The 55,726-nt window shown below is 67.0% G+C and carries 53 protein-coding genes (1 of these 53 cut by a window edge); 23 read left to right on the top strand and 30 right to left on the bottom strand.

Translation table 11 applies throughout. The features are described from left to right. Positions 1-223 precede the first annotated feature (223 nt). The 5 genes from ACWF4Z_RS19120 to ACWF4Z_RS19140 all read right to left on the bottom strand — a co-directional run bounded on the left by ACWF4Z_RS19120 (position 224) and on the right by ACWF4Z_RS19140 (position 10,312). Positions 224-700 carry a hypothetical protein gene (locus ACWF4Z_RS19120; protein WP_452244410.1) on the bottom strand — a complete coding sequence of 159 codons (477 nt, stop codon included), beginning with the start codon at positions 698-700 and terminating at the stop codon, positions 224-226. Positions 701-956: 256 nt separating this feature from the next. Then, positions 957-3,830, bottom strand: a complete 2,874-nt coding sequence (locus tag ACWF4Z_RS19125) for a DEAD/DEAH box helicase (RefSeq protein ID WP_452244411.1) — start codon at positions 3,828-3,830, stop codon at positions 957-959. Continuing rightward, positions 3,827-5,182 carry an ATP-binding protein gene (locus ACWF4Z_RS19130; RefSeq protein ID WP_452244412.1) on the bottom strand — a complete coding sequence of 452 codons (1,356 nt, stop codon included), beginning with the start codon at positions 5,180-5,182 and terminating at the stop codon, positions 3,827-3,829. The genes ACWF4Z_RS19125 and ACWF4Z_RS19130 overlap by 4 nt, the downstream gene beginning before the upstream one ends. Then, the gene (locus ACWF4Z_RS19135) at positions 5,179-7,374 is read right to left on the bottom strand and encodes a tellurite resistance TerB family protein (protein WP_452244413.1); all 2,196 of its coding nucleotides are present in this window, start codon (positions 7,372-7,374) and stop codon (positions 5,179-5,181) included. Before ACWF4Z_RS19135 ends, ACWF4Z_RS19130 begins: the two co-directional genes overlap by 4 nt. A 235-nt stretch (positions 7,375-7,609) precedes the next feature. Then, positions 7,610-10,312 carry a TrlF family AAA-like ATPase gene (locus ACWF4Z_RS19140; protein WP_452244414.1) on the bottom strand — a complete coding sequence of 901 codons (2,703 nt, stop codon included), beginning with the start codon at positions 10,310-10,312 and terminating at the stop codon, positions 7,610-7,612. A gap of 455 nt (positions 10,313-10,767) precedes the next feature. Between ACWF4Z_RS19140 and ACWF4Z_RS19145 the strand changes: the two genes are divergently transcribed. Next, positions 10,768-11,883 (top strand): hypothetical protein, encoded by a 1,116-nt coding sequence (locus tag ACWF4Z_RS19145; protein ID WP_452244415.1) that lies wholly within the window; start codon positions 10,768-10,770, stop codon positions 11,881-11,883. Between the two features lie 418 nt (positions 11,884-12,301). Here the strand turns inward: ACWF4Z_RS19145 and ACWF4Z_RS19150 are convergent, their stop codons facing one another. Further along, the gene (locus ACWF4Z_RS19150; protein ID WP_452244416.1) at positions 12,302-12,679 is read right to left on the bottom strand and encodes a peptidase inhibitor family I36 protein; all 378 of its coding nucleotides are present in this window, start codon (positions 12,677-12,679) and stop codon (positions 12,302-12,304) included. 223 nt (positions 12,680-12,902) lie between these two features. On the opposite strand from ACWF4Z_RS19150, the gene ACWF4Z_RS19155 reads away from it, so the two are divergent. Continuing rightward, a complete protein-coding gene (locus tag ACWF4Z_RS19155; protein ID WP_452244655.1) occupies positions 12,903-13,271 on the top strand; it encodes a ribosomal maturation YjgA family protein in 369 nt (122 codons plus the stop codon). Here ACWF4Z_RS19155 and ACWF4Z_RS19160 read toward each other — a convergent pair. From ACWF4Z_RS19160 to ACWF4Z_RS19175, 4 genes are all read right to left on the bottom strand, one after another. After that, on the bottom strand, positions 13,237-14,829 hold the full coding sequence (locus ACWF4Z_RS19160) for a GxGYxYP domain-containing protein (protein ID WP_452244417.1): 1,593 nt from the start codon (positions 14,827-14,829) through the stop codon (positions 13,237-13,239). The genes ACWF4Z_RS19155 and ACWF4Z_RS19160 overlap by 35 nt on opposite strands. 11 nt (positions 14,830-14,840) lie before the next feature. Then, positions 14,841-16,064, bottom strand: a complete 1,224-nt coding sequence (locus ACWF4Z_RS19165; RefSeq protein ID WP_452244418.1) for an SGNH/GDSL hydrolase family protein — start codon at positions 16,062-16,064, stop codon at positions 14,841-14,843. 191 nt (positions 16,065-16,255) lie between these two features. After that, positions 16,256-16,651: a tautomerase family protein gene (locus ACWF4Z_RS19170; protein ID WP_452244419.1), complete on the bottom strand. Its 396-nt coding sequence runs from the start codon at positions 16,649-16,651 to the stop codon at positions 16,256-16,258. A gap of 61 nt (positions 16,652-16,712) precedes the next feature. Beyond that, positions 16,713-17,306, bottom strand: coding sequence for a TIGR03086 family metal-binding protein (locus ACWF4Z_RS19175; protein WP_452244420.1), 594 nt, complete (start codon positions 17,304-17,306; stop codon positions 16,713-16,715). A 52-nt stretch (positions 17,307-17,358) separates the two neighbouring features. Between ACWF4Z_RS19175 and ACWF4Z_RS19180 the strand changes: the two genes are divergently transcribed. The 4 genes from ACWF4Z_RS19180 to ACWF4Z_RS19195 all read left to right on the top strand — a co-directional run bounded on the left by ACWF4Z_RS19180 (position 17,359) and on the right by ACWF4Z_RS19195 (position 19,560). Further along, positions 17,359-17,775, top strand: coding sequence for a MarR family winged helix-turn-helix transcriptional regulator (locus tag ACWF4Z_RS19180; RefSeq protein ID WP_452244421.1), 417 nt, complete (start codon positions 17,359-17,361; stop codon positions 17,773-17,775). A gap of 153 nt (positions 17,776-17,928) precedes the next feature. Beyond that, positions 17,929-18,342, top strand: a complete 414-nt coding sequence (locus tag ACWF4Z_RS19185) for a DoxX family protein (RefSeq protein WP_452244422.1) — start codon at positions 17,929-17,931, stop codon at positions 18,340-18,342. 49 nt (positions 18,343-18,391) lie between these two features. Then, positions 18,392-18,901 (top strand): sigma-70 family RNA polymerase sigma factor, encoded by a 510-nt coding sequence (locus ACWF4Z_RS19190; protein WP_452244423.1) that lies wholly within the window; start codon positions 18,392-18,394, stop codon positions 18,899-18,901. Next, on the top strand, positions 18,898-19,560 hold the full coding sequence (locus ACWF4Z_RS19195; protein ID WP_452244424.1) for an anti-sigma factor family protein: 663 nt from the start codon (positions 18,898-18,900) through the stop codon (positions 19,558-19,560). The genes ACWF4Z_RS19190 and ACWF4Z_RS19195 overlap by 4 nt, the downstream gene beginning before the upstream one ends. A gap of 252 nt (positions 19,561-19,812) precedes the next feature. Here ACWF4Z_RS19195 and ACWF4Z_RS19200 read toward each other — a convergent pair whose 3' ends face one another. Beyond that, positions 19,813-20,049: a hypothetical protein gene (locus tag ACWF4Z_RS19200; RefSeq protein WP_452244425.1), complete on the bottom strand. Its 237-nt coding sequence runs from the start codon at positions 20,047-20,049 to the stop codon at positions 19,813-19,815. Between the two features lie 62 nt (positions 20,050-20,111). Beyond that, positions 20,112-20,819 (bottom strand): ArsR/SmtB family transcription factor, encoded by a 708-nt coding sequence (locus ACWF4Z_RS19205; protein ID WP_452244426.1) that lies wholly within the window; start codon positions 20,817-20,819, stop codon positions 20,112-20,114. A 65-nt stretch (positions 20,820-20,884) separates the two neighbouring features. On the opposite strand from ACWF4Z_RS19205, the gene ACWF4Z_RS19210 reads away from it, so the two are divergent. After that, entirely contained in the window at positions 20,885-21,508 is a 624-nt protein-coding gene (locus tag ACWF4Z_RS19210; protein ID WP_452244427.1) for a flavin reductase family protein, read from the top strand. A gap of 100 nt (positions 21,509-21,608) precedes the next feature. Here ACWF4Z_RS19210 and ACWF4Z_RS19215 read toward each other — a convergent pair whose 3' ends face one another. Both ACWF4Z_RS19215 and ACWF4Z_RS19220 read right to left on the bottom strand, forming a co-directional pair. Then, a complete protein-coding gene (locus ACWF4Z_RS19215; protein ID WP_452244428.1) occupies positions 21,609-22,703 on the bottom strand; it encodes a YbfB/YjiJ family MFS transporter in 1,095 nt (364 codons plus the stop codon). Between the two features lie 85 nt (positions 22,704-22,788). Beyond that, the gene (locus ACWF4Z_RS19220; RefSeq protein ID WP_452244429.1) at positions 22,789-23,574 is read right to left on the bottom strand and encodes a GntR family transcriptional regulator; all 786 of its coding nucleotides are present in this window, start codon (positions 23,572-23,574) and stop codon (positions 22,789-22,791) included. Positions 23,575-23,654: 80 nt separating this feature from the next. Here ACWF4Z_RS19220 and ACWF4Z_RS19225 point away from each other — a divergent pair, with 80 nt between their 5' ends. After that, positions 23,655-24,743 (top strand): YeiH family protein, encoded by a 1,089-nt coding sequence (locus ACWF4Z_RS19225; RefSeq protein WP_452244430.1) that lies wholly within the window; start codon positions 23,655-23,657, stop codon positions 24,741-24,743. Here the strand turns inward: ACWF4Z_RS19225 and ACWF4Z_RS19230 are convergent. Both ACWF4Z_RS19230 and ACWF4Z_RS19235 read right to left on the bottom strand, forming a co-directional pair. After that, on the bottom strand, positions 24,740-26,542 hold the full coding sequence (locus tag ACWF4Z_RS19230; RefSeq protein WP_452244431.1) for a glycoside hydrolase family 2 protein: 1,803 nt from the start codon (positions 26,540-26,542) through the stop codon (positions 24,740-24,742). The genes ACWF4Z_RS19225 and ACWF4Z_RS19230 overlap by 4 nt on opposite strands. A 169-nt stretch (positions 26,543-26,711) precedes the next feature. Beyond that, complete coding sequence (locus tag ACWF4Z_RS19235) at positions 26,712-27,419, bottom strand: class I SAM-dependent methyltransferase (protein ID WP_452244432.1); 708 nt, start codon at positions 27,417-27,419, stop codon at positions 26,712-26,714. Between the two features lie 181 nt (positions 27,420-27,600). On the opposite strand from ACWF4Z_RS19235, the gene ACWF4Z_RS19240 reads away from it, so the two are divergent. From ACWF4Z_RS19240 to ACWF4Z_RS19250, 3 genes are all read left to right on the top strand, one after another. Then, complete coding sequence (locus ACWF4Z_RS19240; protein ID WP_452244433.1) at positions 27,601-28,545, top strand: TRM11 family SAM-dependent methyltransferase; 945 nt, start codon at positions 27,601-27,603, stop codon at positions 28,543-28,545. Positions 28,546-28,668: 123 nt separating this feature from the next. Then, on the top strand, positions 28,669-29,457 hold the full coding sequence (locus tag ACWF4Z_RS19245; protein ID WP_452244434.1) for a class I SAM-dependent methyltransferase: 789 nt from the start codon (positions 28,669-28,671) through the stop codon (positions 29,455-29,457). 70 nt (positions 29,458-29,527) lie between these two features. Beyond that, positions 29,528-31,933: a hypothetical protein gene (locus tag ACWF4Z_RS19250; protein ID WP_452244435.1), complete on the top strand. Its 2,406-nt coding sequence runs from the start codon at positions 29,528-29,530 to the stop codon at positions 31,931-31,933. A 3-nt stretch (positions 31,934-31,936) separates the two neighbouring features. Here ACWF4Z_RS19250 and ACWF4Z_RS19255 read toward each other — a convergent pair whose 3' ends face one another. The 4 genes from ACWF4Z_RS19255 to ACWF4Z_RS19270 form a co-directional block, all read right to left on the bottom strand. After that, positions 31,937-32,803, bottom strand: coding sequence for an amidohydrolase family protein (locus ACWF4Z_RS19255; RefSeq protein WP_452244436.1), 867 nt, complete (start codon positions 32,801-32,803; stop codon positions 31,937-31,939). A 5-nt stretch (positions 32,804-32,808) separates the two neighbouring features. Beyond that, entirely contained in the window at positions 32,809-34,044 is a 1,236-nt protein-coding gene (locus ACWF4Z_RS19260; protein ID WP_452244437.1) for an ATP-grasp domain-containing protein, read from the bottom strand. Between the two features lie 92 nt (positions 34,045-34,136). After that, on the bottom strand, positions 34,137-34,883 hold the full coding sequence (locus ACWF4Z_RS19265) for an esterase family protein (RefSeq protein ID WP_452244438.1): 747 nt from the start codon (positions 34,881-34,883) through the stop codon (positions 34,137-34,139). Beyond that, positions 34,843-35,919 carry an alpha/beta hydrolase gene (locus tag ACWF4Z_RS19270; protein WP_452244439.1) on the bottom strand — a complete coding sequence of 359 codons (1,077 nt, stop codon included), beginning with the start codon at positions 35,917-35,919 and terminating at the stop codon, positions 34,843-34,845. Before ACWF4Z_RS19270 ends, ACWF4Z_RS19265 begins: the two co-directional genes overlap by 41 nt. A gap of 64 nt (positions 35,920-35,983) precedes the next feature. Between ACWF4Z_RS19270 and ACWF4Z_RS19275 the strand changes: the two genes are divergently transcribed. Continuing rightward, positions 35,984-36,331: an MmcQ/YjbR family DNA-binding protein gene (locus tag ACWF4Z_RS19275; protein WP_452244440.1), complete on the top strand. Its 348-nt coding sequence runs from the start codon at positions 35,984-35,986 to the stop codon at positions 36,329-36,331. A 255-nt stretch (positions 36,332-36,586) separates the two neighbouring features. On the opposite strand, the gene ACWF4Z_RS19280 is transcribed toward ACWF4Z_RS19275, so the two are convergent. Both ACWF4Z_RS19280 and ACWF4Z_RS19285 read right to left on the bottom strand, forming a co-directional pair. Next, complete coding sequence (locus tag ACWF4Z_RS19280; protein WP_452244656.1) at positions 36,587-37,324, bottom strand: response regulator; 738 nt, start codon at positions 37,322-37,324, stop codon at positions 36,587-36,589. Beyond that, a complete protein-coding gene (locus tag ACWF4Z_RS19285; RefSeq protein WP_452244657.1) occupies positions 37,321-38,670 on the bottom strand; it encodes a sensor histidine kinase in 1,350 nt (449 codons plus the stop codon). The genes ACWF4Z_RS19280 and ACWF4Z_RS19285 overlap by 4 nt, the downstream gene beginning before the upstream one ends. A gap of 180 nt (positions 38,671-38,850) precedes the next feature. On the opposite strand from ACWF4Z_RS19285, the gene ACWF4Z_RS19290 reads away from it, so the two are divergent. From ACWF4Z_RS19290 to ACWF4Z_RS19300, 3 genes are all read left to right on the top strand, one after another. Then, entirely contained in the window at positions 38,851-39,540 is a 690-nt protein-coding gene (locus ACWF4Z_RS19290; RefSeq protein WP_452244441.1) for a M15 family metallopeptidase, read from the top strand. Positions 39,541-39,613: 73 nt separating this feature from the next. Then, positions 39,614-39,985: a hypothetical protein gene (locus ACWF4Z_RS19295; protein WP_452244442.1), complete on the top strand. Its 372-nt coding sequence runs from the start codon at positions 39,614-39,616 to the stop codon at positions 39,983-39,985. An 88-nt stretch (positions 39,986-40,073) separates the two neighbouring features. After that, on the top strand, positions 40,074-40,460 hold the full coding sequence (locus tag ACWF4Z_RS19300; RefSeq protein ID WP_452244443.1) for a pilus assembly protein CpaE: 387 nt from the start codon (positions 40,074-40,076) through the stop codon (positions 40,458-40,460). Here the strand turns inward: ACWF4Z_RS19300 and ACWF4Z_RS19305 are convergent. Continuing rightward, positions 40,457-41,176 (bottom strand): YqeB family protein, encoded by a 720-nt coding sequence (locus ACWF4Z_RS19305; protein WP_452244444.1) that lies wholly within the window; start codon positions 41,174-41,176, stop codon positions 40,457-40,459. The two genes, ACWF4Z_RS19300 and ACWF4Z_RS19305, sit on opposite strands and share 4 nt — an antisense overlap. A gap of 73 nt (positions 41,177-41,249) precedes the next feature. Between ACWF4Z_RS19305 and ACWF4Z_RS19310 the strand changes: the two genes are divergently transcribed. Together ACWF4Z_RS19310 and ACWF4Z_RS19315 are read left to right on the top strand one after the other, a co-directional pair. Beyond that, positions 41,250-42,263: an ornithine cyclodeaminase family protein gene (locus ACWF4Z_RS19310; RefSeq protein ID WP_452244445.1), complete on the top strand. Its 1,014-nt coding sequence runs from the start codon at positions 41,250-41,252 to the stop codon at positions 42,261-42,263. Further along, on the top strand, positions 42,263-43,597 hold the full coding sequence (locus ACWF4Z_RS19315) for an aromatic amino acid lyase (RefSeq protein WP_452244446.1): 1,335 nt from the start codon (positions 42,263-42,265) through the stop codon (positions 43,595-43,597). Before ACWF4Z_RS19310 ends, ACWF4Z_RS19315 begins: the two co-directional genes overlap by 1 nt. Here the strand turns inward: ACWF4Z_RS19315 and ACWF4Z_RS19320 are convergent. Beyond that, a complete protein-coding gene (locus ACWF4Z_RS19320; protein ID WP_452244447.1) occupies positions 43,594-44,655 on the bottom strand; it encodes an iron-siderophore ABC transporter substrate-binding protein in 1,062 nt (353 codons plus the stop codon). The genes ACWF4Z_RS19315 and ACWF4Z_RS19320 overlap by 4 nt on opposite strands. Positions 44,656-44,969: 314 nt before the next feature. Between ACWF4Z_RS19320 and ACWF4Z_RS19325 the strand changes: the two genes are divergently transcribed. From ACWF4Z_RS19325 to ACWF4Z_RS19340, 4 genes are all read left to right on the top strand, one after another. Then, positions 44,970-45,641 carry a hypothetical protein gene (locus ACWF4Z_RS19325; RefSeq protein WP_452244448.1) on the top strand — a complete coding sequence of 224 codons (672 nt, stop codon included), beginning with the start codon at positions 44,970-44,972 and terminating at the stop codon, positions 45,639-45,641. A gap of 83 nt (positions 45,642-45,724) precedes the next feature. Further along, on the top strand, positions 45,725-46,039 hold the full coding sequence (locus tag ACWF4Z_RS19330; protein WP_452244449.1) for an ArsR/SmtB family transcription factor: 315 nt from the start codon (positions 45,725-45,727) through the stop codon (positions 46,037-46,039). Then, the gene (locus ACWF4Z_RS19335; RefSeq protein ID WP_452244450.1) at positions 46,036-46,512 is read left to right on the top strand and encodes an SRPBCC family protein; all 477 of its coding nucleotides are present in this window, start codon (positions 46,036-46,038) and stop codon (positions 46,510-46,512) included. The genes ACWF4Z_RS19330 and ACWF4Z_RS19335 overlap by 4 nt, the downstream gene beginning before the upstream one ends. Then, entirely contained in the window at positions 46,509-47,252 is a 744-nt protein-coding gene (locus ACWF4Z_RS19340) for an SDR family NAD(P)-dependent oxidoreductase (protein ID WP_452244451.1), read from the top strand. Before ACWF4Z_RS19335 ends, ACWF4Z_RS19340 begins: the two co-directional genes overlap by 4 nt. A 1-nt stretch (position 47,253) precedes the next feature. Here the strand turns inward: ACWF4Z_RS19340 and ACWF4Z_RS19345 are convergent, their stop codons facing one another. From ACWF4Z_RS19345 to ACWF4Z_RS19355, 3 genes are read right to left on the bottom strand one after another with little or no spacing between them, the layout of a single operon-like run. After that, the gene (locus tag ACWF4Z_RS19345) at positions 47,254-48,408 is read right to left on the bottom strand and encodes an NAD(P)/FAD-dependent oxidoreductase (protein ID WP_452244452.1); all 1,155 of its coding nucleotides are present in this window, start codon (positions 48,406-48,408) and stop codon (positions 47,254-47,256) included. Then, positions 48,405-49,946, bottom strand: a complete 1,542-nt coding sequence (locus tag ACWF4Z_RS19350; protein WP_452244453.1) for an aldehyde dehydrogenase family protein — start codon at positions 49,944-49,946, stop codon at positions 48,405-48,407. The genes ACWF4Z_RS19345 and ACWF4Z_RS19350 overlap by 4 nt, the downstream gene beginning before the upstream one ends. Positions 49,947-49,967: 21 nt before the next feature. Further along, on the bottom strand, positions 49,968-50,558 hold the full coding sequence (locus ACWF4Z_RS19355; protein WP_452244454.1) for a hypothetical protein: 591 nt from the start codon (positions 50,556-50,558) through the stop codon (positions 49,968-49,970). Between the two features lie 88 nt (positions 50,559-50,646). On the opposite strand from ACWF4Z_RS19355, the gene ACWF4Z_RS19360 reads away from it, so the two are divergent. Continuing rightward, on the top strand, positions 50,647-51,135 hold the full coding sequence (locus tag ACWF4Z_RS19360; RefSeq protein ID WP_452244455.1) for a DnaJ family domain-containing protein: 489 nt from the start codon (positions 50,647-50,649) through the stop codon (positions 51,133-51,135). Here ACWF4Z_RS19360 and ACWF4Z_RS19365 read toward each other — a convergent pair. Continuing rightward, positions 51,128-53,230 carry a thiamine pyrophosphate-dependent enzyme gene (locus tag ACWF4Z_RS19365; protein ID WP_452244456.1) on the bottom strand — a complete coding sequence of 701 codons (2,103 nt, stop codon included), beginning with the start codon at positions 53,228-53,230 and terminating at the stop codon, positions 51,128-51,130. The genes ACWF4Z_RS19360 and ACWF4Z_RS19365 overlap by 8 nt on opposite strands. Positions 53,231-53,481: 251 nt before the next feature. Here ACWF4Z_RS19365 and ACWF4Z_RS19370 point away from each other — a divergent pair, with 251 nt between their 5' ends. After that, positions 53,482-54,129 (top strand): hypothetical protein, encoded by a 648-nt coding sequence (locus ACWF4Z_RS19370; RefSeq protein ID WP_452244457.1) that lies wholly within the window; start codon positions 53,482-53,484, stop codon positions 54,127-54,129. A 4-nt stretch (positions 54,130-54,133) separates the two neighbouring features. Here ACWF4Z_RS19370 and ku read toward each other — a convergent pair whose 3' ends face one another. Both ku and ACWF4Z_RS19380 read right to left on the bottom strand, forming a co-directional pair. Further along, entirely contained in the window at positions 54,134-55,003 is an 870-nt protein-coding gene (ku, locus tag ACWF4Z_RS19375) for a non-homologous end joining protein Ku (protein ID WP_452244458.1), read from the bottom strand. Between the two features lie 56 nt (positions 55,004-55,059). Then, positions 55,060-55,726 carry the 3' portion of a hypothetical protein gene (locus ACWF4Z_RS19380; protein ID WP_452244459.1) on the bottom strand. The gene runs 212 nt beyond the window's last position, so only the last 667 of its 879 coding nucleotides appear in the window; its start codon lies off the right edge, out of view — the gene reads right to left on this strand; the stop codon is at positions 55,060-55,062.

Consider the following 55,726-nt stretch of genomic DNA (forward strand, 5'->3'; position numbering starts at 1 on the left):
CCTCACGAAGCACCAGCGCAACAGCAGGACGGTTCGGCATACCTCATTCTCACCCAACACCAACCGTCACCTAATTAATGACACGCGCCACTAGCCCCACAGCTGCAAGGTCTGTTCGAAGGCCTTGTTTCGATAGGTCGTGTGCCAGGTGAGGATGTTCGGCTCGTCGGACAGCGGAACAAGGCCGAGGTGATCGTGCCAATGCTTGGTGAGCCGGTTTTGCTCAGCCTGCCAGAGAGCGGACTGCTGTGGCGTCAGCTCGTTCTGACTTGGATCGCATCCTGGAATGGCGTCGCGCCATTCCAGGGGGCGCTGCTTCGGTGGCGACGATGGTCGACGACTGGTCGAAGAGTTGGATGCCTTGTGCAGAGGTCCAGGCGCCGAGACTGTGTCCACGTAGGACGGGCGTGATGCGCACCGATCGCAGCAGAACGACAGTGTCGGTCACGAAGGCTTCGGGCCAAATTTCCGAGACTGTGGGGCTCCACTCGTCATCGTCATCCCGGAATGCAACCAACGGTGCGACGAGGCGCTCTAGATCACCGGCGACCTCGTCCGCAGCGTCCAGCAGGCCTCCGATGTCTCTGATAGAGCGACGCAGTTGGCCGTCCGGGGCGCCCAATCGGGCAACGAGCAGGTTGGCCTCGCCGACCCATGCGTAGCCGTCCTCGTCGAACTCGACTCCGTGCGCGGCGAGCATCGGCTCGAATTGCCCGCTGATACCAGCGTCATGTTGTGCTACCACTTCGCCGAGCGCTGACTCATTCTCATCCAGCTGACCCCCACGCGAACGCGCCAGTCGTCGAACCCGGCCATCCAGGCGTCAGTGCGCCGGAATTTTCCTTGAACCTCGATGACAACATCATCGGGCCGCGGCAGGCGTAAGCGCTTCGACGCGCAGCAGGAGGGAAGGTCGTCGTAGAAGGTGATCGGCCTAGTTGGGGTACCGCCATAGGTCATCGGTGAGGATCTTGCTTTCGTGGTTGGAGGCTTGGCGTTGGCAGCGTGAGGGTTGGCGCGGGCGTTGGAAGTGGGCCCGCGCAGCCCAGTTCCGCAAAGGCTTGGATGCCGGTTGAACGAGCATGCTCCAGATAGCGCTGGAACAGATGGGCGGTTGCGTCGGCGTCACCGAGAGCGGTGTGAACACCTGTCAGGGGTACGCCGGCAGCCGCGCAGCAGGACTGTAGTGAGGCGGAATCGGGCGAGCCGAGCTTGCGGGCCAGGTCCATGGTGCACAGCATCGGCCAGTCTGGAGGTTCGACGTTCGCTCGTTCGTATTCGGTGGTGAGGAAGGCTGTGTCGTACGGGGCGTTGTGGGCCACTATGACTCGGCCGTCGAGGAGGCCGGTGAGCCAATCGGTCAGCTCGGCAAAGTGCGGGGCTTGGGTCAGGTCCTCTGGGTGGATGCCGTGCAGCCAGGTCGGGCCGGGATCTCTGTCCGGGTTGACGAGGGTGGTCCATCGGTCGGTGATGTTGCCCTGCGGGTCGGTGTGGACGATGGCCAGCTCGATCAGCCGGTCGTCGAGGCCGGAGAAGCCGGTGGTTTCGATGTCGATCACTGCGAACGGCGTCTGTCCGAACCGCGGGTACTGCGGAGCCGGGTAGCTCGGTATTACGTGCTCGTCAATGGTGACAACATCCTGGGTTTCGAGCCTGCGCAGCGTATCCCACGCTCCGTCGACGTCGAGGCTGTGTGCGGCGTAAGACCGAGCGAGCAGTTCCTCCGAGAGGTACTCGTCGTACTTGTCTCGCTGTTTGTTCTCCACTGTTCTTGCCAAGACCACTGGATCTGGACTGTTGCTGGCAGCCAGCTCGCGGATCACAGAGTGAACCTGGTCGGCGGTGCTGTCATTGATGTGTACGGCGACTCCGTCGGTGCTCACTCGAAGACCGGCCTCGGCGAGCACGACAGCGAGAGTGTTGAGGATGCGATCGCCACGCCAGCAGAAGATCAACGTATCGTTGCCCCAGGCCACAATGGATCGCTCGTGGAGCTCGAGTCGTCCGTAAGATTCTCGGCCTTCGTCGAGCAAGGCCTGTGCGGTCTTGTCGAGGTATCTCGGCACGTCGGATGCCTCGTACCAGGTGCGCATGCGTTGACGAACCAGGTCTGCGACCTCGCCACCCCCGCCGGAGAACAGAGGCGGTCGTCCACCGCCGGAGCGGGTCAGCTCGATCACTCGGGCGCGAGTGTCGACGTCGATCACTCGCCAGCGATTACCGGCGAAGATCAGCATGCTTCCCACCAGCACCGGAAAGTCGACGGGGATGGAGCCAAGCGTGCGTCCGCGGACCACCGCACGGTACTCGTCCGCGGTTTGAAAGGCGGTGTAGAAACTGTAGTGATTGACGATCTGGTCGCCACGTTCGCCATGCAGCAGGAGTCCGTCGGTCGACTGTGTCAGAAGGTCGGCCGTGCCAAGGCCGGTGAGCAACGCGACGAACGTTGCCTTGTCGACATGCGAGAACGGTCCGCTGCTGCAGAGCGCCGAATACAGCTGCTGAGCCGTGGCACCGCCGTGCTGGGCGATGACGGACAGGATCTGCTGTGTCAGCGTGGACAGATGTTGCGTCCCGGTGGTCGGTGGCTCGAACCAGCGATCGTTCAGCATCAGGTCGATCATCGCGATGCATTGCAGTAGTTGTGAACGCAACTGGTCGGCGGGTGGGGTTCGTTCGGTCAGCTCGCGTTCTGCGACGTACATCCGCAGTACCGCGGGTTGATCGCGTCGGCCCGACCGGCCGAGCCGTTGCCGAAGTGCGGCGACGCTTTGCGGCGCGCCGATCTGCGATACGGCGTCGGTACTGCCGATGTCGATGCCCATCTCCAGTGTTGACGTACAGACGGCCGTCGTCGGTGTTTCGCTGGCGCGAAGGCGGCGTTCGACGTCTTCGCGGTATTCCTTGGACAAGTTGCCGTGATGGGGGAAGAACTCGTTCGGTACGGCGCGGCTCTCGGACAGGTCGCGGAGGATGTCGACGTACGCCTCCACGGCGGACCTGCTGTTCGCGAAGACCAGGTTGTCCTTTCCGCGGAGGGTGCTGTAGAGGTGCTCCGCGATCGCGTGTGCATCGTTTGCATGCACGGGCTCGTCGTCGGTGGAAGCAGTCTTGGGATCGGCTCTGAGGTAGCCGCGCAGTTGCAGACGGATTTCCGCGGTGTCGCCGCCTGGGTTGTTGATCAAGTGGACCTTGGCGCCACTGCCTGGACGCAAGAACTCGGCGGCGACTCCGAGATCGGCGAGAGTTGCGGACAGTCCGACTCGAGGTACTCGACGGCGAAGGGCGAGTTCGAGTCGATGCATCAGCGATTGCAGTTGGGCCCCGCGTTCGGTCCCGATGAAGTCGTGGAGTTCGTCGATCACGACGTACTGCAGGCCGCTGAAGACGACCGCGATCCGATGACCTTCGCGGACGAAAAGGGCCTCGAGCGACTCGGGAGTGATGAGCAGGATGCCGTCAGGATCCTTGATCACCTGGCGTTTGTGACCGCTCGAGACGTCACCGTGCCAGCGGTGCACGGAGATGCCCGTGGCTGCGCCCAGACTCTCGAGGCGAAGATACTGATCGTTGATCAGGGCCTTCAACGGTCCGAGGTACAACGCCTTCACGCCAATGCCCTCTGCGGTCGCAAGCTTCGAGCAGATCGGCAACCATGCTGCTTCTGTCTTCCCGCTGGCTGTGGCGGCTGCGATGATGACATCCAGGTCGGCCAGGATTGGATCCACGGCGTGGGCTTGGACCGTACGGAGCCTGTCCCAACCCTGCTGCCAGACCCATCGCTGGACGTCTGTGTGCAAACGATCGAAAGCAGTGGCAGGCGCGGTCACAGTTTGAAGCTGCTCAGGTCGTCATCTTGATCGACCGCTCCGGCAGTGGCCGGCACGGTCGACTCCTCGGCCAGGGGTTCGAGGTCAGGATTGGATTCTGGGGTGACAGTGACCGCGTCGATGATTTGGTCCCACCGGTAGTCCGGGTTCTGGTCGAGGATTGCGAGCAGGTCCAGGAAGCTGCGGATCGTGTTGCGCGGGGTGCGGAAGTAGGCCTCCCCGATCCTCGACGAGCAATGGCTCATGAACGCCTGCAGGGCTTCCGGCGGCACGAGATACGCGGCGGGGTCCCCGGCCGCCTGGACGTGCACCAGCTTGCTGAGGAGGACATAGAGATCCTCAGGAGTCAGCGACGCCAGCCGTACGACTGGCCCGCTCAGGTCCACACGCCCGTTGGTCGCAAAGGTGTTCTCACTCAACCGCGACTGCAGCGCCGTGTACGAGTAGAGGCCACGTCGGCTGTCGGTGAGGAAGTCCGGCGTACCGCCGAACACGAAGCCGATGCCCGCCGCGGACCCCTGGAGTGCGTCGTTGAGGATCCGCAGGATCTGCTCGTAGTTGGAGTTCCGGGCCTGACTGTTCGCGAGCTTGTAGAGATTCACCATCTCGTCGAGGCAGACGAGCAGGCCGTCGAAGCCGGCGAGTCTCACGAAGCGTGCGAGCAGCTTCAGTTGGTCGTAGAAGTTGGCGTCGTCGACGATCGTACGAACACCGAGCGCTGTGCGGGCGTCGGTCCGAGTGCTGTACTCGCCGCGCAGCCACCGAACCGCGTCGGACTTCAGTTGCTCGTTGCCGGTGTCGTGGCCCTGCCAGTACTTTGCGATGACCTCGGCGAAGTCGTACCCGCCGGTGAGCTCCGTCAGTTGGCTGAGCCCGGCGCGAAGGATGGATTCCGGTGACCGTCCGGTCGCCTGTTCCTCGTTCAATGCGACGGTCACGTAACGCTCCACGACACTACCCATGGCGCCGCCATCCGGCTTTGCGCGGGTGGACATGTTGCGCATCAGTTCGCTGTAGAGGCTCCGAGCTTGGCCGCCGGTGGCGTGCAGGCGACGATCCGGCGACAGGTCGGCGTGCACTGTGACGAGCTTCTTCTGGAGTGCCACGGAACGTACGAGATTCAGGAAGAACGTCTTGCCGGAGCCGTATTCGCCGATGACGAATCGCGCGGCCGACCCGGTGTCTGCGATCCGGTCGATGTCGGTGATGAGGGCACTGAGTTCGCCGGCCCGGCCGACCTGGATGTGCTGCTGCCCGGCGCGTGGGACGACGCCGGCGCGCAGCGAGTTCAAGATGGCGTCGCGATCGCGCGGGCGGATTCGCTCGCTGGTCGGTGCGGGCTGAATGGTCATGCGAAGAGCTCCTGCCGGGCTTCGTGATTGATGCTGAACGTGTCGTCGCCGTCGTCTTCGAGGAACGGTTCGTCGGTTGCATCGAGCGATGCTTCGTTGATCGTGTCGAGTGCGCCGTCAGGCATGACCGCGTACTCGGCGGCCACTTCCTCGAACTCGGCCCGGGTCCACCGATCTCGTTCGGCGAGCTTCCGAAGCAGAGCCGAGTGGTTGCCATCGAGCCCGGCGATCCCCTCCTGGTTCGGGTTGAGCGGAGGCGAGGCGCGCTTGGCGTGCTTCGGTTCCGCCGAGATCCGAGTGTCGGTGGTCTCCTCATCGCTGAAGATGTCGGTCAGTAACGCCGAGACCTCAGCGGTCTCTGCGAACTTGGCCTCGATGGACGCGAGATCCAGCACGACACTGTTCGGCGACGCGTCCCGCGGCTCGGGGATGGCGTAGCCCGGATCGGGTACGCCGGCCGGTCGGACAGTGACCGGACCGGTTGAAGGGGCGGGACCTGCAGCGGAGCCCGAAAGCAGGACGTGAAGCCGGGTGTGAACTTGGCCAGGATCCAACTCGAGCAAGCGGAAGATCTTGGTCAGGCTGGTGATCTCGTCGGGGGAGATCACGCCGTCGGCCGCGGCGACACTGATGAGCAGGTCGGCCACAGCCTCGCGTTGTGGCCTGGACAGCGCCTCGATGCGACGTTTGAGGCCGGTGAGCTTGACCTGGCTAACCGCAAGCCAGCGCAGATGCGCGCCAAGCCGATCCCTCTCTCCAGGCGTGAGTTGGAGAGCGGAGTTCAGGTGGGTGACCAGATGGGTCTGTTCCTCGGAACTGACGTCTCCGTCCGCCGCCGACACCGCGGTGGCGAGATGCAGCAGAGTGGTTGCTGCGGCATAGGCAGCCGTGGCTGCCTGCGGGAGATTGTTGCCGCTTCGGAACAGTACGACTGGAGTCCCGGGGGCGATCGCTGGTCCGCCGAGCCGTGCATCGGGCTCGACGGCGAGTTCGAAGTTTCCCAGCAGTTGAGCCAGCGCCACCGCTTCGGCTTTGGCCATCCGCTCGGGTGACTTGGTCGGCCATCGGCGCATGAGGTCGGCACCTGTGATCGCCTGCTGTGTGGCGGCCAGATGAGTCGCCCAGTCGCGCAGTTCAGCGAGCTGCCCGGTCGGGTTGCCGAGCAGCTCTCGAGGGAGCAGCGCCGCAGCCTCCAGAGTGCCGCGGCCATCGGGATTGCGTCCCAGGTACCGGCTGTACCCGTCGAGGTCGTTCATGACGCCATCCGCGATTGCTGCCAGCACGCGTCCCGGGGCTGCCTGCTCGAAGACATTCGGCAATCCGGTCCGAACTGACACCGAGCGCAGACCGGCGCTCGCCGCGAAGTACTCGATGTTCATCGTTGCGCGGCCCGACCGGAGCACAAGGCCGCTGCCGTGCGCGGTGGCGTACCGGCTCTTGAAGAGCGTCACGAACTCATCTAGACACCGTTGTGCCGGTGCTCTGAGCGTGACGTTCGGGTGATACCAGGCCCACGCGACCGCCCAGTCGGCCGGCAACGGCCTCCCATCGGTGGCGAACTTGCCGAGTTGAGCTACCAGCGAGGGCGGCGGCTGCCACCTGTACTCACGCGTCAGTGGCGGCAGAACCGCCTCCTGGGGCGTGTGTTCGGCCAGCAGCAGGTCCAGTACGCCAAGGAACTCCGCGGCATAGCTACTGAACGAACGGTTGTCACCGTAGATCGCGAGCAGGCGTTGCACCTCCGCGCGAAGCAGAGGCAGTTCCCACGAGAGCGCCGGATTCGCCGCAAGGTCCACGAGCACACGCCGCTCGAGTCCGTAGAAGAACAAGAAGACATAGCCGATGCAGGCATCCGGAGCTAACCGCCCGCCCGCAAGCCAGGCCAGGTACGCAGCACGCGCCTCCGGCGAGATGTCGTCGTACGACGGCCAGTAGTCCATCGTCGCGCCCGCGAAATCGGGACGCCGATGATTCACCTTCAGACTCGGGTCGATGAGAGCCGGCTCGCTCTGTCCGGGTGATGCTGTCAGGCCTCGGCCGACGTACAGCATCCCGCCCTGAATCGACATACCCGCCACGGTCGTGCCCGCTCCTGGCCCGAACCACTGTGCATGCCGAGTCAGCTGATGCACAGCCAGCGGACTCGGCTGGAGTGCTGGCCCGGAGGATCGTGGTCCTCTGTCTGCTGGCATTGGCGGCTGTTGAGGCGCCTCCGGCCATACCTGATTGCTGACAACCTGCGGCGTCTCGGCCGATGCCTGTTTGGACTTCCGCAAACGGTCGAGTAACCCCACCTTGTTCCCCCTCAGCTCCTGAGAGCCGCGTAGTTCCCACCCGTGTCAGTGCAGCCGCATCGGGGCGGCGCACTTCCCCGCCCGCTACATCGTCGAGCCTTGCGCGTTCGTTACGCTGTGTTGCTCCTGGGCATCATTTGGCGGTCGGGCCGATCAGACGTCGGTAGCGGGTTTTGATCGCGTCCTCGCCGCCTTCGAGGATCTCGCAGACGTTGGCCTTGACCTTCTCGACCTGCAGGGTGCCTTCAGCCTCAATCTGGGGAAGGGGGTTCCCGTGCTCCAGCGCGAGGATGTTCTCGGCCGCGGAGGTGACGACGATGTTGGCGTTGTGGGTCGAGACGATCACCTGCCGGTGGGCCTTGATGCGCTTGAGGGTTTCGACCGCGAGATGCTTGATCAGCTTATTTTCCAAGTCATCCTCGGGCTGGTCGAGCAGGAGTGGATCCGTGCCCATCTGAAGGATGACGGTGAGAAGAGCGGCGGTCTTCTGCCCTGGAGATCCTTGGTCGACGGGTACCAGGTTGCTCTTCTCGGTTGCGCGGTACTGCACCGCGACAAGGTCGTCGGGAATCCAGAGCATGATGTCGGTGACCAGGTCGAACGTGTCGGCGCCGGCGAGGCGGTTGTAGAACCGGTTGTCCACCTTGAGAGATTTCGCGAGAGCGGAATCGGTGCGCTGCTCCGCCAGCTCGATCAGCGCTTCCTTGAACTCCTGCACCGCCTTCGGGAACTGCGGCTTCTTCGGCTCCTGGTCGAGCAGGGACTTCGCGATGCCCTCGCGGCTGAAAGCGGAGTCGAAGGAGTCGGGGCAGTTGAGGAGACGGCGGAGTTCCTGTCCGACATCGGCGAGGTCGGCTTGCTGATGGACCGCAACGCGGGTGAGTTGGGTGGTCCCGTTGAGCCCTTGAGCGTAAGCCTGGCGTCGTTTGAAGAGGTCTTCGCGCTTGGTCGCGAGCTCGTCCAGGAGCGAGGCGATCACCTTCTCCTGCTGTTGACAGGCTCCGGTCGAGCTCTCGACCTCGCGCAGCTCGATTTGGAGTGCGACCTCCCGTTGCCGATCGGCTTGGATCTGCTCCGGGGTCAGACTCGAAGGGCTGCCTTGCTGAGCTAGCCACGAGTTGAGATCTGCGACGCGTTGCTGCCAGGCCCCGGGCGGTGGATCAGCCTTCCACGCTGTGCGCGCCGTCTCCAGAGTGGTTGCCGCCTGCACGAGGAGATCCGCCGCCGCGGTGAAGGATGCAGCGCGATCGGCGTAGTCGGCCACCTGGAGAGCGTCGGTCACGAGCCCGCGGAGGGTCGATGCCTGGGTGCCGACGCTCAGCTCGATGCTCTGTGCCTGCTGTTCAGCGGTTGTGGCGTCTTGGATACGAGCCTCGGTTGTTGAGAGTTCTTGGTACTCGGTGGTTTCCCGCAGTTCGGCCAGCTGCTTCAGGCGACCTTGTACTTCCTCGAGTTGCCCGCGGATCCGGTCCGTCTTCTCGGCCTCCGCACGGAGCTTGCGGAGCTTGTTGCGCTCGTCTCTGAAGTTGAGCTGAAGGAGCTCGTATTCCTCCTCCCACGTACGCTTCTGGATATCCGGCATGTCGTCGAGGATCGTCAGGAAGCTCTGCGGGGAGGTCGCGAGCTCATAGATCTGCTTCTGACTGAACACACGAATCGGAACCCGATCGAAGACCCGGCCGGCCTGTACCTGCCATTCGCTGTCTTCACGGACCTCCAAGCTCGGTTTCTCCGGTGCATCACCCGACCACGTGACCCTGAGCAGCCGGTCGTCCTTCGTGTACTCGATGACGATCCGGGTGGCTTCGTCCCACCACCGTTCGCCGCGCTCAGCCGACGGGCGGAACCGTCTTAGTTCCTCAGCGACGGGGCCTGCCAGCTCATGGCTCCGGCCGAGTGCGAGCCGCAGCAACTCGATCAGCGTCGACTTGCCGACTCCGCGGCCACCGATCAGGCAGTTCATCCACGGACCGAAACGGTATTCCTCGGTGGCGTCCCCGTGGACGACGCTGATTCGGTTGATGTAGCCGTGCCCGGCGTTGTTCGGGTCCGTGTAGCCCCGGAGGACACGGCGTACAGACTCTTTGGGATCTGTCAGAGCCAGCCGAAGTCCCTCAAGATTTAGGGTCTCGGCTTTGAAGAGCGTCAGGTGGGTGCCGGGTGCCTTTGCTTCGTGTTCCTCCTGACAGCCGTCGGTCGTCAGGTGATGCGCGTCGGATCCCAACACAGGAATCCAGCCCAACCGCTTCGCCTGGTCGAGGCTCGTGTCGTCGATGACTTCGACGGCCATTACGTCATCCGCGGAGCCGAGCGCTTCGAGATCCCGAGGATCAATCCCGAACACGCCCGCCTTCCGATCGGCGTGCGCCGGGATACAGAGTCCGCCCTGAGCGGTGATGACCTTCGCCGTGTCCAAAACGGTTTGGTTGGCGGTCTCGTCACTGTGGCCCCGTGTACCGGTGAACTGGCAGAGGGTCAGCACCTGATTGACGACTTCCGCGTCAGCGCGCGGATCGAAGATCCCGAGGACATGAATACCGCCGGCGACGGTGAGCTCGACGCCCGGAAAGATCACGAAAGGGGGCAGGCTGGAATCCTCCTCGCGCAGCTGTGCCAGGGCATCTCGAGCGAGATCGATCCCGGCGTGCGAGTTGTGATCCGCGACCACGATGCCGTCCACGCCGGCGTCGATGTATGCCTGGATCCACTCCTTGAACGTCGGCTTCGGCTGGTCGTTCGCTGTGCCTTCGAGGCCCCCGTAGTCGAACGACGCGGGTGAGTGCGCGTGGATATCGAGACTCCACCATCGCGCTCCGGCGTACACCCTGGATGTCACTGCGGCCCTTCCTGATTACACGACGTACTGCACAGATGCCCCGTACATCGACAGGAAGTTACGGAGCGTTACATCGAAATGGTCTCGTGAGACATCCCTGTGTCGAGAGGGTGTTCCCTTGAGCCGATCTATCCCGGGAGGCTGTAGGGGCAACATCGAGGATCGTTCGCGGGATTGGACGACCGTCGCTGAGATGGCCAAGATGTTGGGACCGCTGCCGACCGCTCCCGGCCACGCTTCCGATCTACACATCGCGATCCGAGTGGCGATCCGCAGGTAGTGGTGCCTTGTCCAGTCAGAGTGAGCACGACCGTTGCGCATGCGGCGGTACTGGAACGAGCACGGTATCCGTCGACCTGTGTTCTGATTGCTGCCTCACCTTTTGAAGACGCCAGTGGGGGGCTCGGCCGAACTCCGAGCGAGCTGACGTCCGCCGAACCTAGAGGGAACCCGCCATGACCGACGCTCCGATTGATACCGACGACTCCGATGACGATGCCGCTCGTGCGGCGGTGGAGCGGGACCGCGACGAGGTTCGGGAGTTCGTCAAAGGGCTGGACCCTCACGACCTGAAATCAGGCGGCTGGTTCTCGAAGCTCGTCGCGCACGCTCTGAAGGCCTACACCAACAAGGTCGACTGGCAGTACTTCCAGGAGAAGTACCAGGGCGTGCCGGCGGACGGCATCGTCGAACAGCGGATCACGATGGCATCGCGATACGCCGCGCTCGAAGGCGGGCTCTCCGCCGGGGCGTACTCGGCGGCGGTTGTCACGACTATCGGCACCCTCGGGGGCGCCTCACCGCTGGCTGTGCCCGCGGCGGTGGCGACGTTCATGGTCGACCTCGCCTACATCACCCAGCTCCAGTTGCGCCTGGCCTATGACATCTCCGTGCTTTACCGGGTCCCGCTCGACCTGGACGATCCGGACGATCTGTGGAAGCTCATTCGCGTGGCTTTCACGATCAAGACCGCGGAATTGGCGCGGGAGGGCGTCACCAAGTCAGTCCCGTTCGTGGTACGCCCGCTGGTCAAGCAGTTCTACTCCAGGAACGTCCTGGCCACGGCGAGGGCTCTCCCCGTCGTCGGGAAGTACCTGTTGCAACGCAATGCCATCAAGGTCGGCATCCCTCTGGTCGGTATCCCCCTCGCCGTCGTGCTGAACCGCTACACGACGTTGGTCGCGGGCCGGCATGCGAGAGCCGTCTTCCGTAACGAGGCGCGGGTGATCGAGTTGGCCGAGCGCCTGAGCAGCTCGTGCCAATACCCTCAGTTGATGCTGTGGGTCGCGTGGCTGGTCATCACGGCGGACAACAGGATCAGCGACGACGAGACACTGCTGATGAAGCACCTCGTCAGGGCCGTCCGCGATCAGCATCAAGTAGTCGATGAGGAGCTCGCCAACGTCGTCAACATCGACCCCACCGATGTGTGGAAACGTCTGGACGCCGAGTCCGGAGACCTGACCGAACTCCTCGAGGTCGCCGACCGAGTGGCCACAGTGGACGGCAGCCTCACCGCGCGTGAGAAAGAAGTCATCGCTGAGCTTCGTTCCCGCTGTCGCCGAACTTGAGGCAGCCACGAGCCGTTCGCGTTGTTGGTGCCTGGCGCTTGAGCCGTCCGGGAGAGCCGATTCGGGTCTTTACCCCCAGGTCCTGGCCCCGACGGGCGCGAAGCTGTCCAAGTCGCTGCTGCCGCGAGCGCGCGTCCGCGGCGTCCTTCCCGCCGATGTCGAACAATGGACGTTCGACACCACTGCCGCAGACTGTCGTCAACACCGTCGGTAGCGTCGTGCTGTCGCAGAACGGCGCGGTCCACCTGCGGTAGACGCGAACACCCAGCTCGTCGGCGAGTGATGCGCTGAGCGCCACGACTTCGTAGTACAGGCGGAAGCCCAGGTCGCTTGACCTGGGCTTTCCTGGACAGGTCATCCGAAGAGGCGGCCTCGGTCGACACCGGCCATGTGCTGAAAACGCTCGCGAGGAACGGTTTCAGGAGGCGCGGATGTCCCAGACTGAGGATCCCTTGTTTCGGTTGTTGGTTGGGAGGTTGCCCTTCTCACCGACCTTGAACATGGTGCCGCCGCCTTCCCAGCTGTTCGGGTTGTTCATGACGGCCCACTCGCTGCTGCGGCGGTTCCAGCCGCTCTCGATGTTGTTGTTCATTCCTCGTGGTCCGCTGGCGTCGCCGAGGTTCGCGTCGCTCTTGGTGTAGATCGCGATCACGCCGGATCCGTTGAGGCCGGTGAAGACGCAGAAACGGTTGGCCGGGCAGCGGTTGTAGCCGGTCGCGGCCTGGGCCGGGATCGTGCCGAGGGCGGCGAAGGAGCCGAGGACGGCTGTGATGGCGAGTGTTCTGACGATCTTCAACTCAGGAACTCCAGTCGGGTAGGCAGTAGGTCACTGACCGTACCCGGGCCCCGGGCCGCTCCGGGGCCAAACGAACCGTTCCGCCACGAGATTGCAGCTATTGACATCGAGCAGGCTCATCGCTCGTGCCGGCCGCGATCGAGGAGCTCATCGCCGTTGTTCCGGGTCAGCGCGGACGCCCTGCCTGTGTGACCGTTCTGGGTGGGGGATCATCTGTCGGGTGATGAGGCCTTGGTTTGCGGTTCCTGTTGTGGTGGTTCTTGGCCTTGGGGTGCGGGCGTTTGCGGGTGGTGATTTTGCTAAGTACGCCGGGGTCGCGCTCTATGCGACGTTGATTTATGCGCTGGTGTCTTTCTGGCTGCCTAGGGTGTGGGCGGTCTTGACGGCGATCGGCATCAGTTGGGCGGTTGAGTTCTTCCAGCTCACTGGCATTCCGGCTGAGTTGTCGGCGCGTAGTGGGTTGGCTCACTTGGTGTTGGGGTCGACTTTTAGCTGGCCGGATTTGATCTGGTACGTCGTAGGTGCCGGCCTTGGCGTGATCGTCGTACGGCCACGCGCTACGGGAGGTCGTGGGCCCGGCGGAGGAGGGTGAAGTATTGGTCGCCTCGGAGTAGGTGGAAGAGGGGGTCGAGGTTGGCGAGGGTTTGGGCGACGGTGGTGGGGGTCATGGTGTCGCCGGACAGGAGGAAGATTGTGGTGAAGACCGGGCCGCCGCGGGAGTCGTACTTGGCTCGCGCCGCGTTGAGGCCGTTGGTGAGGTCTTGGGGGGTTAGGGCCAGGCGGGAGCGGCCGATGGGGATGCCGGCGAGGATGAGGTCGTCGGAGTTGTAGTCCTCCCAGTTTTGGAACATGCCGGTGGGGGCGAAGCGGCTGGCGTAGATGGCGGCCTTGTCTTCGGGGAGGGCGACGTACGTCGGGAGCGTCGTGTCGTCACCTGATTGGCGGTTGATGATGACGGTGCTGTCCATGCCGGCGCGGTGGGCGTAGGTCGCGGTCTGGGTGACGTAGGTGTCGAAGGTGTCCAGGGGCCAGGCGCTCGGGAAGATGTAGCCGAGGCCGGACGGGCCGGCGAGTAGATAGTCGTTGGCGGTGGCCGTGCGTTGGTAGTGCGACAGGATCGCCGGCGCGGCATCAATCAGCTCAGGGGACAGCGGCCAGTTGAGTGGGATGGAACCGCGCGCCGGGTCTTCCCACAGCAGGCGGGTGCGGTGTTGCGCGTACTGCAGGTTGTCGCCGTCGCTGTAGACCAGCGTGACGTAGATCTTGTCCTCGAGCGCCGGCGGTGCCGGGTGCGGTTGGGTCGACCGAATCGTTGCCGGTACGCCGCTCCACACGGTCAAGTTCTGCATGAAGTCAGCGGGCAGCACATGGACCCCACACTTCGACAGGCTCTGTACGTTCTGGCTCTCGCCACCACGCAGCCAGCCGATGAACGGCGCGTTCAGCGGCAGGTCGTCCGCGAGTCCCTGCAGCAACGCCCGCTGTGCGGCGTCGGAATGATCCAGCCACACCACCAGTGCGCTGTTGGCGACCGCATAGTCACGCAGATACCCGCAGATGTCCGGCGTGTGGCTGATCAGCATCCGATGCGTCGTCCGCGGCCATAGCGTGTCGATTGCCCACTGGTACGCCGCAAGCTCGTTCGCAAACTGTCCGCGGAGGTCCGCAACGATCGGCAGCGAAAGCTGGGTGGCGACGGCCGCCGAGGTGGCCACGGCGTTCTCCAACCCGGCCAGCGTGGTCGCGAGGTTGATCGTCGCCGACAACGCGGGGTCGTACAGCACGGCGCCCGTGATCTCGCTGCGGAACCGACTGACCAGGCTCAGCGGCTCGACCAGACTTCCAGTCGGTACGCCGAGATCTGGCAACCAGGTTGCCTTGCCCTCCATCCCCTTCTGCTGCAGGTAAATCCGCGGCGTGGTCCGGTTCACGACGCCCTGCAAGGTTGCCAGCAGCAACTGCTGATCGGCGGCGAGCGGTTCGATGTCGGCCATCACCAGGCTGGCCGGGGCAGGGAAACGCGGCAGTGCTTGGCCGGTCGGCCAGGTGATCCCGGTCGCACAGCGAGCCGAGGCGGGCGACGTCGTACCGGCGAGTGCAAGTCCCGCGGCGGCGCCCGCGGTGAGGGAAAGGAATGTCCTGCGATCCATAGTTGAGCCTCCTAGAGGGTGGGATCGAGAAGGGCGAGGTCGACGGCGTTGGCCATCGCCTCGTAGCCACGAGAGTTGGGATGCACCCCGCCGCCGGAGTCGTAAGCACCCAGGAGCAGCGTCGGATTCGAGGGATCCTGTACGGCGAGATCGAAGTCGACAACGCCGTCGAAATACCCACCCGTGCGGATCGCGGCGTTGACGTCGAGCCGGAGCTGTTCCTTCGGCGCCGTGAATCCAGCCGCGCCGCCCCACGGGGTGATCGTCGCGACGATCAGCCGGATGCCGTGTACCTGCAGGCGATTCCGGACCTGCCGATACGCGCTGATCAGGTCGCCCGCGACGGCCGCGCGGCCGCTGTTGATGTCGTTGATGCCTTCGAGCAGGATCACGGCGTGAACGCCGGGATGGGACAGGACGTCGCGATCCAACCGAGCCTGAGTGCTGGGCGAGCCTCCGTCGTACAGGATGCGGTTGCCCGAGATGCCCTCGTTGAGAACGCCGATTGGGGCAGGTCGGGCGAGGAGGCGGCGCGCGAGGTAGTCCGGCCAGCGTTGGTTCAGCATGTAGGTGGAGCCAACGCCGTCGGTGATCGAGTCGCCGACGCAAGCGACCGCGCCGCCGGAGCCCGGCAGTTCGACACTCAGCTCATCGATCCAATAAGTCTTCGAGATATTCGTTGTGTACGCCGATGCCGATTCCTCGGCCGCATGATCTCCATCAGTGCTCACGTACGAGCGTTGCGCCGCAATGGAATGGCCCGTGACTTCCGCGACGGTAGCGGCCACGTACACGCTGATCGCCAGATCGTCCTCGGCGAGCAACGCGAAGTCGATGGGATCGCTGAGCGCGGTGGCGCCGGCGGCGATGGTCACGCCGGGGTTGCCGGAGAAACTCACCGGATGGTTGGTGCCGGCAACGATCGCGCCACTTCCGGCATGCCGGCCGAGGAAAACCCGGTCGATGGTGAGCGGCGTCGTACCAGCCACGTTCGACAGCCGGACCTGGGGTCGCTGCCCGCCGACGCTGGTGTGTACGACGAAACGCGCGGTCTGGTGGGCGAAGGTCAGGTCCGGCAGCCGGTACGGGGCAGTTGCCCACGTGCCGACCCGAGCGGGTGTCGCGGCCGCCTGCGCGCCCGCCGGCCACCCGGTGGCGACGATGCCGGCTGCGGCACCGCCGAGGACAAGACGGCGCGACACCGCACCGGGGCGTGCGTGATCATCGTTCGGCATTGTTCATCCTCTCGGCGGGGCTGCCTAATTATCAGCGGAAATTAGCAGTGAAATACCCGAAGAACAGCCGAGAGAAAGTATGCACAGCACATCACGGGACAACAAGATCCGACAATTTATCAGCAAAAGTATTTGCGCCGCCGGTCACCGGGCGATCGAAAGTACTTCTCCGCAAACCCCCGAAACCAACCTCAGACTGTGACGGTGAAGCCCAGGTCGACGTCGCAGGCTGCTTGGCCGCCGCGGATTCCCCAGCTCTCGGCGGGGAGGTCGCGTACGACGATCGTTACGTGATCGCGGGGGATGCCGAAGGGTGCGAGTCGTTCGACGACTTCGCCGTACAGGTTGCGCTTGGCGGCGATGGATCGGCCGGCGAAGCAGTCGATGGTGACCAGCGTGTAGAACTCGGGCTGGGTGAGATGGGGAGCGGTGGCGAAGCGGTGTGGTGCGTGGACCATCAGGCGAACGTGCTTGTCCTGCGGTGGAATCCGGAAGGCAGTCACCAGCGCATCGTGGATTGCGTCGATCAGAGCCACTTCTTCGGTCGCGGAGTACTGCCGACGGACCTCGATCAGCGTGCTTGGCATGCGGACCTTTCGGTAGAGGTGGTCCGATCTCATCACGCCAGGCGCACACGCGGGCAGCGAATTAGTGGGGCCAGCGGGGGGAGCGGCCGAGGTGGGCGACGATTTCGTCGAGGGGGTTGTCGCTGGATGATGTGAGTTCGGGGGCGAAGGCTGCGCCTGGGGTGAGGCGTGGAGCGCCGGTGGGGACCAGCTGGGAGACGGTTTCGGCGGCCTCCAGGACGTCGGGGGTGAAGGTCACCTCGAGGCCGAGGGATTTGGCGACGTCCCAGCTGTGGACGACGTAGTCGATGAAGTGGAAGCTGATCGCCTGCCGACCGGGAAACGACAAGCCGGCGCCGAACTCGGGGAGCGGGAATTGCCGCTCGGTCACGCCCTCCTCGGTGAAGGCGGCCACAACGTGTTCGGCAGAAGCGATGTAGGCCTTCACGGGGTCGTCGCCGAGGTCGCGGAGCTTCCAGAGCTCCGGGTCGCTCTCACCGCGGGACGCGGCGGCGAAACCGTAGTGCTGCGTGGCCATATGAGCGAGCAGGCCGTACAGCGTCCACGCGCGGCAGGGGGTCGGCTTGGCGAGATCGGCGGAGGTGACGCGGGCGGCCAGGTCGACACTCGTCTGTACGGCGATGGCGTCGAGGGCAACGTAGTCAATGGTAGACATGTGTAGATAGTAAGCGCCAGCATATGATTGCGCCAGTGCTATCTTCCAGGTCATGACGGAGCGCCCCGACCTGGCGGCGATGCTGTATCCGCTGGTGCGGACGCTCATCGCGCTCGAGCAGCCGATCCTGGCCGAGCACGACGTGTCGATGTGGGGCTACTCGGTCCTGACGGCCCTCGACGAAACCCCGGTCCGGACGCAGGCAGCCCTCGCGGACGCGATCGGCGCGGACAAGTCCCGCATCATCGGCACCCTCGACGAGCTCCAGGATGCCGGCCTGATCGAGCGCACCCCGGATCCCGACGATCGCCGCGCCCGCCTGCTCTCCATCACCGCCAAGGGCCGACGCGTACGCCGTTCCGTCCGCAAAGCGATCCACGCACATGAGGACCAACTGCTCGCGAAGCTCTCGCGCACGGACCGTGAGGCGTTCCTCCGGGCTCTCCAGCACCTGCACGACACGCGCTGACATATCTCCACCGCAAAGCGCAACGCATTCGGAGTGTGATTTACCCGTCACCTTCCGTTGAACCCAACGCCGCTCGCGGCCGTTTCAAGGCACAAGACCAAACCCCGCCCCCAGGACGCGATGAGCGTCCACCTGTTTGGAGTGTGAGGCCCCGTGTTGGAGCGTTTTGACCGTGAAGTGATCTCCGTCTTCCGGATCGTCGTCGGATTCCTGTTCGCCACCCACGGTGCGGCCGCGTTGTTCGGCGTACTGGGCACCCAGCAGATCGATGCCTTCCTCTGGCCGTCGTGGTGGGCGGCGCTGATCCAATTGGTCGGCGGTGCGCTGGTGACGATCGGGCTCGGGACCAGGTACGCCGCCCTGGTGTGCTCGGGGTCCATGGCGTTCGCCTATTTCACCGTGCACCAGGTGGATGCTTTGCTTCCTGTGCAGAATGGGGGCGAGAAGGCGGCGCTCTTCTGCTTCGCCTTCCTGCTGATCGCGTTCCTGGGCAATGGCGCCTGGGCCGTGCAGCGGGTGGCCAGACCGAAGACAACGCAGCTGACAGCAACCGCAGCGGCAGAGTGATCTCAGGACGGGATCGACGATGCACGACGGAGCAGGAGCAGGAGCGCCGATGGCCGATGATCGTGCCGCGCTGCTGCGTGAGCTGCACGACGTGCACGCACCGGCGCTCTGGCGGTTCGTCGTCCGTCTGACCGGCGACGATCGGCTCGCGGAGGACGTCGTCCAAGAGACGCTCCTGCGGGCGTGGCGCCGGCCGCAGATCCTGTCCGAGGACGAAGCGGGGGCCCGGGCCTGGCTGTTCACGGTGGCGCGCAATCTGGTCATCGACGATCGGCGCAGTTCCCGGGTCAACCGCGAGGTGGCCAGCGGTGAGCTGCCGGAGAATCCGAGTGCCGACCACGCGAACGCCGTACTCGACGCGTGGTTGGTCGCGGAGTCGCTGGCTCAGCTGTCCGAGGAGCACCGCCAGGTCATCGTTCGCGCGTACTACGGACGCCGTACGGTCACTGATATCGCCGAGGAGTTGGACATCCCGTCGGGCACCGTGAAGTCGCGGCTGCACTACGGGCTGCGGGCGTTGAAGCTCGCGCTGCAGGAGAGGGGGGTGACGAGCCAGTGAGTGACCCGTATCGGGATTGGGACGCGGCGTATCTGCTCGGGGCGTTGTCGGCGAAGGACCGACGGACGTACGAGGAGCACCTGCGGACTTGTGACGAGTGTTCGGCCGAGGTCGCGGCGCTGGCCGGCGTGCCCGGGACGCTGTCCGCGCTGCCGGACGACCGGGCGCTCGCGACCATCACCGCATCCCCGCCGAACCTGCTGCCCGGTCTGGTTCGCAGCGTGCAGCGGGACCGGCGCAAGCGGCGCGTACGGCTCGGCATCCTGATCGCCGGCGTCGCCACGGCCGCGGCCGTCATCGGCGCGGTGATCGCGATCCCGCTGAGTCGCGACGAACCACAGGGTGACTACGTGGTCCTCGCGCAGACCGTGTCGAGCAAGCTGTCCGCGGACGCGCGCCTCGTCCCCGAGCGCTGGGGGACGACGATCGAGATCAGCTGCCGGTACGACGAACTGGCGACGCCCAGTGAGCGAGCCCGTGGTTACGAGCTGTATGTCACGGACACGTCGGGTAAGTCCCAGCTGGTCGCGACCTGGACCTCGTCACCGGGGACCACGGTCAAACCGGCGGCGACCACGAAGCTGCAACGCAGCGAGATCAAGGCCTTGGACATCCGCAGTTCGGAGACCGGCCGGGTCCTCCTGGCGGTTCGATTCTGAGCGGTTGAGACCGGATCGGAAGAAATATCCGGAAATCCTGTAACACTCAGGCGGTGACCAGCGATACACCGTGTGTAACGCCACTGAGGATCCTGTCCCAGGTCAACCGCCCGAAGGGCCTGGGACGGGATTCTCGTTCGTCGCTTGAGGCGCCCCGGCTGCGTTACGACGAAAGGCCCCCGGCTTCATCAACCGGGGGCCTTCGCTTGTATCCCTCCTCAATTCACAGCGTTCCGCGGGGCGGCGCGGGCGTTACGACGCTCGTTCGGTGTGGTCGGCTTCGGGCAGCGCGATCTGGTCCGCCGGGAGGCGTTCCGTCCGCTCCGCGCCGTCGTCGCCCTCGTACTGCACCAGACCGGTCCATCCCGACTCCTCGTGGTCGCGGCCGATCAGCCAACCGCGACGCCACTGGCCGTCCACCCGGACGACCACATGGCTGGGCAGAGGGAGACGGGACACCAGGTCCGTGCTGGGCTCGAACTCAGTCATGGCCGAAGATTAGGTCGTTTCGGCGCCGAACGCCTCCTTGCAGCGTGTTCCTCATGCACTTCTCAGGCTCTGGGGAGCAGTTCTCGCACGATTCCAACGGGTAAACCGAGTTCGCGTACCGAGCCGGTTACTTTGAGTGCGCGCCCGCCGGGGATGTGGCTCACCCAACCCTGTCGCAAGGCATGTCCACACACAGCGGCACCCACCGCACCGGCGAGGTGCGGACGCCGTTCGGTCACGTCCAGACAGGACCGGACGGCGGGCCTGCCACGCCGCGGCTCGACCGTGACGCCGAGATTCTCCAACCAGGCTTCGCCTTCCGGTGTCAGTGCGACGCCGTCCGACCAGTCGAGCAGGCCGCGCTCGGTCATCGCATCCGCGAGGGCCACGCCGAGCCTGCCGGCCAGATGGTCGTAACAGGTCCGCGCCCGCGCAAAAGCGTCTCGCTTGCTGACGGCGGCCAAGCTGTGGGCGACTTCGGTACGGCGAGGCGCCAGCGCGGCGAGTCCTTCGATCAACTCCGCCGTTTCCGGACCGGCGAGTTCCACATATCGATGCCGGCCCTGCCGTACTTCGGCCAGCAGTCCACCGTTGACGAGTAGGTTGAGATGCTCGCTGATGGTCGGCCGCGACACCTTCGCCAACCGGGCCAGCTCGGTCGCCGTCCAGGCGCGACCGTCGAGCAACGCCAAACACACCGTCGCCCGGGTCCCGTCAGCCAGCATCCGAGCCCAAGCGGCCAACTCCTGTCCCTCGGCCCGCGTCGTCATGGATCCATGATGCCCCTGCGACAGTTAGGCGCCGACCGAAGCGATCGCCGCCTAGCGTCGACGACATGACCCACGTAACGATCGAACCTTCCATCCTGTACGTCGGTACGCCGGTCGCGCTCCTGTCCACCACCAACGACGACGGCACGATCAACCTCGCCCCGATGTCGTCGGCCTGGGCGCTCGGCGACGTCGTCGTCCTCGGTGTCGGGCTGCCCGGTCAGACCGCGCACAACCTGCAGAATCGGCCGGAGTTGGTGATCAACTACCCGTCACCCGCGCAGTGGGAGGCGGTCGAGCGGATCGCCGGCCTGACCGGTCGTCATCCGGTCCCGGAGTCCAAGCGGGCCCGATTCCGCTTCGAGCGGGAGAAGTTCAAGGCTGCCGGGCTGACTCCGGTTGCGTCCGAGCGAGTCGGGCCGCCGCGGGTCGCGGAGTGTCCGCTGCAGTTCGAGGCGACCGCGGCACAGGCCGAGGTCGATGCCGGCGGCAACTTCCTCGTGATCCAGGCGCGGGTGCTGCGGATCCATGCCGACGAGCGGATCGTCGTACCGGGAACGTCGTACGTCGATCCGTCCGCCTGGTCGCCGTTGATCTACAACTTCCGGCACTACTTCGGTCTCGGCGCCGAGCTCGGCGAATCCTTCCGCACCGAGACGCCTAGACGTCCTCCTGCCAGGCGCGGGTGATGTCCGCCTCGTCGAAGCGCCAGCCGTCGTCGGTGCGGACGGCGGTGTACTTCAGCCGCACGCCGGCGGGGCAAGATCCGCCAGTTGCCGGGCCAGGAGCTCACAAGATCTGCAGTGGTCGGGGGCGGACCAGGACAGCGCCCGCAGCGGCAAGGGCGACGACGCCGGCGCCGATCAGGAGCGCCTGGTGATATCCGTTGTGCAGCACGGGTCCGACCGCGAGCGGGCCGAGGATCTGGCCGATGCTGTAGCCGGTGGTGAGGATCGCGGTCGCGCGCGGGACCTGCAGTTCGGCGCCGATCGCGAGCGCGAGGTTCGCGATGCCGAGGAAGGTCGCGCCGAAGAGGGCCGCCGAGATCAGGGCCGGGCCGACTCCTCCGAGGAAGGCAGGCAGCGCGATCCCGACGGCTTGAAAGGACAGCGCGAGGAGTAGCAGTCCTGGCCGCGACCACCGACGGCTCAGCCGGGCCCAGAGGACACAGGAAGGCACGGCGGCCAGGCCGACGATGATCCACGCACTGCTGCCGACGCGGGCGGAGGCGGTTTCGTTGATCGCGGCAACGAGGAACGTGCCCGCGATGATGTAACCGATGCCCTCGAGTGTGTAGCTGATCAGGAGGGGCTTGAACCCCGCGCTACTGCGTCCTTCGATCGTTGCTTGAGGTGGTGGAGCACTAGGTAGGTACCAGGCGGGGATTGTGCAGATGATCGTGAGGATGGCCGCAATCCACCACGCCCGCCGCCAGTTGTCACCGACCAGGGCGATGCCCGACAGTGCGATGCCGGCACCGACGCCGCCGAAGATCCAGCCGACGTGGTGTGCGTGCAGCCGGGGGAGTACGGCGTTGATGGCGGTCACAAAGATCAGTGCGCTGGCGGCACCGGCAATCAGCCGCAAGCTCAGCCACAGGATGGCGCTGTGGCTCAACGGCATCAACGCCAGGGTTGCGGCGAGGACGAGCAGGGACAGTCGCAAGGACCACCGGGAGCGGGTCAGTCTCGGGACGACGATCGCGGCCACGGCGCCGGCCAGGTAGCCGGTGTAGTTGGCGGTCGCGACGGCTGCGCCGAGACGTGCGGTCAGGCCGGCTTGTGCGTGCATCATCGGGAGGATCGGGGTGTAGGCGAACCTGCCGATCCCCATCCCGCCGGCCAATGCCGCCGCACCCTGACACACCAACCGCCAGGCCTTCATCCACGCATCCCTTGGTTCACTGTTGCAGTGGCCGGCCGGTCGGGTGCAGCCCGGCCAGCATCTCATGCGTGTCTTCTCGGGCGGGCTACCAGCCCTGAGCCAGTGCTGTGGTCCGTGGGGCCGGGGTCAGGCGGTAGCCGGTGTTGGCGGAGAACTCTGCGGAGAGGGCGAAGCGATCGCCGCGGACGACTGTGTGCCGCCACTCGACCGGCCGGTTCTGCGCCGTACCCAGTCGGATGATCGAGAAGGCGGCGGCGTCGGCCGGGCAGTGGAGGAGGGCTCGCTCGGCCGGGGTGGGGTTGATCGCGCGGATGTCTTCGCGGCCGTGGTCGAGGCTGAGGCCGGTGCGGACGGCGAGCTCGTTGTAGAGGCTGGTGTGGGTGAAGTCGGCGGCGAGGAGTGGTTCGGCGAGGTCGGCCGGCATCCAGACCCGGTCCAGGGCCAGCGGCTCGTCACCGGCGTACCGGAGGCGCTCGAGGTAGAGCAGCGGGATGGAGGCCTCGAGGTCGAGCCGGGCTGCGATGACTCCGTCGGCTCTGACGTCGAGCGCCCGTACGACGCTGTGCTGGGCCAGGCCGGATGCCTCGACCGACGAGAACAGGCTGTAGAGCGCGCCCATCGGCTGCCGGATCTCCGGAGCGGTCGCGACGCGGGGCTGGCGGCCGCGCTCGGCCACGATCAGGCCGTCGCTGCGCAACTGTCCGAGCGCCTGCCGGACTGTGTGCCGGCTCACCTCGTACTCCTCGACCAGCGCGAGCTCGCCGGGGAAGGCCTGGTCGAACTCACCGGACCGCAGCCGCCGGACGAGATCCTCCTGCAGCTGCTTCCACAGCGACTGCCCACCGGAGCGGTCGAGCCTACGCACGGTCATCCGGTCCCTTCCCACTTGCCAAATGTCCGGTCATCTCCTAGCGTAAATGTGCGTACATTTACTCGAAAGGAGTCCGGGCCATGGTGCAGGTCGAGGTTAGGCCACCCACGCATCACATGCCCGCCTTCCACCACCCCCGGCTGCATCTCGGGAGTAGCCGTCGCCTCGGATCCGTCGTACGGCGGTTGCCGGGGCTCGCCGTGGTTCTGGTGCTGACCGGGGTTGCGATTCCGCTGGGGCGGGTGGTGCCGGTGATTGGTGGGCCGGTATTTGGGATCGTGTTGGGGGTTTTGGCCGGGCTGCTGGTGCCGGTGGTGCGGGCCGAGCGGTACCGGCCGGGGTATGAGTTCGCATCGAAGAATCTGTTGCAGCTGTCGATCGTCGTGCTGGGGACCGGCCTGTCACTTCAGCAGGTTGCGCGCGTTGGCGCGTCCTCGCTCCCAGTGATGCTCGGCACACTGGCGCTCGCGCTCGGTGGTGCCTGGGTTTTCGGCCGGCTGCTCGGCGTACGCGGTGACACGCAAACCCTGATCGGCGTCGGCACAGCGATCTGCGGCGCCTCCGCGATCGCGGCCGCAACCGCAGCCATCGGCGCGAAACGCTCATCCGTCGCCTACGCCCTCGCGACGATCTTCACCTTCAACGTCGTCGCCGTCCTCACGTTCCCCCCGCTCGGCCACCTGCTCGGCCTGAGCCCGGAAGCCTTCGGATTATGGGCCGGTACGGCGATCAACGACACGTCGTCCGTGGTCGCGGCCGGATACGCCTACAGCCACAGTGCAGGCGATCAGGCCATCGTCGTGAAGCTGACCCGTTCGCTCATGCTCGTGCCGATCGTCCTCACGCTCGTCATCCTCAAATCCCGCCGAGACGCCCGCGCATCGTCCGACCGGCAAGCCGTGAAGCTGCCCTGGCGGCGACTCGTACCCCTGTTCCTGATCGGCTTCCTCGCCGCCGCAAGCCTGCGGTCCGCCGGCCTCGTACCGACCGCCTGGCTCTCGACCCTCAGCCTGATCGGGACCTGCCTGATCACCTCGGCCCTGGTCGCGATCGGCCTCTCGCTACGACCCGCCGAACTGCGCGACGCAGGACCCCGGCCGCTCCTCCTCGGAGCGATCCTCTGGGTCCTGGTCGCACTCGGCAGCCTCGGCATCCAGGCGATCAGCTAGTCCTTCTCGTATGCCGCCTGCCGCGTCTGCACCGACTGGATCCGCGGCACGTCGAGCTTGCTGCTGCGATCGAACCGGTAGATCCCGTTCTCTTCCTGGAACACATCGGTCAGCTGCGTGTAGCAGTAACCGAACATGAACGAGTTGTCGAGCAACGCGTCAACCAGCCCGGCGAACCGGTCGTAGAACGCCTCCTCGTCCGCGACCCGCTGGCCGTAGCCCCAGGACTCCTTGTTGTCGTTCCCACTCGCCGCCGCGGCCTCCGGGTTCCACCAGATCCCGCCGAACTCGCTGCAGAAATACGGCTGACCGGCGTACGGCTGAGAAATGGGCCGTCCCTGCGGCCCACCGAGGTTCCCGTACGGCGCTCCGTCCGCAAGGCCGGCCATCTGCCGCGCGAACTCCGCCGGATCCTGCTCGTAGTTGTGCGAGTCCCACACATCCGTCTCCGGAACGCGGTGCGAATATCCGGACGCGTCCAGCACCGGCCGCGTCGTGTCCGCCGCTTTCGTGGCCAAGAACATCGCCCGAGTGACGTCGTCCAACTGAGTGATCCGGTCGTGCAGGTACTGGTGCGTCTCGTTCAGCGGGCACCAGCCGATGATCGACGGGTGGCTGTAGTCGCGCTCGACCGCCTCCAACCACTGCGCGACGTACGACGCCGTCGGCTGCTGATTGTCATCACCGGTGTCGGCGCCCGAACCCCAGTCCGCGAACTCGCCCCAGACCAGGTATCCGAGCCGGTCCGCGTGATACAGGAACCGCTCCTCGAACACCTTCTGGTGCAACCGCGCGCCGTTGAACCCGGCCGCGATGCTCAACTCGATGTCGCGTACCAGCGCCTCGTCGGCCGGCGCCGTCATCAGGCTCTCCGGCCAGTACCCCTGGTCCAGCACGAGCCGCTGGAACACGTGCTTGCCGTTGATCAGGATCGCCTGACCGTTGATCGACACGGACCGTAGCCCTGCATAGCTGTCCGCAGTGTCCACAACGTTGCCGTCGGCATCGATCAGTTCGAGGGTGACGTCGTACAGGTGCGGATCGGCCGTGTCCCACAGCCGGACCTTGTCGGCCGGGAGCTGGAGGGTGAGCCGCGGCGCGAAGTCGAGGTCGGCGCGGACCTGCGCCGTGGTGACCTCGCCGTCGGCGTCTTTGAGGGTCGCGCGGACGGTGTAGCCCGGCTTGTTCGCCGAGACCGGTACGGCGAGGTGGAACGCGGAGCCGGCCACATCCGGGGTGATCCGCGGTCGATTCAGGTGCACGGTCGGGACGGCCTCGAGCCAGACGGTCTGCCAGATGCCGGTGGTCCGGGTGTAGTGGCAGTCGCGGTTGAAGTAGAGCTGCGACTGCTTGCCGCGGGCCTGCGATCCGTACCGCGGGTCGCGGGCGCGGACCACGATGGTGGCCACCTCGCCAGGCTTGGCGACCTTGCTCAGGTTGGCGCTGAACGGTGTGAACCCGCCGCGATGCCGGACCACCTCGACGTCGTTCACCCACACGGTCGCGTCGTGGTCGACCGCCTGGAAGTGCAGGACGGCGTCCTTCCCGGTCCAGTCGGCCGGGATCGTCACCGAGGTCCGGTACCAGACCGCCTCCATGAAGTCGACGTCCTCGATCCCCGACAACTTCGTCTCCGGCGCGAACGGCACGGTGATCCGCTGCGTGAGCTCCCGCTCGCGAACCCCGCGCTCCAGCCCGGAGTCCGACCGATCGATCTCGAACTGCCACTCGCCGTTCAGATTCACCCACTCCGCCCGGACGAACTGCGGACGCGGATACTCGGCACGAGGCTGGGACATAGACACTCCCGATCACTGGAACCCTGCGGACATCGACGAGAGTACAACGTTGGAATGAGTCGCAGCAATGGTCGCGCCGACGCCCAGGCCATCACAATCCCGCCATCGACGGCTCGCCCCGCGGGGGGTCGGGCGACGTGGGTGATTGTGATGGCCTGGAGAACGGGGATCAGCGGGTGAAGAGGGCGGCGTTGAGGAAGTCCGGGGCGAAGGTGTCGGCGCGGTCGTCGCGGACCGGGCGGAGCTCGACCGGAGTGAGAGCGGAGAAGATGCTCTCCAGGTCGGACAGCTCGAACGACATGCCGCCGGCTGTGTCGCCGGTGAGGACGACCTCGCGGTCCGGTGGGGTGTCTACGCGTCCGGCGGCGAACGTGACGATGCCGAAGCGACCGCCGGGGCGGACGGCGGGGAGGACGCGTTCGAGGTAGGTGATCCGGCGGTGGGGTGCGAGGTGGTGGAAGCAGCCGGAGTCGTAGACGAGGTCGAACGGGCCGACCGGCAGCGGGTCTCGCAGTACGTCGAGAGCCGTGAGTGTCACGGTGTCCGGCATGGTCGGCCGGACAGCGTCGAGCAGGCCGACGGCCAGATCGATGCCTTCGACAACCGCTCCTCGGCCGGCCAGCCAGCGGGTGTTCCGTCCGCCGCCGCAGCCGATGTCGAGGACTCGTGCGCCGGCGAGATCCCCGAGGAGACCGCGGTCCTGCCAGTCGACCAACGGCTCGTCCGGAAGCTGGGTTGAGAGTGGATGGCCTGGGGTCGACAGGAGCTCGGACCAGTATCCGGCGGCGGCGGGATGGGACCGGTCGCCTCGGCCGCTCGCCTCCACTACCTGATCCAGAACCTCGAGCAACTGATCAACCGAGTAGATGCGCGTCACCTCCGAATTCTACCCGCGAAAACCATGTGAATACAGGGGATCCGGTCCGTTAGGCTCACCTCGATGATGCGTTTCTGAAGGCGCGCTTTTCAGCGGCGGGCTCGGCCGGGAGGCCGGTCCGCGGGCTGTGCGTGCCGCGCTTCGACCCAGTTGTCGATCGCGACTCTTCAGGGGCCTCATCGTGTTTGCTGTTTCCGGTCGTCTTGTCCTGCGTACGCTGGACGGCGCGGCAGATCTCCTCGTCGAGGAGCTTCGAGCTTTACCTTCCATCCGGTCGATCCGGCAGGTGTCCGCGGTCGCGGTGGAGTGTGTCGTGGACGGGCGGCTCGGTGGGCTTGCCGCCTGCGCCTTGTACTCGACAGCCGCGATCCCGTTACCCGGCAGAGATCTCGAGGTGCTCACGGGCCTGGGGTCGGGGATCGGATTCCGGGTCGGCGTTCGTGATCCGGACGTTCGGCAGCGGCTGATCGCCGCGGTCGAACACCGCCTCGGGTGGGTGAATCGACCAGGGGCTTGGGATGTGAACCTCACCCAGACCGACGACGGTTGGTGTGCCGAGCTCGGTCCCCTGTCCTGGGCGCGACGCTTCGGTGCGCTCGAACGGTTGCCGTGGTCAACCAACCTGCTCGTCGCCGAGGTCCTCGTCCGGCTCGCCAAGGTCGGGCCGAAGGACCGCGTGGTCGATCCGTTCTGCGGGACGGGGACGATCCTTCGCGCCGTACGTCGACGCGAGCCGTCCGCCCGGGTCATCGGCGCAGACCACGATCCGCACGCCATCGCGGTGGCTCGCAGAAACGGTGTCACGGATCTAACGCAGGCCAAGGCGGAACGACTCCCGCTTCCGGCCGGCAGTGTGGATCGCGTCATCACCAACCTCCCGTTCGGCAAGCAGGTAGGCAGTCATCACGCCAACCGGACCCTCTATCCAGCGGTCCTGTCCGAGCTCAGCCGCGTCCTCACGCCGGACGGTCGAGCCGTCCTCCTCACCGAAGACAAACGCCTCCTCCGCCAGGCAATCGACCACCAGCCAAACCTCAAACTCGTCCGTCACCGCCTCCTCGCCTACAACGGCGCCACCCCCACCGCCTACGTCCTCACCCGCCCCCGCCGCCGCCGAACCAGGTGATGACCTGCAGGGGATCCGATCCCGAGTGGGCGGGATGGGTTGGTATCGGGTGGTTGGTGGTCCAGTGGGTGGGCTGGTCTTGCCTTAGAGTTCCTATTAGGAACTTACTCAAGGAGGAGTGACATGAGTACCCAGGTGTCAGGGCGATCGTCGGACGGCAGTGCGGGGGACGCCGATTACGGGCGGATCGGCGACGGCTACACGAACTACCGCCAACCCGAGCCCGAGATCGCCGCAGCTGTGCACGCAGCGATAGGCGACGCGCGGACCCTGCTGAACGTCGGCGCCGGCGCGGGGTCGTACGAGCCGCTGGATCTCGAGGTGGCGGCGGTCGAGCCGTCGGCGCAGATGCGGGCGCAGCGGCCCAAGGGTCTGGTGGAGGCGATCGACGCGACGGCCGAGAACCTGCCGTTCTTCGACAAGGCGTTTGACGCGGCCATGGCCAGTTTCACCGTGCACCAATGGAGTGATCTGACGAAGGGCCTTGCCGAGGTACGACGGGTGACGACGGGACCCGTCGTGGTCTTGACCGGCGATCCCGCCCTCCTGCAGCGCTTCTGGCTGTACGAGTACGCGCCCGAGGTGATCGAGACCGAGGCCCGCCGCTACCCGCCGGTGGACGCGATCGCCGCAGGTCTCGGCGGCGGTGAGGTCACGCTGCTGCCGATCCCGCTCAACTGCAGCGACGGCTTCGGCGAGGCGTACTACGGTCGCCCCGAACGACTCCTCGACCCCGGCGCGCGCAAGGCGAACTCGGCCTGGAGCTTCGTCGGTCCCGAGGTCCACGAACGCTTCGAGCGCCAGCTCGGCAGTGACCTGGCCGACGGCACCTGGGACAAGAAGTACGGGCACCTACGCAGCCAGTCCCACTTCGAAGGCTCGCTGGCGATGATCGTCTCGCCGGGTCCCTGAGACAGCACGCCGTGACCCAGCCCTGCGCCAGGATGTCCGCGTACGGCGCGTCGTGAGGAAGGGCTGGCTAATGGCTGACGGACGGGATCGGGAGGCCGAAGCCGGTCGGCTGGCCGCCGCGGTGACGGCGTTCGCGCAACATCCGGACGCCGTCGTCCACGTCGTGGCTCGCGATTCGGAGGCATGGCAGCGATACGCCACCTGGGCCGGAGAGCAGTTCGCCGAGACCGACACCACCTTCGAGCTCCTGAACCATGTCGCCCCCGGAAACAAGGACCGCAGCCCGGTCCTCCAAGCCCGGCAGGCGGCGAAGCAAGCCTTCGAGGGGAGCGCCGAGCACGTCGTGGTCGCGACGCTCGGGGAGAGCCGGATGTTCGCCGTCGCCGCGTTCGAGCGCAGCGGCAACGAGCTGAAGATCGTCGGTGCCGGCTCGACCCATCCCTCGTTCGGCGTCGAGGTGCCCGCGCCGGCCGCGACGTTCCACGGTCGTGAAGGGCTTGCCTACATGCTGACGATGCGGCCTCAGCTCGGCGGCCGGCGGACAGACGGCATCCCGACGCCCGAGGAGCTCGACGCCGCGGTCTGGTACGCCGTGAACAGCATTGCCGCCCGCGACGAGCGCGCCGTGATCGACTCCGTGGCGTCGAACACCTGGCGCGATCCGGGTTCGGCGGTCGGCGGGCGCGAGGTGACCTGGACCGCGCCCGAGGTCAAGGCTCTCGCGAATACGGCGTCGAGCCAGGTGCCGGCGAGCACGGCTTTCCAGAGTCTCCGGACGTGGACGGACGATCTGGCTGAGAACCGTCTCTGGGCGAGAGCGGCGCGACGGCAGCTCGACAACGGCGTGACCGTCAGCGTTCTGTCCGACGAGCTGGAGGGGGCCGCTCCGGACGACGGTGAAGAGGCCCGCGGCGCGCGGTGGATGTTCGTCCTCGACACGAACGGCGTCACGCGGTCGACAGCCACTCTGCAACGGGCGTCCGACGGCCGGGTGGTGCTGCAGGGCGTTGTCGAGGGGACGCCGGGCGCGAACACACTGCTGACGCTGATGGGATACCGGGAGGCGGCCCGGCTCGGCGTGGGTCTGGAGCACCGCAGCGCGGGAGAGCCCGAGCATCAAACCGTGACCACCTACTCCGGGCCGAGGATTCAGACCATCATGCACAACCTCCGCACGGTGGTCGGCGATCGACTGGCCGACCTGCCCAGCTCCGGCTGGGAGGACGCCGGTACGGCGGGTGCCGGAGTTGACGACGTGGCCGAGGCGGTCGGGCGCTTCCGTGATTCCGGCGGTGACGTCCTTCGGCTCACCCCGGACGACCCACGGTTCGAGACGCTGCGGAGCCGGGTCGGGGACCTGGTCGAGCTGGAGCGCCTGAGCGGTGAGGTCGATCCGCAACTGACAGGTATGTGGCAGGCCCTCAACCCCGAGCCCAGCATCGACGTTCTCACCGGGAAGCCCCTTGAAGGGCAGTACCCGCACGGTACGACGGTCGCCGTGGCGATCTCGCCCGACGGCGAGCCGCTCGCCGCCGTCGGCTACCGCAGCTCCGGCCCGCGGATCGAGCTCGGTGCCGCCGGCAGCCAAGCCGGTATCGGGTCCGATGCGGTCACAGCCGTAATTGTCGACGGTCCCTTCCGGTCCAGTGACGGTCACCCGGTCGGTGGCTTCGCTGCGACGGAGATCGCCGAGCTCTACCAGCAAGCGGGCGCGAGGGTCGGGGGTGCGTCGGCGCTCGATGCGGAGTGGCTGACGAACGTCGAGCTGAGCGGCGCGACGGCCGAGGAGCTGGTCGACACCGCGGATGCGCTCAATACAGGGCTTCGGCCGGTGGATCTCGACAACCTGGCCGCCGGGTTGCGCGGCTTCCAGGACTCCGGCGCGCAACTCGCCGTACTCTCCCATGCGGATCCGGACGACCGGGCTCGGCTTGCTTACGTCTTCCAGGCGGTAGGGAGCCCGTTGGAGAACGGCGTGACGGGCGGCCCGCCGGCTCTGGGCGAGGAGGAGGACGATCCGCACCGGGCGACGATCGCGGTGGTCAAGGACGGGAAGATCGAGGACTGGGCGACACTCGATGCCCGACCAGGACAGCCGATCGAAATGGTCGACGGGACGAAGACCCACGACCTCGCGAACCTGACTGCGATTCAGTGGTGGGTTGCCAACCATCAGGCCCGGCTGGGGCGCGACATGTGTGTCTCCGAGCCGCTGTTCGCCGCGACCGACCCCTGGGGTGGCGGCGATGTGCGGGACGCGGACACGTCGGTCAAGGAGGCGAAGTTCATGGTCGACGGTGTCCACCGCCGAGTAGGCGACGGGCTGGACGCGATCGCCGAAGGTGCGGGTGCTGAGCCCTCGGTCTCCTTCAACAGCAAGGCGATCCGGGTCCCGACCCAGCCGCAGCGGCCGGATCAGTCTCGCGGGCCGCATCGGCCGGATCGCAAGCGTCCCGACCGCGGTACGGGCCGCTAGGCCCTACACACCCAGCAGGCGGGCGCCGTTGATCCGGCATACGGCGCGTAGCCAGTCGGCGCCGAGGTCGAGGGATTCCAGGGACGAGAGTTGGACGGCGTACTCGTACGGAATGTTGGGGAAGTCGGACCCGAGCACGATGCGGTCCTGCAACTGGCCCAGCCGCGGGATCAGGTCGCGCGGGAACGGCATCAGCGACTCGGTGAACGGCGTCAAGGCCATCGTGGTGTCCAGATGGACATTCGGGTACGACGTGAGCGCCAGGTGCTCGGCGTACTCCGGCATCCCGAGGTGCGCGATGACCGCGGTCAGCTGTGGGTGCTTCCGCAGTACCTCACCGAAGGGACCGGGGCCGGTGTGGTTGCCGGGGATCGGCCCGGATCCGCAGTGCACGACGACGGGTACGCCGGCCTCGGCCAACTGACCCCAGACGTCGTCGAGCTCGTCGGTGCGCGGATCGTAGCCACCCACCTGGACGTGGACCTTGAAGATGCGGGTGCCGAGCTCGAGGGCCTCGCGCACGTAGTCGGCCGCGCCGGGCTCGGGGAAGAACGTCCCGCTCGGCACACACCCGGGCGTCGACGCGGCGAAGTCGCGAGCCCAGCCGTTGAGCCAGGCCGCCATTCCTGGCTTGTGTGGATAGACGAGCGCCGGAAAGGCCCGAACGCCCAATGATTCAAGGGTTTTGAGCCGTTGCTCGACCGACGTCCGATAGGTGATCGGCCATGGTGTCCCGTAATGCTCCACGGCCTGATCGAAATACGACCAGACCGCATTCATCACTTGGTCGGGCAAGAAATGCACATGGATATCCACGAGCCCGTCCAGCCCGAGCCGCTGCCACCATTCCGGAACGTCTGCGTCGCGCACGCTGCCTAGCTTGCCTGATCCGCAAGCCAGAGGTTCGTGAGGCCTTTGAAATGGGCAAGGAACTGGTCCTGCTCGTGCACGGGATACGTGCCGGCTACGGTCTCCCGGACCAACCGGTCGAAGTCCGGGCCGGCGACCCAGTCGCGGACGCGCGCGTCGAAGTCGCCCAGGTTCTCGGCGCACCACTCGTGATACTTCGCGGTCTCGAAGTGCTCGTCGGCCAGCGCGAGGTACGCCTCGAGTTTGGCGTCGTCGTCGAGGGACTCGTCGTCGGCGATCGCGAAGTACCGCTCGGTGTGCAGATCGACCTTGGTACGCCGGCCGGTCGCGAGCGAGAACACCGACCACTTGACCAGTGCGCTGATCGCCCACGGGAAGTAGTAGTGCAGCGAGGTCACCGCGACGTCCGGGCAGGCGTTCGCGTAGTCGATCGGGTGCACTGAGTCGCCCTTGACCAGCATCTCGCAGGAGTTGAACTCCCAGCCGAAGAACGCGTTGACGATCCGGCTGATCGCGACCGCCTGGTGGCCGGCCGACGGGCTGAGGAAGTCGTAGGAGACGGCGTACCGGTTGTGCATCGGCTCGTCGGGGCGGAAGTCCATCACCATCGTCTCGGCGCCGATCGAGAGCGCCCGGGCGAACTTGTCGTACTCGACGGTCGCCTGCAGGTGCATCAGCATCTCGCCGGACTCGTCGTACGCCTTGTGCAGGTCGTCCTGGTTGTTGATCCGGGAGACTCCGCGCCAGCCGCCGCCGTCGAACGGCTTCATGTACATCGGGTAGCCGAGGTCGGCCGCGATCGCGTCCAGGTCGAAGGGCTTGTTGTACTTCGACGAGGTGTAGGCCCAGCGGACGTTGTCGACCGGGTTCTTGTACGGGACCAGCACGGTCCGCGGGATCTTCAGGCCGAGCCGGAGCATCGCGCAGTACGCCGAGTGCTTCTCCATCGCCTGGAAGGTGAACGGGGAGTTCAGCAGGTAGGTGCCGTCCATCAGCGCGGCCTTCTTGAGCCACTCGCGCGGGTGGTAGTACCAGTACGCGAGCCGGTCGATCACCAGCTCGACCCGGACCGGATCGTTGAGGTCGAACGGCTCGATGGTCAGTCGCTGGGACTCGAACTCGTGGTCGTGCCCGTCGACCGACACCGGCCCGACCTGGCGCAGCAGCGCCTCGAACGCCTGCGGCCAGTCTTCCTCGGCCCCGAGCAACAACCCGATCAAATGGCGAGAGCGGTCAGCCACGAATACTCCTAAGGTCGGCGGGGCTTGGGACAGGGAAGGAAGAAAAGATGGAGGACAGGGAAGGAAAGATAAAGCGGTAGGGAGCGGGTGGGTCAGACGAATCGGGGTAGGTGGTGGGCTATTTGTTTGCGCCACCAGGGCCAGTCGTGGGCGACGTCGTACCCCCAGAGGTCCAGCTCGTGCGGGATCCCCTTGGCGGTCAGCACAGCATCGGTCGCGAGCGCGGACGGCAGCGAGCCGGTCGGGTGGGTTTCCCAGTCGCCCTGGCCGACCGTGAGCACGAGGAACAGCCGTTGCCGCAACCATTCCAGGTGATCACCGGAGAGATTCGGCAGGTAGTCCATCGGATTGCTGAAGTACGTCGAATCCCCGCGCTCACCCCACGCGTGCCAACTCGAGGCGTCGTAATTGCCGGACTGGCAGATCGCGACCGGAAACAGATCGGCGCGTTTGAATGCGAAGTTCAGCGCATGGAACGCACCCAGACTGCACCCGGTCGTGATGATGTCGGCGGCGCCAGGAGAGTCCGCGCCGATGGTCGGGGCCACCTGGTCGAGGATCCACGACTCGTAGCGCCCGTGCCGCCGGGCGCGCTCCTCGAGCGGAATGCTCCGGTCCGACCAACTGACGTGATCGAACGAGTCCACGCAGTACAACTTGACCCGCCCGGCGTCGATCAGCGAAGCGACCGCGTCGACCATGCCGTTGTTCTCGTAGTCCCAGGCGCGGCCCTGCTCACTGGGGAAGACCAGCACCGGGCGGCCGTAGTGCCCGTAGCGGATCACGGTCCCGGGGCGATCAAGCCCCGGCGCCTCCAACTCGGCCTGTTCCCGTTCCATCAGCCCCACCCCAGGTCCGCCGTAGTAGATCCGTCAGGTCAGGATCCAGCACATCACGCCATGCTGTGAAGTTGTGCATGTCCGGCGTTTCGTCGAACCGTACGTCGAGACCGAGCTCGGCCAGATGCGCGGCCATCACCCGGTTGTTGTGCACGTTCTCCTCGGTCGTCCCGGCGGTCATGCCGATGAACGGCAAACTCGGCGCTGTGGTTGCCGTCAGCACCTGCCGGACGAAGCCGGTGACCTCGGCGTAGTACTCGAACCGGGACTCCTGCGGGTCGGTCTCCGGCGTGAAGAACGACCCCGACTGCAGGAACAGCCCGTCGAACGTGCCCGGATAGTGCCACTCGGCGTACAGGGCCGCGAGCGCACCGAGGCTCGCGCCCATGAGCACAGGCTTGCGGCTCCTGTACGCCGTCTGGACCGCAGGCAGCACGTGCTGCGTCAGGGCCTCGGCGTAGTCGGGGTTCGCGGCGTACCAGAGGTTGCGGCTGGTAGGCCGGATCAGCGCGAGCCGGAACGGCGGCAGCGTGCCGTCGGCGATCATCGCACCGGCGTAGTGGATCAGACCGGCGTACGCGGCGAACTCGGGACCGTCGTGAGCGAGCAGCAGGGGCAGTTCGAAGCTCGGCGCGATCCCTTCCGGCGCCCAGACTTGTCCGTCGACCGCGCCGACCGGGGAGTCCACGATCAGCGGAGTCAGGGTCGACTGGATCGGCGGCACAGCGATCCACGCAGGCTCGACGTACCCGGGCAGCGGCAGCCACGAGTGGTCGCCGAAGGCGCCTCCGACGACGCGTGGGTTGGTGGGGTCGGTCCGCATCCCGAGGTCGGCGACGTCGAACAGGTACTCCATCCGGTGCACCGACGGCCGCGGCAGCCGCAGCTCCCAGCCGTACTCGACCGGCTTGAACTCGAGCGCCTCGGCCGGCAATCCGAGCTCCTCCCACAACCGAACGCCGCTGAACGCATGCGAAGCGTCACCAAGGCGGAATACCACCTCAGCCCCTTCGACAGCGCTCACGACATCAGGCATCCGACCACGGTACCGGCGTGAATGCTGACAACAGGTGTCAGTGATAGGTGTTTATCGTTGGAGCGTGGTCGATCTCACGGATATCCGGGCTGTCACGGCGGACCTGCCGCGCAGCTACGAGGTGCTGGTGCGGGACCGGATCAAGTTCCGGGTCGGGCAGATCGTCTACCTGGCCGTGGCGCCGGACGAGGAGACGATCGGCATCGGCTTTCCGATCGAGGAACGGGAGGCCGCGCTGGCGGCCGAGCCGGAGAAGTTCTTCCGGCCGCGACCGTCCGACGAGCGCTTCCGCTGGATCCAGGTCCGGCTGGCCGCGCTCGAGTACGACGAACTCCGCGAACTGATCCTCGACGCCTGGTCGATGTGCGTCCCGAAGAAGGTCCGCAAGGCCTACTTCGGCGAGGACGCCTGACGCCGCATACCGGATCGGGGCCGGGGGCAACCGCCTCCTCCTGAGGGAGGAGGTGGGTCGGACCCAGGGGCTACGAAAGGCGCGGGAGAACCCTCCCGAGGGCCGATGGGTGGGGACGTTTCGCGAAGCATGCTTGACGGTATGACCGGAGATTTCCTACCCAGCCGCCGGAAGGCGTCGTTCCGCAGCCAAGCCCTGACCGTTGTGATCCTGCTCGTCGCCGTCGCGGTGGGTCTCTGGTTGTACCTGTAAGCGCTAGGCGTCCCAGCGGACGTCGGCTTCGCCGGGCCGGACCACACCGGCCTCGTAGGCGACGACGACCGCCTGCACCCGGCTCGACAGCCCCAGCTTCGACAGCACCGAGCTCACGTGGGTCTTCACCGTGGTCTCGCTGACGAACAACTTGGTCGCCAGGTCGCGGTTCGACAGACCACGCGCCATCCAGACCAGGATCTCCCGCTCCCGCTCGCTCAACTGGGCCAGCGCCCCGGCCCAGCGCGGATCCGGCTGGGCCGGCGCGGCTTCCGCCGTACCGCCGACTTGGCGTTCGAGCTCCATGCACCGCTCCAGCAGCACGCGTGTGGACGCCGGGTCGACCAGCGAGTCGCCGCGATAGACCGCGCGTACGGCGGAGACCAGCAGGTCCGGATCGGTGTCCTTGAGCAGGAACCCGGACGCCCCGGCCCGGACCGCGCTCAGCACATACGCCTCGTCGTCGAACGTCGTCAGCACCAGTACGGCGGGACGCGACCGGCCGGCCGCCTTGTTCGCCGAGGTGATCCGTTCGGTCGCGACCAGGCCGTCCATCACCGGCATCCGGATGTCCATCAGGACCACGTCCGGGTCGTACTGATCGATCAGCCGGAGCGCCTCCTCGCCGTCCCCGGCCTGGGCAACCGTGGTCAGGTCGGGCTCGTGGTCGAGGATCATCGCCAGGCCCATCCGGATCACGCCCTGGTCGTCGGCCACGAGGATCCGGATCTGCTCGTTCAGTTCTGCGGCGGCAGCCATGCCTGCACTCTCCATCCACCCAAGGGGCCGGCCGCGACGGCGAGGGTGCCGCCGACCGCTGTGGCCCGTTCCCGCATCCCGATCAGCCCGTTGCCGCGGCCGCTTTCGCTCCGCCGCGCGGTCTCCAGCACGTTCACCGGCGGTGGTCCGCCGCTGCCGTTGTCGTCGATCGTCAGCAGCTCGCCCTGCGGACCACTCTGCCAGGTGACCCGCGCCGCGCTGGCCTTGGCGTGGACCATCACGTTGGTGAGCGCCTCCTGGATGATCCGGACGGCGGTCAGATCAGCGGCGGAGGTCAGCTGTCGCTGCCGCGGCGGGAGGCTCATCGTCACGTCGATTCCGACCGCCTTCAGCCGCTCGCCCATCCGCGCGACGTCGGACAGATCGGGCACCGGCGCGGTCCCGCCACCCGAACCCGCCACGGCATTCGGCGAGGCCGTGTTGAGTACCCGGACCGTCTCCCGCATCGCGGTGAGCGCTTCCTTGCCGCTGGCAATGATCCAGCGGATCGCTTCCCGCAACACCTCGGGTCTCTGGTCCGCCACCCGGTCAGCGGCTTGTGCCCGGATCACCACCGCGCTGACGTGGTGCGAGATCACGTCGTGCAGATCGCGGGCGATCCGGGTCCGCTCCGCGACCGCCGCCCGCTCGGCCTCGACCGCGCGGAGCCGGACGAGCTCGGCGTTGCGCTGCTCCAACAGGGCCACGCTCTTGCGCCGGCGCCGCGAGTCCGCCCCGAGGAGCACCATGCCGCAGATCAGCGCCTCGGCGAACACGAAGAGTGAGACATCGATGTAGCTGTACAGGCTTGGCAGGCTCCGGGGGAGCTTTTGGTAGCGGTCGCCGTACAGGATCGCGCGGTTGGCGTGGCCGAGGACGATGGCGACCACGGTCGGCAGGCCGATCATCAGGCCGGCCAGGCTGCCCATCGTGAAGAACAGACAGGTGAAGCGCCGTACGCCGCTCGACGCGGCCAGGTATCCCACCACCAGCAGCGGGACCAGGTGGATCTCGGACTGGAGCGCGGCGTTGCTGATCTCGGGCTGGCCGAAGATCGTGAGGCCGATCTGGGCGGCCAGGCCGGTGCCGACCGCGGCGTACAGGAACGGGTAGAGCACCGAGACGACCACGAGCATCGTGCGCGGAATCCGGCGTACGAACGCGACCGTGGCGACCAGGAAGACGCCGGTCACGACCGAGACCGCCGGGTTCTTCGGACGCAGGGTGCTGCCGTTGATGAGGTTCAGCGCCGCGAACCAGACCAGCCCGATGAGCGCAGCCAGCAGGAGGTCCTGCTGGTACTGCGACAACCGGCGCCAGATTCGCATCACGTCGCCCAGCGTAGTCAGGCCGTGTTCTTCGAAGCTTCATCTGCTCGGAGGGGCAGCCTCTCCAACTTTTGGAGGAGGCTCAGCGTCCGAACTCGTACTCAGGGGCTACAGGTGGTGCACAAAGGACGGTCCCTGGGACTGATGTGGCAGTGCGACCGATCCGAGAGGCTGTACCCCATGAGTGAGGACCTACCGCCGCGCCGCAACAGCGCGGTGCCGACACGGCTGCTGTCCGTGATCGGAGTGGTCGGGGTGGGGCTGGTCGTCGGTTCGCTGCTGATCTGGCACGCGCAGCTCGGAGACATGTTCGGTCTGTCCGCGGACAAGGAGCCGGTGGTGTCGAGCGTCAGCGCGCCGGCCATCGGCGCGCCGCCGAAGCCGGCAACGACCAAGGCGAGCATCACACCGTCCCGGCCGTCGCCGCACCCGACCAAGACATCCACGCCGAAGCCGACCAAGAGCTCTACGGCGGTCTCCGAAGAGAGCATCGAAGGGTTGTCGCCGAAGCTGAGGTCGCGGCTGAAGAAGGCGATGACTGCCGCGCGGGCCGACGGCGTCACGATCAAGATCAACTCCGGCCGCCGGAGCGCGGCCAAGCAGCAGCAGCTACTGAACGAGGCGATCAAGAAGTACGGCTCCTACCAGGCGGCGACCCACTGGGTGCTGCCGCCGAAGGACTCCGCACACGTGCAGGGCAAGGCCGTGGACATCAAGCCGGCGGCCGCCTGGACCTGGCTGAACCAGAACGGCTGGCGGTACGGCGTGTGCCGCCGCTACGACAACGAACCCTGGCACTTCGAGGCGCTGACCGCGCCCGGCACCAAGTGCCCACCCCGTGAACCCCACGCCGTAGCCAAGTCCGACTAACAAAGCCGACTGGACCAACTGACCGGGCCGACGGCCAGGGCCGACTGATCCGACACCGACAGGAGCCGACGATATGACCATGACCTACGCGCACCCCCTGCCGCGGCGCTACACCCGCGCCCGGCTCGCCGTCCCCGCCCTGTGGCGGCAGGTGATCCGGGCCAGTGAGAAGGGACCGGAGGCAACCGTGCCGGAGCCGGATCGATCCGCGTACACCCAACTCGAGATCTACGACGGCGTCCTCGCCGCCTTCGAACGCCGTTCCGAGGTGGCCGAGGTCCTACGCACCTCCCCCGACCGCGCCATCGCCGTACGCCGCCTCCGCACAACCTTCACCCTCACCCACCTCCAAGCAACCGCCCTCCTGGACCTCCCGCTCACCACCGAATGCCGCAACCGCATAGCCCACCGAGCCGAAGAACTCCGCACAGCTCTCCACCGCTGACACTCCGAAGAGCCGATCCGTCCATCGGCTGAGGTTGGGTGGCTCGCGTGGGGGTGCGGGGTTTGGGTGGGGTGGGGAGGATGGGAGGGTGATTACGATCGAGCAGGCTGGGCGGCTGCGGAAGGCTGGGGTGTTGTGGGTGCCCGCGGCGGGGGATCGGTTTGTGGTGCCGGGGCGGGACATGGATGACGACGTGTTCGTGGTGAGTGACATGACCGTCGAGGTGCACGACTACCAGGGCAGCAAGGTGATCGGGTTCAACGGGACCACCGAGTGGGCGCTGGACAGCATCGAGCAGCGTGAGGTGATCTGGCTGCCGCGGGAAGAGCAATTGCGCGCGATCCTGGGTGACCGGTTCGTCTCGCTCGAGGCCGTCCCGGGCGGCTACCGCGTCAACCTCACGGACTCGACCCACCCTGCCGACGACGCCGAACAGGCCTACGCCGCCGCCGTCATCCACGTCCTCGGCGCCTAGGCCCCGCCGGACGTCGGGCGCCAGTACTGCCGCTTGTCCTTGTCCTTGACGGTGTAACCCAGCTTGGCCACCTCGTCGCGGAATTCGCGGAGGTCGGCCTTGCCCTTGTCGCCTTGATCGAACGCATGCGACCGCACCTTCAGTACGGCGTTCACCGCAGGCGGCAGATCTGGTTCGTCCTCGACCCAGCGGCGGAAACGCGACTCGTACGGGTCACCGGCGTCCGACCACGGGTATCCGTGGGCGCGGAAGGCGACCGGGATCTGCTTGGCGTCGGACTTGAGCTGGTCGTGCTTCTCCCGGGCCAACTCGCGCGACGTCGCGTCCTGCAGCACGATCTCCTTGCCGTCCAGGAACGCGACCGAGACCTTCTCCCGCGGCACGGTCAGCGTCTTCTGGTTCTTCAGGAACTCGACCGACTGGTTGGTGACGGTGACCTTGAGCGTCTCCTCGAGCGCGATCGCCGCGAGCAGTACGCCGGCCGCCAGTCCGAGGACGACTCCGACGCCGACCACCACCCAGCTGTCCCAGCGGGCGATCAGCTCGAGCGGCTTCTGGAACGGCACCCACCGCTGCCGCGCGCCCCAGTCCGCGATGATCGGCAGCAGGAACCCGATCACGAGCCCGAGCAGCGGCAGCCCGCCGAACAGCACAACCTTGTCCGTGGTCGAGTGCCCGATCACTGTCCGGTCCTGGGCTTGAGTAGTCCGCTCCATACCTCGAACGTAACGGGGCTTGTGCGAACTTTAGTATCGAATCAGGACCGCGGTGCCGACGGAAGGTGACGGAGTGGTTGACGGGATCTGGTTGCGGTTCTTGAGCGGCCCGGAGATCGACTCGCTGGGGTTGACCCGGCTGGAGATCGTGGACGCGGTCGAGGCGGCGGTCCGCGAGCACGGCGAAGGACGGACGGCCTTCGAGCCGCGGGTGCACCTGATGCCGGACAACGGCGGGATCGGCCACTTCAACGTCCTGCGCGGTCACCTCGACGGCCTCGGCGAGCACGGGATCAGCGGGGTCAAGGTGGTCGGCGACTTCGTCCCGAACTACCAGAAGGGCCTGCCGAGCGAGCTGGCGATGGCGACCCTGTTCGACCCGACCACCGGCGTACCGCTCGCGGTGCTGGACGCGACCATGATCACCGCGGCCCGGACCGGGGCGATGACCACGGTCGGCGCCCGGTACCTGGCCCGGCCGGACAGCAAGATCCTCGCCCACGCGGGAGCGCGCGGTACGGCGTGGTGGAACGTGACCATGCTCGACGACCTCTTGGACCTGGACGAGATCCGGGTCACCTCGAAGCGGCCCGAATCCCGGGAGAAGTTCGCCGCCGAACTCTCCGAGGAGTTGTCCACGCCGGTCCGCGTGGTGGCGACCGCCGAGGAGGCGTTCGACGGTGCCGATGTGATCGTCGAGGCGACTCGCCTGACCGAGCCCGAGCCGCTGCTGCGTACGGCGGTGATCCGGCCGGGCGCGTTCGTCGTGCCGTACGGGACGATCAGCGCGGTCGAGCTCGACCTCCTCGACGTGATCGACAAGACGGTCGTGGACGACTGGCGCGAAGCCCGGTCCGGGACGTTCGGTTCGCTGCGGCGGCACGTGGACACCGGGCGGCTGTCGCCACAGACCCTGTATGCCGAACTCGGTGAGATCGTCGCGGGTCACAAGCCCGGCCGTGAGAACGATGCCGAACGCAACCTCTTCTGGCATCGCGGCCTGTCACTCCTCGACGTCGCGATCGCCCACCTGATCCTGCGCAAGGCCGAGGCTGCCGACGTCGGCACGATGCTGCGGTTCCACTGATGATCGAGGCTCCCGACGACCTCGATCCAGCGAGCACCGAGCGCATCGAGCTGGCGCCGTCCCTGCTGGACCGCCTCGCCGCGATCCGGGCCGCGGCGCTGCGGACCCTCGCCGAAGGCCAACCCGTGTACGGCGTGAACACCGGAATGGGGGCCTTGAGCAAGCTTCGCCTGACCGAGGACGAGCAGCGCGCCCACCAACGCAACCTCCTGCTGGGTCGCGCGGTCGGTGGACCTCCGTGGCTTTCACCGGACGAGGTGCGGGCGGTTCTGATCGGCCGGCTGAAAACCTTCCTCACCGGCGACGCCGGCGTCTCGGTCGAGTTGATCCAGCAATTGGTTGCCCTGATCAACAGCGACGAGGTTCCGAAGATCCCGCTCGAGGGAGCGGGTTCGGCCGGTGAGATCATCCCGTTGGCCCACGCGTTCGCCTCCCTCGATCCCGGCCCGAAGGAAGGGATCGCCTTACTGGCAGGCATTCCCGGCGCGACCGGTCGAGCGGCTCTGCAGGTTCGTCGTGCGCGGCGGCTCGCGGATCACCTGACCGCAACCGCCGCCGGTGCGATCGTGGTGATCGGTGCCAATCGTGCGCCGTACCAGCAGCCGGCCGGCCGCGGCGATGACCTGCTGGCCGCCGAGTTCGCCCGGATCCGTGCGCTGGCGGGGCCTGAGCCCGAGCCACGGTCACTGCAGGCGCCGGTGTCGTTCCGTGTTGCGGGACACGTGATCGCGCACGTTCGCCGGACAATCAACGATCTGGATGCAGCGGTTGAGCGGGCGTTCGTGGGCGTGACGGACTCACCGGCGTACCTGGACGGTGAATTCATCGGCACCGCAGGCTTCCACGGCATCGACCTCGCCGCGCACTGCGACCACCTGACCGCGGCCCTCGCCCACGCGGCCGAGATCTCGACCGCGCGACTGCACCGCTTGCTCGACCCGGGCGTGACTGGTCTGCCGGCTCAACTCGCGCACGACCCCGGCCCGCAGGCCGGGCTCGTCTCCGTGCACAAACGGGCCGTCGCGATCGCGCACCAGTTCCGCCGCCTGACGTTGCCGACGGCAACCAGTACGGCGGAGACCTCCAACGGCCAGGAGGATGTGCAGACCTTCACGTGGGAGGCGGTCGCCGTACTCGCCGAAGCCGTCCGGCTGACCCGGCAGACGACGGCCTGCGAACTCCTCGCGGTCCGTCAAGCCTTCGCCCTGTCCAAACGACCGATCCCCGCGGGACTGCACGAACTGATGCGGGCGGTCGACGCCGTCGTACCGCCGATCGACGCCGACCGCCCGTTCGGTGCAGATCTCACCAGGCTGCTGGACGAGGTGCTTTAGCTCTTCCCGGCGACCGCGTCCTTCAACTGTGGGACCAGGCGCGGGATCACGTACTTGATCCCGAGCGGACCACCGATCGAGAACGCGCTGGAGAACTCGCCGCTCGGGGTCGGGGTGTTGATGACCGGTACGCCACCCCAGTACGCGACGTGCCCGGCCTTGACCGCGGGCAGCGAGTTGAAGACCTTGTTGTTCGCGACGTTCGGATCGAGCGTGCCGGCGCTGTCCAGGGCGGCCATGTAAATCACGTCGGAGTTCAGCTTCTCGGTCAGCTCCGGCGAGATCTTCACGAAGAAGCTGCCGTTGTCCATCGCGTCGATCGCTGGGTTGGTCTTGAAGCCGAGCGAGGTCAGCAGCCGCATTCGTGGGTCGGACGGGAGCCATGCGTTCAGGCTGTCGACCGAGTAGACGCCGGCCGTGATGGTCTTGCCGGCGAACTCCGGGTTCGCCTTCGCGGCGTCGCTGACCAGAGCCTCGGTGGACTGGACGACCTTGTCGCCCTCGGCCGTCGTCCCGGTCGCCTTGGCGATCTCACGGACCTGGTCCTGCCAGGACGCGCCGTACACGTTCTTCGTCCCGGGCGGTGCCGCGATCGTCGGGGCGATCGCGTTGAGCGTGTCGAACTCCTTCTTGTCGTTCTTGGAGTTGATGTAGAGGATCAGGTCCGGGTTCAGCGCGGCGATCTCCTCGAACTTCGGCTCCGCGGCGGAGATCAGCTTCGGGGCCGGCTTGTCGCCCAGCTCGGACTTGACCCAGCCGCGGGTCTGCATGTCGCCGAACCAGTCGGCGCCGGCGACCGGGATCACGCCGAGCGCGATCGCCGCCTCCATGTCGCCACCGCCGAGCGTCACGATCCGCTGTGGCTTGGCCTTGATCGTGGTCGAGCCGAAGAGATGGTCGATCGTGACCGGGAACGCGGAGTCGCCGCTGCTGGTCGCGGCGGAGTTCTTGGTGTCGTCGTTCGAGCCGCACGCGGTGAGGCCCGCGCCGAGCGTGAGCGCCACGAGCGCGACGGTCGCGCCGACCTTCGCGAGAGACCGGATACGGGACAGGGCCATGGCGGGTACTTTCTCGAGGAGCGAAACGGTCTAAGGTAGGTAAGCCTAACCTGACCAAGCGGCGCTATTGTCAGGGGTTGAAGGAAAAAGCCAGCACGACACGCAGCTACCGGCGAGTCGCAAGTAGCTTGCCGGGGGTTTGTGTCGTTGGGGCGGGTACAGGCGCGTGAAATCTGAGCCAAAGCTGACCCGGCGGGGGCTGCTGACGCTCAGTGATCCACTACCCTGACCAGGGCCCGAGGCGGCGTCCGCACATCCCGCGCCTGGTGCGCGGCACTGCCGAGGCACCAGCGATGCGGAGATGGAGGAGTTCGTTGAAGCGGTTCGTGGTCCCGCCGACCTGGCCGTCGCCGCCCCGCCGTAGTTGGGTTCCTCCGAAGACCTGGCGCCCGGATCCGTCCTGGCCGCCGGCGCCGGAGGATTGGACATTCTGGGTCGATGGCAAGGGCAACGCTGTTCGCGGTCCCATCGGCCGGTACGCCGGTCCCTCCGGCCGTGCTGTGTACGCCGGTGCCGCCGGACTCGTGCTCTTGCTCGGCGTGACCTTCTGGGCGCTGTCCACGATCGGTCTGTTCGGTGGTGACGGCGATCAGCAGGCTGTGGTCGCCGACGACAGCCGGTCGACGCCGTCCAGCACCCCGACCGTGACGCCGCCGTTGAGTACGCCGCCACCGGTCGCGAAGACGACAGTCCCGACGACGATCGTGCCGCCGACGTCGATCCCCACGCAGCCGCCGACCCGGAAGCCGACGAAGTCCCGGACGACCGAGAACCGGACCGACGAGCGTCCGACTCCGACCCCGACTCCGACCAAGACGAAGACCACGACCACGCCGCGGAAGACGCCGCCACCCCCCAGCACCAGCAGGCCACCAACGCAGGAGGAGCTCCTCCGGCAGTACTGCGTCCAGCGCGGCTGGCCCGCGGAGTGGTGCGACCCGGACAACTGGAACGCGCCGTCCGACCCGCGCAGCGGCGGCCACTGAGCTTGCCCACCTGTTGACATCAGGGCGGTTCTGTCCGCATTCTTAACCACATGGTTTCAAAACCAATCGGTTATGAAGATGGCTTGAACGGTGTCTTCGCCGCGCTGGCGGATCCGACCCGGCGGTCGATCCTGACCGAGTTGCGGCGCGGCGACGCGACCGTGGCCGAGCTGGCGGCGCCGTTCAGCATGTCGCAGCCGGCCGTGTCCAAGCATCTGAAGGTGCTCGAGCAGGCCGGGCTGATCAGCCGGACCCGGCAGGCGACCGCGCGGCTGAGTCATCTCGAGGCCAGGCCGTTGCGGGAGGCGGTCGGCTGGTTGATGGACTACCGCGCGTACTGGACCGCGAGCTTCGACCGCCTCGACGCCTTGCTCGACGACCTGCAGGACAAGTCATGAAGATCATCGCGGAGCCCGGCGTGCCGCAGGTCATCGTGATCCGGGAGTTCAACGCTCCCCGCGCACTCCTGTTCCGCGCGTACACCGAGCCGGAGCTGATGGCGCGCTGGCTCGGTCCCGCCGAGCTCGACCTGGTCGTGAACCAGCTCGACCCGAGGCATGGCGGCCGCTGGCGCTGGACGCAGTACGACGCCGACGGCAAGGGCTACGTGTTCCATGGGCTCTTCCACGGGACGCCGACACCGGAGCGGATCGTGCAGACGTACGAGTTCGACCAGGCGCCCGGGACCGTCTACCTGAACCTGATCACCTTCGACGAGGTCGACGGCGTCACGACGCTGCGGCAGACCACGGTGTTCTTCGCCGTCGAGGATCGCGACCTGTACGTCGCCGGCGGCATGGACCGCGGAATCGTCGAGTCGATGCAGAACCTCGACGACCTCGTCACCGAACTGGCCGAGGAGGCCCAATGATGCTCGAGAACAAGACTGCGATCGTGTATGGCGCGGGCGGTCCTATCGGCGGCGCGGTTGCCAAGGCTTTCGCGTCCGCGGGTGCGACCGTGCACCTGGCCGGGAGAACCGCTGCGAAGCTCGACCGGCTCGCGGACGAGATCCGAGCCGCCGGCGGCACCGCCGAGACAGCCGTCGTCGACGCGCTCGACGAGAAGTCGGTGGACGAGCATGCCGACTCGGTCGGCAGCATCGACATCTCGTTCAACCTGATCGGCTACCGGCAGTTCTTCGGGACGCCGCTGGTCGAGATGAGCCTGGCGGACTTCGAGGCGCCGATCGCCGCGATGGTCCGGAGCTACTACCTGACCTCGCGGGCAGCCGCCCGGCACATGATCAAGCAGGGTTCCGGGGTGATCCTGACCTTCGGTGGGGACGGCCCACCCCAGGCCAACCTCGGTGGTTTCCAGGTCGGCTTCGGTGCCGTCGAGGCGTTGCGTCGCGCCTTCGCCGCGGAGCTCGGGCAGTACGGCGTTCGCGTACTCACCCTGCAGACCGGCGGGATCCCGGAGGCCGTTCCGGCGGACTTCCCGGCGCAGGCGGCCAAGGCGATCGCCGAGGACACCGCGGGTCGCACGATGCTGAAGCGGGCCGCGACCCTGTCCGACGTCGGCGCGGTTGCGGTCTTCGCGGCCTCCGATCAGGCCCGAGCCCTCACCGGCACCGCGCTCAACCTCACCGCCGGCGCTGTCGTCAGCTGACTCACACCACGTTCCACTCGGCGCGACGGCCGTCGGTCGCGAACCGGCCGGCGTCGAGTGGGGTGATGTCGACGAAGGGTTCGCGGTCGAGGTAGAGGTCGCGAATGATCTCGCCGACGGCAGGACCTTGCAGGAAGCCGTGGCCGGAAAAGCCGGTGGCATAAAGGAATCTGGACACACTCTCGGACTCGCCGATCAAGGCGTTGTGGTCTGGTGTCACCTCGTAGAGACCGGCCCAGCCGCTGGTGAGGCCGACGTCGAGCAACGACGGCGCCCGCCTGGACATCGCGGCAGTGAGCCCGGGGAGCCACGCGTCGGTTCGATTGAGGTGGAAGCCGGGCTGCTCGTCCGGATCCGACATCCCGACCAACAGGCCGGGGCCTTCATTGTGGAAGTAGAACGTACTGCTGAAGTCGATCGTCATCGGCATCGTCCGCGGCAGGCCGGGAATCGCCTCGGTGACGACGATCTGTCGTCGCAGCGGCGTGACCGGCAGGTCGATCCCGACGTGCTCGGCGAGGACGGCCGACCACGCCCCGGCCGCACAGATCACGGTGTTGGTCCGGACGTCGCCGAGGCTGGTCCGGACCGTGGTGAGGTGGTTGCCGACGGCATCAAGGCCGACAACCTCGCAGTTCGTGACGAGCTGTGCGCCGAGTCGGCGGGCCGCGGACGCATACCCCAGTACGACGGACTCCGGCGTACAGTGCCCGTCCGCAGGGGAGAAACACGCGCCGACCAGTCCGTCCGGTGCGAGGATCGGTGCGAGCTCGATGGCTTCGTCGACGCTGATCATCCGGGTGGGTTGGTTAGCCGCGTTCTGCAGGCGCGTGCTCTCGCGGAACAGCTCGAGCTGGTCGGCCGTCTCGAGCAGGAACAGGTAGCCGACGCGATGCAGGTCGATCTCTTGGCCGGGTCGCTCGCCGAAACGGGCGAAGGCTTCCAGACTGCGGGCGCCGAGCGCGATGTTCAGTTCGTCGGAGAAGTTGGCGCGGACGCCGCCCGCGGCCTTACAGGTCGAGCCGGAGCCGAGGTCGTTCATTTCCAGTAGGAGGACGTCCTCGACACCGGCCTCGGCGAGGTGGAAGGCGATGCTCGTGCCCATCACCCCGCCGCCGACGATCACGACCTCGGCGGCGTCCGGCAGCGAGGTCACGGCAGCTCGAACGACAGGTCGGCCGCCACCGTCTCCGTATCCATCTGGGCCTTCTGGAGCTTGCCGGAGTAGTCCCAGTTCATCGATTGCCACCGGGTGAACTGATCCAGCACCCAGACGCCGCTCTGCCGGGAGCCGTTGCCGGACTTACCGTTCCCGCCGAACGGCAGGTGGGCCTCGGCGCCCGAGGTCGAGTTGTTCACACTCACCATCCCGGCCGAGATGCCCTGCGCGAACCGGAACGCCTTGTTCGGGTCGGTCGTGTAGATCGAGCTGGACAGGCCGTACCCAGGCTCGTTGCCCAAGGCAATCGCTTCGTCGAGGGTGTCGTACGTCGCGACCCCGACGATCGGCCCGAACGTCTCGTGCAGGAACAGGTCGTCGCCCGACGTCACGCCGGCCACGATCACCGGGTGGTAGAACAACCCGGCCGCCGGGTCGCCGACGAATCCGGCCCGCGGGTTCTCCGCGGTGATCCGACCGGTCCGGCCGATCACCCGGTGGTGCGTCCCGATCCAGCCCAGGGTCTGCTCGAACCCGACCGCGAACTTCTCGTCCAGCAGCGGACCGAGAACGACGTCCTGGGTCGGATCACCCATCGCCGCGGCCTCGACCGCCTTCCCGAACCGGCTCAGGAACTCGTCGTGCACCGACCGATGGACGATCGCCGTACCGAGGGAGGTGCAGCGCTGTCCCGCCGTACCGAAGCCGGAGAAGAGGGCGCCTTCGACGGCCAGGTCGAGGTCGGCGTCCTCGGTGATCACCATCGGGTTCTTGCCGCCGAGCTCGAGGCATGGCGTCTGCAGGTGGCGCCCACACAGCTCGCCGATCCGGGTGCCGACCGCGCTCGACCCGGTGAAGCCGACCTTGTGGATCAGCCCGGCCGCCAGGGCCTGCTCGAGTCCGGTGAACGTCGACGGGCCGTCGGCGTACACGACGTTGAAGACACCAGCCGGTACGCCGGAGTGCGCGAAGATCTCGTAGAACGCCTGGGAGACAACCGCGGAGTACTCGGCGGGCTTCCAGACGACCGTATTGCCGCAGAGCAGTGCGGGCACGATGTACCAGGACGGCACGGCGACGGGGAAGTTGCCGGCCGTGATCACCGCGACCGTGCCGACCGGCCGGCGGAACGTGAACAACTGCTTGTCGGGCATCTCGGACGGAACCGTCTGCCCGTACAGCCGACGGCCCTCGCCGACGAAGAAGTCGCAGGTGTCGATGATCTCCTGCACCTCGCCGCGGGCCTCCGCGATCGGCTTCCCGATCTCGCGGGTGACGAGGGCGGCGAGCCGCTCCTTGTTGGCGGTCATCAGCCGGCCGACGTTCGCGATCACCTGCCCGCGCTGCGGTGCCGGGGTCGCCGCCCAGGCGGTCTGGGCCGCTCGCGCCGCTTCGGCGGCCCGGACGAACACCTCGGGACCTGCGGTGCCGACCGTCCCCACGACATCGCTGAGCTGAGCCGGGTTGGTCGACCGAGTCCGCGACACCGCCTCGGCCACTCGCTCGCCACCGACAACGGACAGCACCTCAACCATGCGGCCAACCTCTCCTACGTCCTAGTCGTGAGGATCCACCCTAAGCGGGACCTTCTGGTCGGGGTAGAGATCCGGGATCGGGATGGGCATGCGCCACAGGTGCGAGTCGGGGTGGATCATGCCGTGGCGGACGGCGACGTACCGGAGCAGGCGGAGCGGGCCGGCGATCAGGACGAAGGCGAGCGGGAGCTCGATCACCGCGGCGGTGAGGATGGCCTGGGTGAGGTCGCGGCCGGGCTGGCTCGTCATCACGTCGAACCAGGCGTCGCAGATCAGCAGTACGCCGGAGGCGAACGCGGTCGGGAACACGAACTGCTTGCGCTTCCAGCCGGCGAGCGCGGTCAGCCCGAGCATCGTCAGCAGCAGGATGTCGAACCCGACCCAGGTCGCGACCCAGTTCCGCGCGACGTAGTGGCCGGGCAGCGTGATCGCGAGGTAGACGGTCCACGGGATCAGGGCCAGCACGCAGATCGCCATGAAGATGGTCCGCCACTTGCGGAGCCGGTCCATGGTCTGTCGGGACGGCAGCCCGGGATGCGGCGTCAGCCGCAGGACCAGGTCCCGTCGTTGCGCCGGTGTCATGGCCGCGATCTCTTCGTCGGTGAGGGGCACCCACCCAGTATGTCTTGTGATTGCATTCACAAGCCGGTAAACTCGGCCGCGAAGCAACTGTCGATGAGGACAGATGAGGTGGGTATCCATGACCAGACGCAGACCGCCCGGCATGAGCACCGACCAATGGGTCGAGGCGCAGCTCCAGCGGGCCCAGAACGCGGGCGAGTTCGACAATCTGGCCGGCGCGGGCAAACCACTCAAGCTTGCCGATCAGCACGATCCCGACTGGTGGGTCAAGGACTTCATCCGGCGCGAAGACATCGAGACCGAGGCTCTGCTGCCGCCCGCAGTCCTGCTGCGCAAGGAGAAGCAGCAGGTCCACGACAAGATCCGTGGCATGCGGCGTGAGTCCGAGGTGCGTGACTACCTCGCCGAGCTGAACCAGCGCATCCGGATCAGCATCCGCGACACGACAGGCCCGGTCGTTCCGGTCGGCATGGTCGACGAGGACGCGATCCTGGCTCGGTGGCGGGTCGAGCGCGACGAGACAGCCGCCGCCCGCCGGGCTGCGGATGCCGCGGATGCCGAGGTCCGTCCGGCCAAGAGGTCGATCTGGCAGCGCATCTTCAGCTGAGCAGCTCGCGGACGGCAGTCTCGATGGTCTCCTCGCTGAGCAGCACGAGCTGCGCGGCCGCGCCCAATGGCACATAGGAATCGTGGCTGGTCACTCGAGCCAGCCGGCCCGTGTACCCGCTGTCGATCAATGCGGCGAGGATGCCTTCGGAGACACCACCGGAACGCCGGGTCTCGTCGACGACCAGGACCCGGCCGGTGGTGGTTGCCTCGCGCAATAAATCATCGATCGGCAGTGGGGCCAGCCAGCGCAGATCGAGGACCCGGATCCCCGGAACCCGAGCCGCCACCCGCAGACTCATCGGTACGCCGTTCCCGAACGTGACGATGGTCAGCTCCGTGCCGTCGCCGTACGTCCGACCGCGTCCGATCGGGACGGTCTCCGTCGGGTACGACGCGAGCCACTGGTCGTCACCGTCGTCGTACAGATCCCGGCGGTGGTAGAGCGCGATCGGCTCGAGGAACACGCTGACCGTGCCCGACGATCGAGCGGCCGCCGCACACGTGTGCAGCATCGCGGCCGCGTCGTCCGGGCGTGCGGGGGACGCGATCACGATGCCCGGGATGTCCCGGAGGACGCCGATCGCGTCGTCGTTGTGGAAATGGCCGCCGAACCCCTTCTGGTAGCCGTATCCGGCGATCCGCAGCACCATCGGGTTCGCGTACTGCTCCTGGGAGAAGAACTTCAGCGACGCCGCCTCGCCGCGGAGCTGGTCCTCGGCGTTGTGCAGGTAGGCCAGATACTGGATCTCCGGCAGCGGCAGCAGGCCCGAGACTCCGGCGCCCAGCGCGAGTCCGAGGATCGACTGCTCGTCGAGCAGGGTGTCGAACACCCGGGCCGCTCCGAACGCTTTCTGCAGCCCGCGGGTCACGCCGTACACACCGCCCTTGCGACTGACGTCCTCGCCGAAGAGCATCGCCTCCGGGTACGACGCGAGCACGTCGTTCAGCGCTTGGTTGATCGACTGGCTCAAGGTCAGCCGGTCGGTCACCTTCGTGCGCCGCGGCAGCGACTCGGTGACGGTGGCGGGGTCGGGGAGACGCAGCGGTGCGGCGACGGCGTCGACCGTCGACAGTTGCGGAAGGCCAGCTACCTCGGCAGCGATCCGTAGCGCCTCGGCACGTTTGTCCTCGTACAGCTCGATGATGTCGTCGGCGTTGAGACCGCTCGCCAGCAGGAGGCGCGCCGTACCGAGGAGTGGGTCGAGGTCCTCGTCCGCGGCGAGTTCGGCAGGAGTCCGGTACGCCGCTTCCACGTCGGAGCCGGCGTGGCCGAGCAGGCGGACGGTGCGGAGTCGCAGGAAGGCGGGCCGCCGGTTGCGTCGTACGAAGGTGGCGGCTTCTGTTGCCATCGACAACGCCGCATCCAGGTCGGTGCCATCGGCATCGAAGTACCGCAGGCCGGGCCGCTGCCCGTAGGCCTGCCGGATCCAGCCGTCCGGCGTGCGCACGCTGATCCCGATCCCGTTGTCCTCGCAGACCAGGAGCAGTGGCATCGGCAGGCCCTGGTACGACGCGTGCAGGGCGGCGTTGATCGCACCGGTCGCGGTCGAGTGGTTCGCGGAGGCATCACCGAAACTGGCCACCACGATCGCGTCCGACGGCCACGGCGACGGCACGCCGAGCTTCGCGGCGCGCGAGATCGAGAACGCGACGCCCATGGCCCGCGGCAGGTGCGACGCGATCGTCGACGTCTGCGGGATGATCGCCAGGTCGTGCCGGCCGAAGACCTTGTGCCGGCCGCCCGCGATCGGCTCGCTCGTCGCGGCCGCGACGCCGAGCAGGATGTCGCGCAGCCCTTCCTTCGAACCGCACTGGTCGGCGCGGGTCAGGTAGAAAGCGCCGGAGCGGTAGTGCAGCAGAGCCGGATCGGTCGGCTGCACGGCCGCGGCGACGGCCGCGTTGCCCTCGTGGCCGGCGGACCCGATCGTGTAGAACCCACTGCCCTGCGACTGCATCCAGCGGGCGGCGAGATCGGCGTGCCGGCTCCCGAGCTGGGCGTCGAACAGGCTCCGGATCAGGTCGGCGGGGTAGTCACCCGGTGTGGGCGCGAGTGCCCGGACGCGGCCGGCGAACTGCTCGTCGACGCTGGTCACCGCGGGGTCTCCAAGGTCCTCATCTCATAAATCATCGGTGATGACTGTCCGGACCACAGCCCCGACCACAGTGTGAGCCTTCGGATTGCGCCCGGATCGCACTGAGCCCTGCCTGATCGGGCGGCGCCTGGTTGAGGCTTGATTGAGTTGGGTGCTCGCTGGGAACGGTGGGGTGGGGGTATTCGTTCAACGGATTACGGCCGTGGTGTGTGTTGGGGCGGGGTGAGGTCTTCGTGGCGACGGTGAGTGAGGTGAGCGCGTCCCCGATCGTCCGGCGGATAGCGCTTGCAGCTGGTCTCGGGGTGGGGACCACTGGGGTGCTGGCCGGGGTCTTGTTGCTGGGTCCGCTGTCCGCGTCGATCCTGCTGGCCGTGGTGTTCGCGCTGATCTGGCCGCTGGCCCTCGTGATTCAGCAGGTTGCGGACGAGCCGCCGTACCGGTCGGCGGCGACGGTGGCCGCGGCTGCCGCGGCTGCGGTGTTGTGCCTGCCGGGGATGGTGCGGCTGCTGACCTGGGGTGCGCTCGGGGTGTCGGCGGCGCTGATCGTGGCCGCGCTGTTCGTGGTGATCGACCTCGTCGTACCGGAGCGACGGCCGCGGATGTCGCGGCAGCAGCGGAAGCTGACGCAGTTGACCGAGGCGCAGCTGGTCGAGGACGAGAAGCTGATCGCATCGCTGCAGTGCCCGCTCAGCATCGAGGAGCTCTGTGGGGTCTGGGCCGAGACCGCGACTCAGCTCGCGCACGGCGCGGGTGCGCGGGACCGGCAGGCGGTCGCCGAGGTGCGCCGCATCTGCCTGGACGAGTTCGAGCGGCGCAACCCCACCGGCTTCCAACGCTGGCTGGACGCCGGCGCCCCGGAGAATCCCCGCATGTACATGCTCTCCGGACCGACCGCGTAGACCGTCAGGCCGCCTTCTTCCGCTTCGCCGCGCTCTTCTTCGCGGGAGCCTTTTTCTTCGTTGTGCGAGAAGTGCGAGAAGTGCCGGACGCGCGGGCCTTGCGGGCCGCCTCCACGCTGGCGCGGAGGGCGGCGACGAGGTCGGTCGGAGTAGTGGCCTCCGGCTCCTCCTCGGTGAAGACGACCTCCTTGCCCTTGTGCTTGGACTTGACCAGCTCCTGCACGCGCTCGGTGTAGGAGTCCTGGTACGACGAGGGCTTCCACTCGCCGCTCATCGCCTCGATCAGATCGGTCGCCATCGTCAGCTGCTTACCGGCGCCCGACTTCTTCGGCAGCGTGCCGAGCTCCTTGCCCGGGTCCCGGATCTCGTCGGCGAAGAACATCGTCTCCAGCACGAGCACCTTGTCGTCGGCCCGGATCGTGGCCAGGTACTCCTTGCCGCGCATCACGAACTTGGCGATCCCGGCCCGGTTGGTCTTGGCCAGCGCGTCCCGCAGGAGCGCGTACGACGAAGCGTTCTCGGCGTCCTTCGGACCCAGGTAGTAGCTCTTCTGGAAGTAGATCGGGTCGATCTCGTCCAGGTCGACGAACGTCGAGATCTCGAGCGAGCGGGACTTGCCCGGTGCGATGTCGTCGAGCTCCTGCTGTTCGACGATCACGTACTCGCCGCTGCCGACGTCGTGGCCCTTGACGATCTTCTCGTACGGGACCTCCCGGCCGGTCCGCTCGTTCACCCGCTTGTACCGGATCCGGTCCGATGTGCCCTGCTGGAACTGGTGGAAGTCCAGCTCGTGCTCCTGGGTCGCGCTGTACAGCCCGACCGGCACCGAGACCAGCCCGAAGGTGATGTATCCGCTCCAGATCGACCGCGCCATCGCCGGCTCCTCTCCGTCGACCGGCCGGTACCCAGGTCGGCGGCGGCGCTACCGCTTCAGAGGCGGTTGAAGCGTTTTCGGGCCTCGCGGCTTTCCTTCTGCGCCTCGCGGGCGGTGCGGCGGGCTTCGTCGAGTTCGCCGCCGAGGCGTCGGACCAGCTCCTGGGCGTCGGCGAGTGCCTCGCGGGCGTTGTCGAGCTGGGTGTCGAGGTCCTCGACCTTCGCCTCGGCAGCCTGAGCCGCGGTGACCGCGTCCTCGAACGCCTTCTTGGCCTTCGCCTTCTCGGCGGCCTCGCGCTCTTCTTCCTCGCGCTCCTCGGCCTCCCGCTGCTTCCGGGCGGCAGCGGATTCCTTGTCTTCCTCGGCCTTCTGTTCAGCCTTCTGGGCCTTCCGGCGATCCAGGGCGGCCTGCCGGCGTTCGTCGGTGAGCGGGGTGACGTTGGAGGGTTCGCCGTTCTCGTCGACGACGCCGAAGCCAACGTGCCGTAGCGCGCTGCTCAACCGACCTTCCCGGACGGCGTCGCCCGCAGCCGGATCGACGAGCGCGGCATCGAGTGTCTCCCGCAGCTTCTGACCGACATCGGCGCTGACCTTCTGCCCCTCGTCCGCTGCCGCGTCGACGGCGGCCTTGGACACCTTGTCCAGGAGCTGATGGCGTCGCGGCGTCAGCTCGCGGAGCCGGTCACCGTCGAGATCGGCGGTCGCCTCGCGGAACTCGTCACCG

The organism is Kribbella sp. NPDC055071 (genome assembly GCF_053608045.1).

Excerpts from the sequence above, each read along its gene's own strand:
- ACWF4Z_RS19250 (WP_452244435.1), top strand. The coding sequence starts at position 29,528 with ATGGCTGACGGACGGGATCGGGAGGCCGAAGCCGGTCGGCTGGCCGCC.
- ACWF4Z_RS19285 (WP_452244657.1), bottom strand. The coding sequence starts at position 38,670 with ATGCGAATCTGGCGCCGGTTGTCGCAGTACCAGCAGGACCTCCTGCTG.
- ACWF4Z_RS19200 (WP_452244425.1), bottom strand. The coding sequence starts at position 20,049 with ATGACTGAGTTCGAGCCCAGCACGGACCTGGTGTCCCGTCTCCCTCTG.
- ACWF4Z_RS19155 (WP_452244655.1), top strand. The coding sequence starts at position 12,903 with ATGAGGCCTTGGTTTGCGGTTCCTGTTGTGGTGGTTCTTGGCCTTGGG.
- ACWF4Z_RS19350 (WP_452244453.1), bottom strand. The coding sequence starts at position 49,946 with ATGGTTGAGGTGCTGTCCGTTGTCGGTGGCGAGCGAGTGGCCGAGGCG.
- ACWF4Z_RS19340 (WP_452244451.1), top strand. The coding sequence starts at position 46,509 with ATGATGCTCGAGAACAAGACTGCGATCGTGTATGGCGCGGGCGGTCCT.
- ACWF4Z_RS19160 (WP_452244417.1), bottom strand. The coding sequence starts at position 14,829 with ATGGATCGCAGGACATTCCTTTCCCTCACCGCGGGCGCCGCCGCGGGA.
- ACWF4Z_RS19170 (WP_452244419.1), bottom strand. The coding sequence starts at position 16,651 with ATGCCAAGCACGCTGATCGAGGTCCGTCGGCAGTACTCCGCGACCGAA.
- ACWF4Z_RS19230 (WP_452244431.1), bottom strand. The coding sequence starts at position 26,542 with ATGTCCCAGCCTCGTGCCGAGTATCCGCGTCCGCAGTTCGTCCGGGCG.
- ACWF4Z_RS19120 (WP_452244410.1), bottom strand. The coding sequence starts at position 700 with ATGCTCGCCGCGCACGGAGTCGAGTTCGACGAGGACGGCTACGCATGG.
- ACWF4Z_RS19265 (WP_452244438.1), bottom strand. The coding sequence starts at position 34,883 with ATGGAACGGGAACAGGCCGAGTTGGAGGCGCCGGGGCTTGATCGCCCC.
- ACWF4Z_RS19210 (WP_452244427.1), top strand. The coding sequence starts at position 20,885 with ATGACCCACGTAACGATCGAACCTTCCATCCTGTACGTCGGTACGCCG.
- ACWF4Z_RS19180 (WP_452244421.1), top strand. The coding sequence starts at position 17,359 with ATGACGGAGCGCCCCGACCTGGCGGCGATGCTGTATCCGCTGGTGCGG.
- ACWF4Z_RS19270 (WP_452244439.1), bottom strand. The coding sequence starts at position 35,919 with ATGCCTGATGTCGTGAGCGCTGTCGAAGGGGCTGAGGTGGTATTCCGC.
- ACWF4Z_RS19295 (WP_452244442.1), top strand. The coding sequence starts at position 39,614 with ATGACCATGACCTACGCGCACCCCCTGCCGCGGCGCTACACCCGCGCC.
- ACWF4Z_RS19145 (WP_452244415.1), top strand. The coding sequence starts at position 10,768 with ATGACCGACGCTCCGATTGATACCGACGACTCCGATGACGATGCCGCT.
- ACWF4Z_RS19360 (WP_452244455.1), top strand. The coding sequence starts at position 50,647 with ATGACCAGACGCAGACCGCCCGGCATGAGCACCGACCAATGGGTCGAG.
- ACWF4Z_RS19335 (WP_452244450.1), top strand. The coding sequence starts at position 46,036 with ATGAAGATCATCGCGGAGCCCGGCGTGCCGCAGGTCATCGTGATCCGG.
- ACWF4Z_RS19220 (WP_452244429.1), bottom strand. The coding sequence starts at position 23,574 with ATGACCGTGCGTAGGCTCGACCGCTCCGGTGGGCAGTCGCTGTGGAAG.
- ACWF4Z_RS19205 (WP_452244426.1), bottom strand. The coding sequence starts at position 20,819 with ATGACGACGCGGGCCGAGGGACAGGAGTTGGCCGCTTGGGCTCGGATG.
- ACWF4Z_RS19315 (WP_452244446.1), top strand. The coding sequence starts at position 42,263 with ATGATCGAGGCTCCCGACGACCTCGATCCAGCGAGCACCGAGCGCATC.
- ACWF4Z_RS19245 (WP_452244434.1), top strand. The coding sequence starts at position 28,669 with ATGAGTACCCAGGTGTCAGGGCGATCGTCGGACGGCAGTGCGGGGGAC.
- ACWF4Z_RS19165 (WP_452244418.1), bottom strand. The coding sequence starts at position 16,064 with ATGCCGAACGATGATCACGCACGCCCCGGTGCGGTGTCGCGCCGTCTT.
- ACWF4Z_RS19135 (WP_452244413.1), bottom strand. The coding sequence starts at position 7,374 with ATGCCAGCAGACAGAGGACCACGATCCTCCGGGCCAGCACTCCAGCCG.
- ACWF4Z_RS19175 (WP_452244420.1), bottom strand. The coding sequence starts at position 17,306 with ATGTCTACCATTGACTACGTTGCCCTCGACGCCATCGCCGTACAGACG.
- ACWF4Z_RS19320 (WP_452244447.1), bottom strand. The coding sequence starts at position 44,655 with ATGGCCCTGTCCCGTATCCGGTCTCTCGCGAAGGTCGGCGCGACCGTC.
- ku (WP_452244458.1), bottom strand. The coding sequence starts at position 55,003 with ATGGCGCGGTCGATCTGGAGCGGATACATCACCTTCGGGCTGGTCTCG.
- ACWF4Z_RS19215 (WP_452244428.1), bottom strand. The coding sequence starts at position 22,703 with ATGAAGGCCTGGCGGTTGGTGTGTCAGGGTGCGGCGGCATTGGCCGGC.
- ACWF4Z_RS19190 (WP_452244423.1), top strand. The coding sequence starts at position 18,392 with ATGGCCGATGATCGTGCCGCGCTGCTGCGTGAGCTGCACGACGTGCAC.
- ACWF4Z_RS19225 (WP_452244430.1), top strand. The coding sequence starts at position 23,655 with ATGGTGCAGGTCGAGGTTAGGCCACCCACGCATCACATGCCCGCCTTC.
- ACWF4Z_RS19130 (WP_452244412.1), bottom strand. The coding sequence starts at position 5,182 with ATGACCATTCAGCCCGCACCGACCAGCGAGCGAATCCGCCCGCGCGAT.
- ACWF4Z_RS19290 (WP_452244441.1), top strand. The coding sequence starts at position 38,851 with ATGAGTGAGGACCTACCGCCGCGCCGCAACAGCGCGGTGCCGACACGG.
- ACWF4Z_RS19305 (WP_452244444.1), bottom strand. The coding sequence starts at position 41,176 with ATGGAGCGGACTACTCAAGCCCAGGACCGGACAGTGATCGGGCACTCG.